This window comes from Paracoccus sp. L-17 (assembly GCF_056857655.1).
On record NZ_JBSXNM010000045.1, the window covers coordinates 164,223 to 206,602 of the forward strand.

47 protein-coding genes and 2 tRNA genes (1 of these 49 only partly in view) are annotated in these 42,380 nt (G+C 66.7%); 21 read left to right on the forward strand and 28 right to left on the reverse strand.

The window, feature by feature from the left end; all coding sequences use genetic code 11:
• Nucleotides 1-359, reverse strand: the 5' portion of a protein-coding gene (locus tag AC13CR_RS16660) for a universal stress protein (RefSeq protein WP_292954572.1). 97 nt of this gene lie to the left of the window's left edge; 359 of the gene's 456 nt are visible here — the first part of the coding sequence; it begins with the start codon at nt 357-359; its stop codon lies off the left edge, out of view.
• Nucleotides 360-620: 261 nt separating this feature from the next.
• Between AC13CR_RS16660 and AC13CR_RS16665 the strand changes: the two genes are divergently transcribed.
• Nucleotides 621-1,262 carry a sugar transferase gene (locus tag AC13CR_RS16665; RefSeq protein ID WP_414692153.1) on the forward strand — a complete coding sequence of 214 codons (642 nt, stop codon included), beginning with the start codon at nt 621-623 and terminating at the stop codon, nt 1,260-1,262.
• Here the strand turns inward: AC13CR_RS16665 and truA are convergent.
• The 9 genes from truA to tsaD all read right to left on the reverse strand — a co-directional run bounded on the left by truA (nt 1,259) and on the right by tsaD (nt 8,633).
• On the reverse strand, nt 1,259-2,041 hold the full coding sequence (gene truA / locus AC13CR_RS16670; RefSeq protein WP_292954343.1) for a tRNA pseudouridine(38-40) synthase TruA: 783 nt from the start codon (nt 2,039-2,041) through the stop codon (nt 1,259-1,261). The two genes, AC13CR_RS16665 and truA, sit on opposite strands and share 4 nt — an antisense overlap.
• Before the next feature lie 6 nt (nt 2,042-2,047).
• Nucleotides 2,048-3,004, reverse strand: a complete 957-nt coding sequence (locus AC13CR_RS16675; protein WP_292954340.1) for a 5-bromo-4-chloroindolyl phosphate hydrolysis family protein — start codon at nt 3,002-3,004, stop codon at nt 2,048-2,050.
• A 180-nt stretch (nt 3,005-3,184) separates the two neighbouring features.
• On the reverse strand, nt 3,185-4,168 hold the full coding sequence (gene lpxK / locus AC13CR_RS16680) for a tetraacyldisaccharide 4'-kinase (protein ID WP_482900703.1): 984 nt from the start codon (nt 4,166-4,168) through the stop codon (nt 3,185-3,187).
• Nucleotides 4,165-5,382, reverse strand: a complete 1,218-nt coding sequence (locus AC13CR_RS16685) for a 3-deoxy-D-manno-octulosonic acid transferase (protein WP_335662162.1) — start codon at nt 5,380-5,382, stop codon at nt 4,165-4,167. The genes lpxK and AC13CR_RS16685 overlap by 4 nt, the downstream gene beginning before the upstream one ends.
• Nucleotides 5,382-5,627: a DUF4170 domain-containing protein gene (locus AC13CR_RS16690; protein WP_292954331.1), complete on the reverse strand. Its 246-nt coding sequence runs from the start codon at nt 5,625-5,627 to the stop codon at nt 5,382-5,384. The genes AC13CR_RS16685 and AC13CR_RS16690 overlap by 1 nt, the downstream gene beginning before the upstream one ends.
• A 315-nt stretch (nt 5,628-5,942) precedes the next feature.
• Nucleotides 5,943-6,356 carry an EVE domain-containing protein gene (locus AC13CR_RS16695; protein ID WP_292954328.1) on the reverse strand — a complete coding sequence of 138 codons (414 nt, stop codon included), beginning with the start codon at nt 6,354-6,356 and terminating at the stop codon, nt 5,943-5,945.
• Nucleotides 6,356-6,628 carry a YciI family protein gene (locus AC13CR_RS16700; protein ID WP_414692149.1) on the reverse strand — a complete coding sequence of 91 codons (273 nt, stop codon included), beginning with the start codon at nt 6,626-6,628 and terminating at the stop codon, nt 6,356-6,358. Before AC13CR_RS16700 ends, AC13CR_RS16695 begins: the two co-directional genes overlap by 1 nt.
• Nucleotides 6,628-7,569 carry an NAD(P)H-dependent glycerol-3-phosphate dehydrogenase gene (locus AC13CR_RS16705; protein ID WP_292954322.1) on the reverse strand — a complete coding sequence of 314 codons (942 nt, stop codon included), beginning with the start codon at nt 7,567-7,569 and terminating at the stop codon, nt 6,628-6,630. Before AC13CR_RS16705 ends, AC13CR_RS16700 begins: the two co-directional genes overlap by 1 nt.
• On the reverse strand, nt 7,566-8,633 hold the full coding sequence (gene tsaD, locus AC13CR_RS16710) for a tRNA (adenosine(37)-N6)-threonylcarbamoyltransferase complex transferase subunit TsaD (protein ID WP_292954319.1): 1,068 nt from the start codon (nt 8,631-8,633) through the stop codon (nt 7,566-7,568). The genes AC13CR_RS16705 and tsaD overlap by 4 nt, the downstream gene beginning before the upstream one ends.
• Before the next feature lie 65 nt (nt 8,634-8,698).
• Here tsaD and AC13CR_RS16715 point away from each other — a divergent pair, with 65 nt between their 5' ends.
• The 5 genes from AC13CR_RS16715 (at nt 8,699) to AC13CR_RS16735 (ending at nt 13,587) form a co-directional block, all read left to right on the forward strand.
• Entirely contained in the window at nt 8,699-9,364 is a 666-nt protein-coding gene (locus AC13CR_RS16715; RefSeq protein WP_292954316.1) for a uroporphyrinogen-III synthase, read from the forward strand.
• Nucleotides 9,365-9,462: 98 nt separating this feature from the next.
• The gene (locus tag AC13CR_RS16720; RefSeq protein WP_292954313.1) at nt 9,463-10,821 is read left to right on the forward strand and encodes a COG4223 family protein; all 1,359 of its coding nucleotides are present in this window, start codon (nt 9,463-9,465) and stop codon (nt 10,819-10,821) included.
• Nucleotides 10,822-10,830: 9 nt separating this feature from the next.
• The gene (locus tag AC13CR_RS16725) at nt 10,831-12,546 is read left to right on the forward strand and encodes a heme biosynthesis protein HemY (RefSeq protein WP_292954310.1); all 1,716 of its coding nucleotides are present in this window, start codon (nt 10,831-10,833) and stop codon (nt 12,544-12,546) included.
• 87 nt (nt 12,547-12,633) lie between these two features.
• Nucleotides 12,634-12,709, forward strand: a tRNA-Thr gene (locus AC13CR_RS16730).
• 233 nt (nt 12,710-12,942) lie between these two features.
• Nucleotides 12,943-13,587, forward strand: a complete 645-nt coding sequence (locus AC13CR_RS16735) for a PEP-CTERM sorting domain-containing protein (RefSeq protein WP_292954306.1) — start codon at nt 12,943-12,945, stop codon at nt 13,585-13,587.
• A 68-nt stretch (nt 13,588-13,655) separates the two neighbouring features.
• On the opposite strand, the gene AC13CR_RS16740 is transcribed toward AC13CR_RS16735, so the two are convergent.
• The 3 genes from AC13CR_RS16740 to metG all read right to left on the reverse strand — a co-directional run bounded on the left by AC13CR_RS16740 (nt 13,656) and on the right by metG (nt 16,488).
• Nucleotides 13,656-13,740 (reverse strand) — tRNA-Leu (locus AC13CR_RS16740).
• A gap of 77 nt (nt 13,741-13,817) precedes the next feature.
• Nucleotides 13,818-14,741, reverse strand: a complete 924-nt coding sequence (gene rocF, locus AC13CR_RS16745; protein WP_292954303.1) for an arginase — start codon at nt 14,739-14,741, stop codon at nt 13,818-13,820.
• A 28-nt stretch (nt 14,742-14,769) separates the two neighbouring features.
• Complete coding sequence (gene metG / locus AC13CR_RS16750) at nt 14,770-16,488, reverse strand: methionine--tRNA ligase (protein ID WP_292977993.1); 1,719 nt, start codon at nt 16,486-16,488, stop codon at nt 14,770-14,772.
• Between the two features lie 447 nt (nt 16,489-16,935).
• On the opposite strand from metG, the gene nudC reads away from it, so the two are divergent.
• Entirely contained in the window at nt 16,936-17,898 is a 963-nt protein-coding gene (gene nudC, locus AC13CR_RS16755) for an NAD(+) diphosphatase (protein WP_292954297.1), read from the forward strand.
• On the opposite strand, the gene AC13CR_RS16760 is transcribed toward nudC, so the two are convergent.
• Entirely contained in the window at nt 17,895-18,239 is a 345-nt protein-coding gene (locus AC13CR_RS16760; RefSeq protein WP_292954294.1) for an MliC family protein, read from the reverse strand. The two genes, nudC and AC13CR_RS16760, sit on opposite strands and share 4 nt — an antisense overlap.
• A 147-nt stretch (nt 18,240-18,386) precedes the next feature.
• Between AC13CR_RS16760 and AC13CR_RS16765 the strand changes: the two genes are divergently transcribed.
• Nucleotides 18,387-19,448: a mechanosensitive ion channel family protein gene (locus AC13CR_RS16765; RefSeq protein WP_292954291.1), complete on the forward strand. Its 1,062-nt coding sequence runs from the start codon at nt 18,387-18,389 to the stop codon at nt 19,446-19,448.
• Nucleotides 19,449-19,645: 197 nt separating this feature from the next.
• Here the strand turns inward: AC13CR_RS16765 and AC13CR_RS16770 are convergent, their stop codons facing one another.
• A complete protein-coding gene (locus AC13CR_RS16770) occupies nt 19,646-20,230 on the reverse strand; it encodes a GcrA family cell cycle regulator (protein ID WP_292954288.1) in 585 nt (194 codons plus the stop codon).
• A 117-nt stretch (nt 20,231-20,347) separates the two neighbouring features.
• On the opposite strand from AC13CR_RS16770, the gene AC13CR_RS16775 reads away from it, so the two are divergent.
• The 4 genes from AC13CR_RS16775 to argF all read left to right on the forward strand — a co-directional run bounded on the left by AC13CR_RS16775 (nt 20,348) and on the right by argF (nt 24,006).
• A complete protein-coding gene (locus AC13CR_RS16775; RefSeq protein WP_292954285.1) occupies nt 20,348-21,166 on the forward strand; it encodes an ABC transporter permease in 819 nt (272 codons plus the stop codon).
• A 156-nt stretch (nt 21,167-21,322) separates the two neighbouring features.
• Nucleotides 21,323-22,492 carry an aspartate aminotransferase family protein gene (locus tag AC13CR_RS16780; protein WP_292954282.1) on the forward strand — a complete coding sequence of 390 codons (1,170 nt, stop codon included), beginning with the start codon at nt 21,323-21,325 and terminating at the stop codon, nt 22,490-22,492.
• Nucleotides 22,485-22,961: a GNAT family N-acetyltransferase gene (locus tag AC13CR_RS16785; protein WP_292954279.1), complete on the forward strand. Its 477-nt coding sequence runs from the start codon at nt 22,485-22,487 to the stop codon at nt 22,959-22,961. Before AC13CR_RS16780 ends, AC13CR_RS16785 begins: the two co-directional genes overlap by 8 nt.
• Before the next feature lie 118 nt (nt 22,962-23,079).
• On the forward strand, nt 23,080-24,006 hold the full coding sequence (gene argF / locus AC13CR_RS16790) for an ornithine carbamoyltransferase (RefSeq protein WP_292954276.1): 927 nt from the start codon (nt 23,080-23,082) through the stop codon (nt 24,004-24,006).
• A gap of 220 nt (nt 24,007-24,226) precedes the next feature.
• On the opposite strand, the gene AC13CR_RS16795 is transcribed toward argF, so the two are convergent.
• A complete protein-coding gene (locus AC13CR_RS16795) occupies nt 24,227-25,822 on the reverse strand; it encodes a phosphoenolpyruvate carboxykinase (protein ID WP_292954273.1) in 1,596 nt (531 codons plus the stop codon).
• 207 nt (nt 25,823-26,029) lie between these two features.
• Here AC13CR_RS16795 and AC13CR_RS16800 point away from each other — a divergent pair, with 207 nt between their 5' ends.
• The 6 genes from AC13CR_RS16800 to AC13CR_RS16825 all read left to right on the forward strand — a co-directional run bounded on the left by AC13CR_RS16800 (nt 26,030) and on the right by AC13CR_RS16825 (nt 29,268).
• The gene (locus tag AC13CR_RS16800; RefSeq protein WP_292954270.1) at nt 26,030-26,443 is read left to right on the forward strand and encodes an HPr kinase/phosphorylase; all 414 of its coding nucleotides are present in this window, start codon (nt 26,030-26,032) and stop codon (nt 26,441-26,443) included.
• A 27-nt stretch (nt 26,444-26,470) separates the two neighbouring features.
• The gene (rapZ, locus tag AC13CR_RS16805; RefSeq protein WP_292954267.1) at nt 26,471-27,466 is read left to right on the forward strand and encodes an RNase adapter RapZ; all 996 of its coding nucleotides are present in this window, start codon (nt 26,471-26,473) and stop codon (nt 27,464-27,466) included.
• Complete coding sequence (locus AC13CR_RS16810) at nt 27,463-27,873, forward strand: PTS sugar transporter subunit IIA (RefSeq protein WP_292954264.1); 411 nt, start codon at nt 27,463-27,465, stop codon at nt 27,871-27,873. The genes rapZ and AC13CR_RS16810 overlap by 4 nt, the downstream gene beginning before the upstream one ends.
• Nucleotides 27,870-28,148, forward strand: coding sequence for an HPr family phosphocarrier protein (locus AC13CR_RS16815; RefSeq protein WP_292954261.1), 279 nt, complete (start codon nt 27,870-27,872; stop codon nt 28,146-28,148). The genes AC13CR_RS16810 and AC13CR_RS16815 overlap by 4 nt, the downstream gene beginning before the upstream one ends.
• Nucleotides 28,149-28,157: 9 nt before the next feature.
• Entirely contained in the window at nt 28,158-28,772 is a 615-nt protein-coding gene (locus AC13CR_RS16820; RefSeq protein WP_292954258.1) for a TetR/AcrR family transcriptional regulator, read from the forward strand.
• 85 nt (nt 28,773-28,857) lie between these two features.
• On the forward strand, nt 28,858-29,268 hold the full coding sequence (locus AC13CR_RS16825) for a DUF2852 domain-containing protein (protein ID WP_414692146.1): 411 nt from the start codon (nt 28,858-28,860) through the stop codon (nt 29,266-29,268).
• A 69-nt stretch (nt 29,269-29,337) separates the two neighbouring features.
• On the opposite strand, the gene betC is transcribed toward AC13CR_RS16825, so the two are convergent.
• From betC to AC13CR_RS16870, 9 genes are all read right to left on the reverse strand, one after another.
• Entirely contained in the window at nt 29,338-30,831 is a 1,494-nt protein-coding gene (betC, locus tag AC13CR_RS16830; protein ID WP_446236513.1) for a choline-sulfatase, read from the reverse strand.
• On the reverse strand, nt 30,828-31,769 hold the full coding sequence (gene choX, locus AC13CR_RS16835; protein ID WP_292954252.1) for a choline ABC transporter substrate-binding protein: 942 nt from the start codon (nt 31,767-31,769) through the stop codon (nt 30,828-30,830). The genes betC and choX overlap by 4 nt, the downstream gene beginning before the upstream one ends.
• A gap of 81 nt (nt 31,770-31,850) precedes the next feature.
• Nucleotides 31,851-32,726, reverse strand: a complete 876-nt coding sequence (locus AC13CR_RS16840; protein ID WP_292977991.1) for a 3-hydroxybutyryl-CoA dehydrogenase — start codon at nt 32,724-32,726, stop codon at nt 31,851-31,853.
• A gap of 113 nt (nt 32,727-32,839) precedes the next feature.
• The gene (locus AC13CR_RS16845; RefSeq protein ID WP_292977990.1) at nt 32,840-33,766 is read right to left on the reverse strand and encodes an electron transfer flavoprotein subunit alpha/FixB family protein; all 927 of its coding nucleotides are present in this window, start codon (nt 33,764-33,766) and stop codon (nt 32,840-32,842) included.
• Entirely contained in the window at nt 33,766-34,524 is a 759-nt protein-coding gene (locus AC13CR_RS16850) for an electron transfer flavoprotein subunit beta/FixA family protein (RefSeq protein ID WP_292954241.1), read from the reverse strand. Before AC13CR_RS16850 ends, AC13CR_RS16845 begins: the two co-directional genes overlap by 1 nt.
• Before the next feature lie 126 nt (nt 34,525-34,650).
• The gene (locus AC13CR_RS16855; RefSeq protein ID WP_446232238.1) at nt 34,651-35,223 is read right to left on the reverse strand and encodes a cob(I)yrinic acid a,c-diamide adenosyltransferase; all 573 of its coding nucleotides are present in this window, start codon (nt 35,221-35,223) and stop codon (nt 34,651-34,653) included.
• Nucleotides 35,223-35,423, reverse strand: coding sequence for a twin transmembrane helix small protein (locus tag AC13CR_RS16860; protein WP_292954235.1), 201 nt, complete (start codon nt 35,421-35,423; stop codon nt 35,223-35,225). The genes AC13CR_RS16855 and AC13CR_RS16860 overlap by 1 nt, the downstream gene beginning before the upstream one ends.
• Nucleotides 35,424-35,450: 27 nt before the next feature.
• Nucleotides 35,451-36,272 (reverse strand): SDR family NAD(P)-dependent oxidoreductase, encoded by an 822-nt coding sequence (locus AC13CR_RS16865; protein ID WP_292954232.1) that lies wholly within the window; start codon nt 36,270-36,272, stop codon nt 35,451-35,453.
• Between the two features lie 2 nt (nt 36,273-36,274).
• Nucleotides 36,275-36,784, reverse strand: coding sequence for an SH3 domain-containing protein (locus AC13CR_RS16870; protein ID WP_446232237.1), 510 nt, complete (start codon nt 36,782-36,784; stop codon nt 36,275-36,277).
• Between the two features lie 363 nt (nt 36,785-37,147).
• Between AC13CR_RS16870 and AC13CR_RS16875 the strand changes: the two genes are divergently transcribed.
• Nucleotides 37,148-37,504: a hypothetical protein gene (locus tag AC13CR_RS16875; RefSeq protein ID WP_292954226.1), complete on the forward strand. Its 357-nt coding sequence runs from the start codon at nt 37,148-37,150 to the stop codon at nt 37,502-37,504.
• An 87-nt stretch (nt 37,505-37,591) separates the two neighbouring features.
• The gene (parC, locus tag AC13CR_RS16880; RefSeq protein WP_482900704.1) at nt 37,592-39,865 is read left to right on the forward strand and encodes a DNA topoisomerase IV subunit A; all 2,274 of its coding nucleotides are present in this window, start codon (nt 37,592-37,594) and stop codon (nt 39,863-39,865) included.
• Between the two features lie 31 nt (nt 39,866-39,896).
• On the opposite strand, the gene AC13CR_RS16885 is transcribed toward parC, so the two are convergent.
• From AC13CR_RS16885 to AC13CR_RS16895, 3 genes are all read right to left on the reverse strand, one after another.
• Nucleotides 39,897-40,484 (reverse strand): cytochrome b/b6 domain-containing protein, encoded by a 588-nt coding sequence (locus AC13CR_RS16885; RefSeq protein ID WP_482900705.1) that lies wholly within the window; start codon nt 40,482-40,484, stop codon nt 39,897-39,899.
• Nucleotides 40,484-40,936 carry a c-type cytochrome gene (locus AC13CR_RS16890; protein ID WP_292954217.1) on the reverse strand — a complete coding sequence of 151 codons (453 nt, stop codon included), beginning with the start codon at nt 40,934-40,936 and terminating at the stop codon, nt 40,484-40,486. The genes AC13CR_RS16885 and AC13CR_RS16890 overlap by 1 nt, the downstream gene beginning before the upstream one ends.
• A gap of 142 nt (nt 40,937-41,078) precedes the next feature.
• A complete protein-coding gene (locus tag AC13CR_RS16895; RefSeq protein ID WP_292978175.1) occupies nt 41,079-42,008 on the reverse strand; it encodes a tellurite resistance TerB family protein in 930 nt (309 codons plus the stop codon).
• 231 nt (nt 42,009-42,239) lie between these two features.
• On the opposite strand from AC13CR_RS16895, the gene AC13CR_RS16900 reads away from it, so the two are divergent.
• A partial coding sequence (locus tag AC13CR_RS16900; RefSeq protein ID WP_446205187.1) for a GTP-binding protein occupies nt 42,240-42,380 on the forward strand: 141 nt, incomplete at its 3' end.

Here is a 42,380-nt window from a genome sequence, read left to right on the forward strand (position 1 = left end):
ACCGGGTTCGGCCCCGCCTTGTCCGGGTTCAGGCCCAGCACGACGATGCCGATCTCGGGATCATCCGCAAGCTGGGCGATCAGTTCGTCGGCCGGATCGCCCTCGCGGATGACCAGTTCCGGCTCGACCTTGGGGCGCGAGCGCATCCATTTGGCGAAGACCTCGAAATGGGCTTCGATCCGCTCGTGCGCCTCGGCGCGCATGACATCGGCGACGCCGAATCCGTGCTGGATATCGGCCGCCGGAATGACCGAAAGGATCACCACGGCACCGCCGGTATGAGCGGCGCGCATCGCCGCGAAACGCATCGCGTTCAGGCATTCGCGGCTGTCATCGAGAAGGACAAGGAACTTGCGCATGGGGCTCTGATCGGTGGCTCTCTGGGCGGACAGTGGCCGAACTGCCATGCTAGTGCAAGTCATTCGGCGGGAATGCGTCAGTCTGGTTTCCTTGTCCGGAAGGATGTGTTACCGCGGACCGATTGAGGCAATCCGACGGGCAGGCGCGTTGTGACGATCCATCACGACTGGGACAAGGCAGAAGCGGCCCAGCTTGCGACGCTGACCGGGTCCAAGATGGCCTGGTTCCTGGGTCAGGCCCGCGACAGCGGCATGAAGCCCATGCCGCGCCGCAAGCGTCTGTTCGATGTGACACTGGCGCTGATGCTGATGATTCCGCTGTCCGTGGTGATGGCCGTCATGGCCTTTCTTCTGCTGATCGTGCAGGGGCGTCCGATTTTCTATACCGCGCACCGGATGCGCGCGCCGGGCCAGTCCTTCACGCAGTTGAAATTCCGCACCATGACCACGGAAGAGGACGATTTCGGCGCCACCGGCGCGCACAAGCACTGGCGCATCACGCCCCTGGGCCATTTCCTGCGCCGCACGCGGATCGACGAATTGCCGCAGTTGTTCAACATCCTGCGCGGCGACATGAGCTTCGTCGGCCCGCGCCCGCCGCTGCGCGAATATGTCGAACGTTTCCCCGCAGTTTACGCGCAGGTGCTGAAAAGCCGTCCGGGCGTGACCGGGCTGGCGACGCTTATCTATCATCGGCACGAGGACCGGATCCTCGCACGCTGCAAATCCGCCGCCGCGACCGAGGCCGCCTATTATCGCCGCTGCCTGCCGGTCAAGCTGAAGATCGACCTGATCTACCAGCGCCACCGCGATTTCGGCCTGGATCTGTGGATCCTGTGGTCCACGGTCAAGATCGTGCTGACCAGGAAGGACGAGCGCCCGCGCCGGCGCGGTCGCGCCTAGATCCCGAACAGGGGATCGCCGGGATAGCCGACGCCCGTCAGATACAATCCATGGGGCGGACAGACAGGCCCGCAGGCCGCGCGGTCGCGCGCCGCCAATGCCCGGGCCACGCGCTCCGGCTGCCATGAACCCGCGCCCACCCGTTCCAGCGTGCCGACAATGGAGCGCACCTGGTTATGCAGGAAAGACCGCGCCCGCAGGGTGAAACGGTATTCCCGGCCATGGGGGATCGCGATTTCGTCGATGCCGATCGCGTCCAGCGTTTTCAGTGGGCTCTTGGCCTGACAGATCGAGGACCGGAATGTGGTGAAATCGTGCTGACCGATCAGATGCGCGGCGGCCTCGCGCATGGCCCGCGTGTCCAGCGGTTTCAGGACGCGCCAGGCAAGGCCCTGGTCATGCGTCATCGGTGCCCGGCGGGCGATCAGTCTGAACAGATAGCGCCGTTCCGTGGCCGAGAACCGGGCATGAAAATCCTCGGCCACCCGCTTTGCCGCCAGCACCGCCACGGGGGCGGGCTTGAGGTGGAAATTCAGCGCCTCGGCCAGACGGAAAGCGTCCCAGTCGCGCAGCAGTTCGGCATGGGCGACCTGTCCGGTCGCATGAACGCCGGCATCGGTGCGGCCTGCCGCCGCGATCCGCGCGCCCGTGGCAAAGCCGGCATCCAGCTTGGCCAGCGCGGCTTCGACGGCGCCCTGGACCGAGGGCTGGTCGGCCTGCGCCTGCCAGCCGGCGAAGGGGCCTCCGTCATATTCGATCAGCAGGGCAAAGCGGGGCATCGGCAGTCAGCGCGTCCTGTCGGCCGGATCGCGCAGCAGGTCGTCCAGAAACTGCGCCGAGTCGGTCAGGTTCGGGCGATCCGGGCTGGCCACGCCTTCGCGGGCCAGCCGGTCGCGCAAAACCGAGATCTCGATTTCCAGATCGGCGCGGTCGCCCTCCAGCAGCTTGCGGGCCTTGGCGCTGAAATCGCGTTCCAGATCGTCGAGAAACGCCTCATAGGCGGTGCGCGTGGCGGGGTCGCGGCTGCGGGCATAGAGAGCCGCGAATTTCTCGGTCGCGTCGCGCGCGCCCATCAGATAGACGCCCAGATAGCGCCGCGCTGCCGACAGATCGCCGGGATTGCTGCGCACCCGGTCGAACAGATCGCGCACCGTCCCCGCAAAGCGCGCCACGCGCGATTGAAGTCCGCGATCACCAAGGCGCAGCATGGCCTGGTCGATCTGCGCCAGATAGGCTTCGCCTTCCTCGATCATCCGCTCGGCGCGGGTCTGCTGGAAATCCTCGCCCTCGGACATGCCCTTGTCGCGCATCGGGTCGGCCCCAAAGGCCAGCCAGTGCAGCGCCAGCCCGGTGACGCCGATCAGCGCAGCGCCGGCCCCGGCGCCCGGTTCGGCCGCGCCCAGGCCCAGGCCCAGGCCGGCCAGGACGCCCCCGAACAGCTTGCGCGGGATGGCGGGCCGGCGTGCCTTGCGACGCACGTCATAGGCGGCTTCGGCGCGCAGCCCCTCGCGCGTCAGCCACATCGCGCAGGCGATCAGGCCAAAGGCGGCGAGCCCGGCGACCATCTGGACCGGGGGCTGGAAGAATGCGGTGATCAGAAATGGTGCGGCGCCGATCGTGACCCATTTCGGCCGCGATTCCAGCCGGTGCCGCATCGCGCCGCGCGGCTGATCCGGCCGGTCGCCCTGGCGGTCGCGCCGCTGCCCGTCCGGCGAAAACCGCCCCCCGAAATTCCGCGCCATGTTCCGCCCTCCTCAGGCCGCGCCGGCCAGTGAGGCGTATAGCGCCAGAAGCACCAGCAGGTAGAAGCTGAGCCGTTGCATCGCGTTGCGGGACATGCGGTTCCTTTCCTCGGAAGGCCCGTTCCGGGCGTTCGCATCCTATATCGGCATCCTCGCGGGAATTGCAAAGGCGGGCCGGGCTCAGCCGGGAAACAGGCGCGTCAACGCCGTGTCCAGCAAGGCCGGATCCTGCAACGCCAGTCGCACCGGCAGCGCCATGACCCGGGGCCGGAAATCGCGCGGCAGCCGGGCGGCATCCTTTTCCGTCGTGACCAGTTGCGCGCCGCGCATCCGCGCCTCGGTTTCCAGCCGGGTCAGCAGGGCCGGTGTGAAAGGCTGATGATCGTCCAGTGCCTCGGCCCGCAGGATGGAGGCGCCAAGAGAGGCCAGCGTGGCAAAGAATTTCTCGGGATGACCGATTCCGGCGAAGGCCACGACGCGGTGTCCCTGCCAGTCGATCCCGGTCTGCAGCGGCGCCAGCGATCCGCGCAGATGGGGCGGAGCATCCGGCGGCGGGACAAAGCGGTCCTGTGCCGCGGCATCGCCGATGGAAAGCAGCAGATCGGCGCGGGCAAGACCCCGGACCACGGGTTCGCGCAGGGGGCCGGCGGGCAGGCAAAGCCCGTTGCCGAAACCTCGTGCCGCATCGACCACGACGATGGCCAGGTCATGCGCCAGCGCCGGATCCTGGAAGCCGTCATCGAGAATGATCGCCTGCGCCCCTGCCGCGCAGGCCGCCCGCCCGCCTGCCTGCCGGTCATCGGCCACCCAGACCGGGCCGAAGGCCGCCATCAGCAGGGGCTCGTCGCCGGTCAGGGCGGCATCGTGACGCCGCTCGTCAACCCTCAGCGGTCCTTTGGCCCGGCCGCCATGGCCGCGCGAGACGACATGGGCGTCGATCCCCAGTCCCAGAAGATGCTGTTGCAGGTGAATGACGGTCGGCGTCTTGCCGGTGCCGCCCGCGTTCAGGTTGCCGACGCAGATTACCGGGATGTCAAGGCGCAGGCGCGCCTTGCCCGCCAGCCTGCGCCGGGTTTCGCGTGCGTAAACCGCGCCCAGCGGCGAAAGCAGCCGCGCAAGCGGCGTTGGCGGGCGCAGATACCAGAAGTCCGGTGCGCGGCTCATGGTGCGGTCGCCCGGGCCGGCCGGTCTGCCGTGCCTTCCGGCGCCGCGTCGAGGGCTGCCAGGACGGGCTGGCAGATGCGCAGCGTCACGTCCGCGCCGCCGGTGCTGACGGTCCAGGCATTCCGGGCCAGCGCCGCGATCAGTTCGGGCTGCGACAATTCCGCCATCGCCGCCGCCAGACCGGCCGCATTCGCGACCTGCCGCGCCGCGCCGGCCCCGTCCAGTTGCTGCCATTCGGTCGGATGCCGCCCCGTGACCGGGCCGTGGACAATGGCCGAACCAAGGGCTGCGGGTTCGAACGGATGTCGTGCGGCGGCGTCGTCGCCGTGCAGCGTGCCGCCCAGATAGGAGACCGGGGCAAGGCGATACCACAGGCCCATCTCGGCCAGCCCGTCGGTCAGCATCACATGGATTTCGTCGGTCGGGTCCTCGTCCTGGTCGCGGCGGGCGACATTGAGGCCCGCCGCCTCGATCCGTTCGGCCAGCGCCCCGGCGCGGCGCGGATCGCGCGGGGCCCAGAACAGCAGCGCCCGATGCGATTGCCGCAGCGCAGCCAGATGCGCCTGCAACACGGCCTCATCCTCGTTTTCGGGGATTGCGGCGGCCAGCCATGAATGCCGCCCGCGCACCAACTGCGCGATGGCCTCGCGTTCGGATTCGGCGCAGGGCAGGGGTTCGTGGATCGCCGCCACCGGCCCGGTCATCGTCAGCCGCGCCGGATCAAGCCCCATCTCTCTGGCAATCTCGTGGCTGCCGGGATCGGTCAGCAGGATCGTCTGCATTCGACGCAGAAGTTCACGCCGCATCGCCGCGCGCAGCGTCCAGCCCATATCCTGCGGGTCCAGTCTTGCCTCGCCCAGGATGACCGGGACGCCGTCGCGTGCCGCGGCGGTGATCAATGCGCCCGGCAGATCCGGACCCAGAAGCAGCAGGCAGCCCGGCCTTGCCGCCGCGATCAGCGCCTCGGCGGCGCCGCGATCACGGCCGGGATCGGCGATCCCGTCCTGGCCGATGGTCAGGATCCGGACATCGCGCCGCGTCGCGTTCAGCCGGGTGCGGATCTGCTGGGCGGCGTTTTCGTGTCCCTCCGAGACGTGCAGGATCAGTGCCTGGCCTTCTGTCAGGGGCGGCAGCGAGGGGGAGTCGGTGGTCCGCCGGGACGGGCCACGCAGATGCAGCCACAGACCCAGCCCGCCTAGCCCCGGACCCCGCATCAGCCGCCAAGTTCCTCGGTCGGGCTGACCGGCGTTTCCTCGTCGCGAAGCCGGTGCAGATGGGCGATGAAATAGCGTGTCTCGGCGCTGTCCACGGTGCGCTGAGCCTCGGCTTTCCAGGCGTTGTAGGCGCGTTCGTAGTTCGGAAAGATGCCGACGACGTGAATGTCGTCGGTGTCGCGGAACTGCGTGCTTTGCGGGTCGATCAGTTCGCCGCCAAAGACGAGATGAAGACGCTGGACCATGAGACCTCCTTGTCGTGACCGGAATGTCCGAACCTAGCGCGGCCCGCAGAGGAGATGAAGCGGGTTCGGCTAAAATGCAGGGCAATCGGGCTTTGCCTTGCCGCGGCCTGCCGGGCTATCAGTGGCGCGACACGGCCAGAAGGCCGGATCCTGATCCCGTGGGGCGCGCGATGGTGTGGCGCTGCGCTTGCCGGGAAAGAGGGGTTCCGGCGTTCGCCTGCGCTGGAACCCCTCATGGCTTCGCGGCTGCTTTCCGGCCGGCGGATGCGGCACGGGCGGCTGGCCAGGGCTGCGGGCTGGCGCCGGGATGCGTCATCAGCGGCCGGCAAGTTCCATCATCACGGCCCACTCGGCCTCGGTGACGGGCTGGACCGACAGGCGGCTGTTGCCCGCCAGGGCCATGTCCTTCAATCGCGGCTCGGCCTTGACCACGGCCAGCGGGACGGGTCTGGGCAGTCTCTCGACCGCCTTCACGTCCACGCATTCCCAGCGGGCGTCATCGGTGGTGCTGTCGGGGTGGGCCTCGGCGACGATCTCGACGATTCCGACGGCCTCTTTTCCGACATTCGAATGATAGAACAGCCCCCGATCGCCCTTCTTCATCTCGCGCATGTTGTTGCGCGCCTGATAGTTGCGCACACCGTCCCATTCCTCGCCCGCCTCGCCCCTGGCGACCAGGTCGTCCCATCCGAACACGTCGGGTTCGGATTTGAACAGCCAGTATTGCATCAACCGATCACCTTGTTCCATTCGGTCACGTCCACGCTGTGGAAAAGACCCGCCTTCTTGTAGGGATCGCGCGCGGCCCAGTCGCGCGCGGCGTCCAGATCGCGGGCCTCCAGCACGATCAGCGAACCGCACATGTCGCCATTTTCGATCAGCGGACCGGCCATGCGGACGATGCCCGAATCGCGGATGAAGCCCAGGTGGGCCTGGCGGCTGTCCAGTCGGGTCTGCAACTGGCCGGGCTTGTCGCGGCAGATGACGGCGAACAGGGGCATCATTCCTCCTTCAACGGTCGGTTCATCAGGATATCGGCGGCCTTTTCGACCGATACGGCGCCGCTGGCAAGGGCCGCGACCATGCCGGCGATGGGCATGTCGGTTCCCTCGCGAGAGGCAAGGGCCGAGACCGCGCGGGCGGTGGCGGCACCTTCGACGGTAATCGTCGGATCGAAATCCTCGCCGCGTCCCATCGCCTGACCAAAGCGGAAGTTGCGCGATTGCGGCGATGTGCAGGTCAGGATCAGGTCGCCCAGTCCGGACAGGCCGGTCAGCGTCTCGGAGCGGGCGCCGAGGGCGGTGGCAAAGCGGGTCATTTCGGCAAAGCCGCGTGTGACGATGGCCGCGCGGGCGCTGTCGCCAAGACCCGCCCCGATTACCACGCCCGCGGCGATGGCAACCACGTTCTTCAGCGCCCCGCCCAGTTCGGCACCGGTCAGGTCGGCACTGCGATAGAGGCGCAGGACGCGGGTGGACAGCGCCCGCTGCAATTCCGCGCCCGCAGAGTCGCGGGGGCAGGCCAGCGTCAGCGCCGTGGGCAGCCCGCGCGCGATATCGGCCGCGAAAGAGGGCCCGGTCAGCGTCGCGACGGTGCTGGCAGGACAGGCATCCGCGATGATGCGCGAGGGGCCGGTCAGCCGGTCGAGGTCGATTCCCTTGGCAGTGTTGACCAGCATCCTGCCGTCCAGCGCGGCGCCGTGATCGGCCATGAACGGGCGCAATGCCTGCGCGGGCAGGGCCAGCAGCACGGTCCGGGCGCCCAGGGCGCACGCCAGATCATCGGTGACGGTGACGGCCTCGGGCAGGCTGACCCCCGGCAATCTGGGGTTTTCGCACCGCCATCGGGTATCACGGCCCCACAGGACGACCGGGCCATTCGCCGACAGCGCCACCGCCAGCGCCGTGCCAAAGGCGCCCGCGCCGAGGATCGACACCTTCATGCCTTGGCGCCTTTCCTGCCGCCGCCCAGCATCGGTGCCGCCGCAGGGTCCAGGGGCCAGCGAGGCCGGGCGGCAAGGTCCATGCCGTCGCGCTGGCCCAGCCGGAACTGCTCGATCCCCGCCCAGGCGATCATGGCGCCATTGTCGGTGCAAAGCCGCAGCGGCGGGGCCAGGAAACGTGCGCCTGCCTCGAGCGCGGTCCGTTCCAGCGCGGCGCGGATCGCGCCGTTCGCGGCGACACCGCCGGCCACCGCCAGCAACGGAACCGGGCTGACCGACAGCGCGCGGCGGGCCTTTTCGGCCAGGGTCTCGGTGACGGCCTGTTGAAAGGCGGCGCAAAGGTCGCTGCGGTCCGTTTGCCGCAGCCCGCCCTGTTCGCCGATCAGACCGTCGCGCAGACGCAGGGCGGCGGTCTTCAACCCCGAGAAGGACAGGTCGCAGCCCGGCCGGTCCAGCAGCGGTCGGGGCAGATCGAAGCGGTCAGGATCGCCCAGGGCTGCCTCGGCCTCGACCGAAGGTCCGCCGGGCTGGGGAAGGGCCAAGAGCCTGGCCAGCTTGTCGAAGGCCTCGCCCGGCGCGTCGTCGATGGTGCCGCCCAGACGGGTGAAATCCTGTGGTCCCTTGACGAGCAGGAACTGGCAATGTCCGCCCGATACCAGCAGCATCAGATAGGGAAAGTCCACGCCGTCGGTCAGGCGCGGGGTCAGGGCGTGGCCGGCCAGATGGTTCACGCCGACCAGCGGCAGACCCGCCCCCGCGACGATGCCCTTGGCGCACATGACACCGGCCATCACGCCGCCGATCAGGCCCGGCCCGGCGGTCACGGCGACGCCGGACAGATCGCGCAGGCCAAGGCGGGATCGGGCCAGCGCCTGTTCCACCACCAGATCCAGCCGTTCGGCATGGGCGCGCGCGGCGATTTCGGGAACGACGCCGCCGAAATCCGCGTGCAGGGCGGTCTGGCTGCTGACGATCGAGGACAGGATGCGCCGGTCGCCGGTCACGATCGCGGCGGCGGTGTCGTCGCAGCTGCTTTCGATGCCGAGAAAAATCAGGTCGTCCATGCTCTTGCCGGGCGGGGAAATGACGCTTACGCCTGCTGGCCTAGCACCGACCAGAGGGGTTGCCAATGCCGGCGCGCATCCGGCCCACGCTTCTTCTGACCCGACCGCGCGCGGATTCGCTGCGGTTTGCGAGGCTGCTGCCGGGCTGGCAGGCGGTGATCGCCCCCATCTTGCGGATCGTTCCGGTCGATCACGACGCCGCCCGCTTGCGCGCGGCCGGGGCGCTGCTGTTTACCTCGGCCCATGCGGTCGCAGCGGCCGGGCCGGGCGCGGGCCGCGCGGCGTTATGCGTGGGCGGGCGGACCGCAGAGGCCGCGCGGAAGGCGGGTTTCGATGTGACCGAAGGGCCTGGCGATGCCGCGGGGTTGCTGCCGCTGATCGCCAGGTGGCGCGGGGCGCCGCTGCTGCATCCGCATGGCCGGCACCTTGCCCGCGAATTGCCGGTTCCGGGAATGGTCGTCTATGAACAGAAAAGCTGCGATCTGACGGATGAGGCGCGCGATCTTCTGGCGCGGGGCGGTGATGTGGTGCTGCCGCTTTTCTCGGCACGATCGGCCGCACTGGCGGCTGCGGCGGTCCGTGGTTCGATGTCGCGGTTGTGGCCGGTGGCGATCAGCGCGACGGTGATGCAGGCCTGGGACGGACCGCGGGCGGGGTCGGCGATTGCGCAACAGCCGACGCAGGAGGGCATGGTCCAGGCGATCCGCTGCCTCGGCATCGCGGAACTATGATGTTCACGGCGGGTTGAGCCGGGGGCCACGGCTGATTACTCTGGCGGCGACGCTTCGCCGATGGCAGGCAGGGCGGCACGCGAGGACGGGGACGACACGTGAAAAAACCAGAAGAATCCAAAGCCACGAAATCCGACAAGCCCAGCACCCGGAAGGCCGCAGAGACATCACAGCCCGATCAGACCCCCGACACGGCGACGTCGCAGCCTGCCGACAAGCCAGACGACACGCCAGATGGCGGCGCGGCCGGTAGCGCACGCAAGGCCGCCGCGACGCCCGGCACGCTGAAATCCACCGACACCGGCAAGGGGGACGGATCGTCCGCCGCCGCCGCTGGCAGCACGGCCGGGCCGGTTGCCTCGCAGCTTGTCGGCGATGGCTCGTCCGATACTCCGGCTGCGCAGCCGAAGCGGAAACAGAGTGATCCGGGTCCGACCGGCGCGCTGAAGGATGTGCCGCCCGAGGCGATCCTGCGCGACACGCCGGTGGCCGACCCGACCCCGACGCAGAATGTCACCGTCCGGAAGACGGGGTTCTGGCAAATGCTGCTGGGCGGGGCCTGCGCAGCCGCCCTCGGCGCGCTTGCCGCGATCTGGGTCTGGCCGCAGACGCCCGCTGAAGCCGTCGATACGGCCTCGATTCGCGCCGAGGCCGTTGCCGCCGCGAAAGAGGCCGCCGGTACGGAAATCGCGGCTCTGCGCGACGAACTGGCCAGTGCTGCGCCCGCCCCCGACACGAATGCGCAGGCGGCTGTCGAGGCCCTGCAACAGCAGCTTGACGAACAGGCGCAGCGGCTCGATGAACTGGCGGCGCGACCGGCACTGGATCCCGGCATGGCGCAGCGGATTCAGGATCTGGCCGCGCAGGCCCAGGCGCTGGAAGGGCAAATTCAGGCCGCCGCCGAACAGGCGCAATCCCGGATCACCGCCGCCCAGAGCGAGGCGGAGAAGATGCAGGCCGCCGCCACCGACAGCACCAGACGCGCCGAGGCGGTCGCGGCGATCGCGTCGCTGCAGGCGGCTCTGGACCGCGGCGTCACGCCGGACGAGGCGCGGCAAACGCTGGAGGGTGCGGGGATGGATGCGCCCGAGCCGCTGACCCGCGAGGTGCCCAGTCTCGTCAGTCTTCAGTCCGATTTTCCGCAGGCCGCGCGCGCTGCGCTGCGCGACAGCCTGCGCGAAGCCGGTGCCGATGGCGGCAATGCGCTGACCCGTTTCTTCAGGGCGCAGACCGGCGCGCGTTCGGTCGCGCCGCGCGCGGGCGACGATCCCGATGCGATCCTTTCGCGCGCGAATGCCGAGGTCGAGAAGGGCCGCATCGACGCCGCCCTGACCGAGATGGCGGCTTTGCCCGAATCGGCGAAATCCGCACCCGCGATGGCCGGCTGGCTGACGCGCGCGCAAACCTATGCCGATGCCAAGGCCGCGTTGAACGCTCTGTCCGCGCCGTCGAACTGAGGAACCGTGATGATCCTGTCCCTGCTGAAAATCCTGTTCTTCTTCGCGGTGGTGCTGGCGGTCGCGCTTGGTGCGATCCAGTTGTCCGATACCGGCCAGACACTGTTGCTGGAATATGGCGGCAGGGAATATGCCCTGACGCCCCTCAAGGCGCTGATCGCGCTGATCCTGCTGATGATCACGGCCTGGATCCTGTTCAGGCTGCTTGGCCTGGTGCTGGCCTTCCTGCGTTTCCTGGCGGGGGACGAGACGGCGATCAGCCGCTATTTCGACCGCTCGCGCGAACGCAGGGGTTATGCCGCGCTTGGCGAGGGGATGCTGGCCGTCGCCTCGGGCGAGGGGAAGCTGGCGCAGGCCAAGGCCGCGAAAGCCGCGAAATATCTGGACCAGCCGCATCTGACCGATCTTCTTTCGGCGCAGGCGGCCGACGTTGCGGGTGATCGCGCCCGCGCCGAGCGCGCCTATCGCAAGTTGCTGGGCGACGACCGCACCCGCTTTGTCGGCGTTCGCGGACTGATGCGGCAGAAGCTGGACGAGGGCGATACGGCGACCGCGATGCTGCTGGCGCAGAAAGCCTATGCCCTGAAACCGCGGCACAAGGAAATCCAGGATACGCTGCTGGACCTGGAGATGAAGCAGGGCGACTGGAAGGGCGCGCGCCTGATGCTGAAGGAAAAGCGCCGCCAAGGCGAATTGCCTCAGGACGTGCATATCCGCCGCGATGCGGTTATGGCGCTGCAAGAGGCCAGTGCGGTGCTGGCACAGGGCAATTCGATCAGCGCCCGCGAGGCGGCGATCTCGGCCAACAGGGCCTCGCCCGACCTGATCCCGGCCGCTGTGCTGGCCGCGCGCAGCTATATCGCGCAGAAGGACGGCCGCAATGCCGCGCGCGTGCTGGAAAAGACCTGGTCGGTCAGGCCGCATCCCGACATCGCCGCCACCTATGCAGAAATTGCCCCCGACGAGACGGCTGCCGCCCGGCTGAAACGGTTCGAGCGGCTGATCGGGAAGAACCCCGATCACGAGGAATCGCGACTTCTGAAGGCCGAATTGCTGCTGTCGGCCGAGGATTTTCCGGGCGCGCGGCGGGCCCTTGGCGATCTGGCCGAGGTCCACCCCACAGTGCGCACCCTGTCGATCATGGCTGCGGTCGAACGCGGCGAGGGCGCCGATGACAGCGTGGTTCGGGGCTGGCTGGCGCGGGCGCTGACCGCCTCGCGCGGGCCGCAATGGGTCTGCGACAAGTGTCACAACGTGATGCGCGACTGGGCGCCGACCTGCGACAGTTGCGGCGGTTTCGACACGCTGACCTGGCGCGAGCCGGATGACCGCGATCGGGGCGTTTCGCCCGGTTCCGGGGCCGAGATGCTGCCGCTTCTGGTCGGCGCGCCAAAGCCGCAGCCCGAAACGCCGGACCCCGCCGCCCCCCTGGCCGGGGCGCAGATCGACGAACCCTCTGCCCCCGCCGCCGATCAGGGCGCCGCCGTCATGTCGCCCAGACCGAAGCGCACCGAGGTCGCTGACGTGGCGCCCGGAATGGTGCCGCGCGAAAGCGATTACGTCGAGGTCGGGCCGGTCAGCACGGTCAATGCCGACGGACCGGCGCCGGCGGCCGCGAAGACGGCTGCCCCCGGTCGGGATGCCGATCGCGAACCCGTCAGGCCCGATGTCGAGCCGCCCGAGGACGCGGAATGGACCGAGGAGCGGCCGGTTCGCAAAAGCTGATTCGATGGCCCGAGGATGGGCGGCGAAAAAACGCGCCGCCCCTCTTTCGCGCCCCGTCGGAACCTGCTATCCGGCCCGCCACCAGATGCCGGTGTAGCTCAGCTGGTAGAGCACGTCATTCGTAATGATGGGGTCGGGGGTTCGAGTCCCTTCACCGGCACCAGAAATCCGCCCGGATCAGGTCGGGCAGGGCCGTAATCCGGTTGCTCCGACCTCGTGCCGAGAGCCGTTTCGCAGATTCCCCGCGCCGCGCGATCCAGCCGGATTTCGGTTGGACATGCCGTTTATGGCGTGATTTGCCACTTTCCTAACAATTCGGAAAAGGTTAACATTCCCGTGAAGCCTGCGGCATGTTGCCGCTCTGCTTTCACCATTTGACCCAGTAGGATGATTACCATGTCGATCAGAACCATTTCCGCCGGTCTTGTCGTGGCCATGCTGTCAGGCGGTGCCGCCTCTGCCGCCACGATTGTCCAGAACGGCAGTTTCGAAGACGTCGCGGGCCTGGCCGGGGGCGGCACCAACAGGGGCGGCTACGGCGTCTATGATGCGATTCCCGGATGGACCCGCGGCGACGGGGCCGGAATCGAACTGCAGAACAATGCCACGCTGGGCACGCATGACGCGCAGGATGGCAACTGGTATGTCGAGCTGGACAGCGATTCCAACTCGTCCATGTATCAGGACATCACCTTCGCCAGCGCCGGTTCCTATCTTCTGTCGTTCTTCTATTCGCCGCGCACCGCGACCCAGAACGACAATGGCATCGGATACAGTCTGGGCGACAAGGTCGATGGCCTGATCGATGCCGTCTATCAATCCCCCGCGACATGGACGCAGGTGACGAAGTCGTTCACCGTGGACGCCGGCGAGGTGCTGCGCCTGTCCTTCTTTGCCGGCGGTCTCAGCAACAGCCTCGGCGGTTTCGTCGACAATGTGTCGATTGCGCCGGTGCCGCTGCCGGGCTCGCTGCTGCTTCTGGGCGGTGCGCTTGCCGGAAGTGGCGCTTTTGCGTCGCGCCGCCGCAAGAAGGCCGCCTGAGCCTGCCACGATCCCGAAAAACAGCGAACGCCCGCCGATCATCCGGCGGGCGTATTCATTGGCTGCCTTGGTGCGGGCGGCGGGAATCGAACCCGCACGAGCCAGGCTCTAGCGATTTTAAGTCGCTTGTGTCTACCGTTCCACCACGCCCGCATCGGCACCGTCGGCCGTGGCTAGCCAAGCGGTCCTGATTAATCAAGCGGAACCTCGGCTTCCGCCGCCGCGCGCCATCAGCCATAGCTGCGGGTGGGACGGTCAAAGACCTTGCGGCCCATCAGCGAGCCGACCAGATCGACCATCAGCTTCGCCGTCCGACCGCGATCGTCGAGGAACGGGTTCAGTTCGACCAGGTCCAGCGAGGTGACAAGGCCGGATTCGTGCAGAAGCTCCATCACCAGATGCGCCTCGCGGAAGGTGGTGCCGCCGGGAACCGTGGTGCCGACGGCGGGTGCGATCGAGGGGTCGAGGAAATCGACATCCAGGCTGACATGCAGCAGGCCGCCGGTGGCCCGGACGCGGTTCAGAAAGGCGCGCAGCGGTGCGACGATGCCCTGTTCGTCCAGAACCCGCATGTCGTTGACGGTGATCTCGGTATCCTGCATTGCCGCATGTTCGGCCGGGTCGACGCTGCGGATGCCGAACATGCAGATGTTCTCGCCCGGTATCGGCGCGGGAAAGGGCGGAAACGGTCCGAATCCCGGCAGCCCGCTGGCATAGGCCATGGGCGTGCCGTGCAGATTGCCCGTGGTCGTGGTCCGAAGGGTATGGAAGTCGCTGTGGGCGTCCAGCCAGATGACGAATTGCGGGCGTTGCGTCTGTGCAGCATGGGCCGCGACCCCCGCGACCGAGCCGAGCGCCAGCGAATGATCACCGCCCATGATGATCGGCATCCCTTCAGGCAGCGCGGCGGCGACCGCCTCGCGCAGCGCATTCGTCCAGGCGATGGTTTCCGGCAGATGGTGAACGGCGGCATTGGCGCAGGTCTCGTTTCCCGGTCGGTCGGGAACGACATCGCCGCGATCTTCGATCGTGTGGCCAAGTGCGGTCAGCGTGCCCGCCAGTCCGGCGGTGCGATAGGCTGCGGGGCCCATCAGGCAGCCGGGGCGCCGCTGGCCCTCGTCCACGGGGGCGCCGATGAGGATGCAATGCGTCATCTCGGTCTCCTGATGCCGGGCGCGGGGTTCAGGCCCGCGCGCCCCTGAAACGATCGGCCCATTCGGCGCGCTGATCGTCGGTGATCTTGGCGAAAAGCACGTCGGGCACGGTGAAGGCATGGCCTGCGGGAAGGGTTTCAAGCGCCTGTGCCACGTCGCCCGGCCAATCGGTCTGGTCCGTCTGCATCGCCTCCAGCATCGCGCGGGCGGCGAAGGGGATGAACGGGGCCGACAGGACCGCATGGAACCGGATCAGGTTCAGCCCCAGACGCACCTGCATCGCGGCCTGTTCGGGATCGGTCTTGAAGCTGGCCCAGGGCGCGGCGGTTTGCAGGTATTCGTTGCCCAGAACCCAGATCGCGCGCAGTTCGGCCGCGGATTTGCGGACCTCCATGCGTGACATGGCGTCCTCGTAGGCGCGCAGGCGCGTGGTCAGCGCGGCGATCAGGTTCTGTTCGGGCTGGCCAAAGCTGCCGCCTCCGGGAACCGCCTCGCCGAACTTTGCCCGACAGAACTTGGTCACGCGGCTGACGAAATTGCCCAGCACGTCGGCCAGATCCTTGTTCACCGATTGCTGGAAATTCTCCCAGGTGAATTCGCTGTCGCCGGATTCGGGGGCATGGGACAGCAGCCACCAGCGCCAGTAATCGGCCGGCAGGATGTCCAGTGCGTGATCCATGAAGACGCCCCGGCCCTGGCTGGTCGAGAACTGGCCGCCGTCATAGGTCAGGTAATTGAACGACTTGATATAGTCGACCATCTTCCACGGCTCACCCGCGCCGATCTGGGTCACCGGAAAGCTGAGAGTGTGGAAAGGCACGTTATCCTTGCCCATGAACTGGGTATAGGTCACGTCGTCGGCGCCCTCGTCGGTGCGCCACCAGGCGCGCCACTCGGCCTCGGTGCGATCATTGGCATCGGCCCATTCGGCAGTCGCGGCGATATATTCGATGGGGGCGTCGAACCAGACATAGAAGACCTTGCCCTCCATACCCGGCCAGTCCTGATCGCCGCGCTTGACCGGCACGCCCCATGACAGGTCGCGGGTGATACCGCGATCCTGCAACCCGTCGCCGTCGTTCAGCCATTTCCTGGCAATCGAGGTCGTCAGGATCGGCCAGTCCTTCTTGCTGTCGATCCATTCGGCAATCTCGCCCTTCAGCGCGGATTGGCGCAGATAGAGGTGCTTGGTCTCGCGCACTTCCAGATTGGTGCTGCCGCTGATGGCGCTGCGCGGGTCGATCAGGTCGGTCGGATCAAGCTGCTTGGTGCAGTTCTCGCACTGGTCGCCACGGGCCTTGTCATAACCGCAATTGGGGCAGGTACCCTCGATATAGCGGTCGGGCAGGAAGCGGCCGTCATCGATGGAATAGACCTGTTTTTCCGCGACTTCGCGGATATAGCCGTTATCGGCCAGCTTGCCCGCGAAATGCTGTGTCAGGCGTCGGTTCCGGTCGCTGGAGGAGCGACCGTAATGATCGAAGCTGAGGCCGAAGCCCCTGGCCAGATCCGCCTGGATCCGGTGCATCCGGGCGCAATACCGGGCGACCGGCTCGCCCGTCTTGGCGGCGGCCAATTCGGCCGGCGTGCCGTGTTCGTCGGTGGCGCAGATGAACATCACCTCGTGGCCGCGCGCACGCAGATAGCGGGCATAGAGATCGGCGGGCAGCTGCGATCCGACGAGATTGCCCAGATGCTTGATACCGTTGATATAGGGCAGGGCAGAGGTGATGAGATGGCGGGCCATGGGGTTGCGTCCTTGTCAGTCGGCGCCGTATCTAGCCCCGTTGCAGGACGATTGAAAGCGGCGAGCGTGGCAGCCCGGTCACCGGCAGGGCGTTGCGCGGCGATGGCGCGAACCGGCCAGCATTCGCGGGGTGCCGCACCGCTCAGAGCGCGCACAGGCGGTGCACAGGGCGTACACAGCGGATGCACCGCCTGCGGCGTTGCACGCGGTTCCGGCACAGGGGCGGACATGCGGGCATGACGGGCGCCTTGCGCGGGTGTCGTTCGAAGGCGCGCAAGATCTGCTGCCGGCGCCGTCGCGCGCGGAACGCGCGCATTCGGCCCAGCGGCAGCGACCGGGCCGGGTCTGGCCCGGCCCGCCCCGCCTTCCCGATCGCCCTGCGTGGCGGGCCGGGCGCGTCGCGACTGTGTTCTTGCGGGGCGCATCCGCAGGGTGCAGGGTCGCGCCATGATCCCCGAATCCGAAGTCACCTTTGCCGGCAGTTTTCTGGATCGCGCCGACCGGCTGCGCGGCGATGGCGCCGGGATCGCCCGGATGCTGTCGCGCACCGATACCCTGGTGCTGCCGTTCTGGCGTGGCAAGCCGCTGTTCGACCTGACACCGACCGGGCCGCGCCTCGCCTGGCTGCCGGCGAGCGATGATCTGGTCGCGGATTGTCCCGAACCGCTGGTGTTCATGGGCCTGGATATGGCCGGGACCGCGCATTTCGCCGCCGATGTCTCATATCTGGCGCCGCCCGACCATCCGCCTGCCGAATTCATCGACCGCCACACTCTGGATCTGTCGCAGACGCGGAAATTCATCGACCTGCGCGCGATCATGGCCGAGATCGACCATCGCGATGCCGGGATCGCGGCGGCCGCCAAGGGCATCTTCGAATGGCGGCTGACGCATGGCTTCTGCGCCCGTTGCGGCGCCCGCAATCGTGTCAGCCATGCCGGCTGGCGGTTCGAGTGCCCCGCCTGCGGTCGGCAGCATTTCCCGCGCACCGATCCGGTGGTGATCATGCTGGTTCTGGACGGCGACCGGGTTCTTCTGGGTCGTCAGTCGCTGTGGCCCGAGCGGATGTATTCGCTGCTGGCGGGCTTTGTCGAGCCGGGCGAGACGGTCGAGGAGGCGGTGCGCCGCGAGGTGATGGAGGAGGCCGGGATCACGGTGGGCGCGGTGCGCTATGTCACCTCGCAGCCCTGGCCCTTTCCGGCCTCGCTGATGATCGGCTGCGTGGCGCGCGCCGAGAGCCGCGCGATCACACTGGATCCGACCGAACTGGAGGACGCGATCTGGGTTCCCCGGAACCAGATCGCCGAGGCGCTGGAGGGCCGCCACGACCGGATCGCGCCGGCCCGCAAGGGGGCGGTTGCGCAGGTCATCCTGCGCGCCTGGGTGCAAGGGCAGATCGAGCCGATCTAGGCGCCATCGCGGGTCCTGCAGCTCCGGGCGTCGCCGTCCCGCATGGCGTTGCGCAGGCTGGCCTGGTCGCCCTTGATCCACCATTCGTATTCGCCCGCGACATAGCGCGCGCCCGAGGCCGATATGACGTTGACGAACAGACGTTCCTCGCCGTCGAGGCGCAGCAGGGCGAGGCGGTTGGGTCCGGCATTGACATATTGCACCGCGATCGTGCCGCCATCGTCGCAGATATAGCGGGCTGGAACGACTTCGGCGTCCTCGCCCAGGGGCAGGGACAAGGCCGGTGCCGCCTGCGCCGGGGCGGCAAGAACCAGCAGCAGAAACAATGCGGGGCGGGGCATGGCGGACTCCGTTCTTCCGGTTCGGGGATGGTGTCCTGCTTTGGCCGGGCGGGCAAGCGGTGCGGATTGCGTCCGGTCGGTCGCCGCGCGGGCCGGGCAGGGTCGGGAACCAGAGCCGTCCCGATCCGCTTTATCCAGGGCAGAAGAATGAACGGGGCGGCGGGGCGGATGGATCAACTGGGTGCGATCGGCACGAATTTCGGTGGTCTCGTCGAAAAGCTGCAAAGCTGGATCAACGGTTTCATCTCGCTGATTCCGAACCTGATCGCCGCCAGCGTCCTGTTTCTCGTGGCCTGGCTTGTCTCGGTCCTGGTGACCTGGTCGATCCGCAAGACGCTGGTCCGCCACGACCGCCCGGCGCTGGCCAATGTCGGCGGCTCGCTGGTCGGCTGGGCGATCATCGTGCTGGGCTTTCTGCTGGCGATGACGGTGGTGCTGCCCTCGCTGAAACCCGGCGACATGCTGGCCGGGCTTGGCATCGGTTCTGTCGCGATCGGTTTTGCCTTCAAGGACATCCTGCAAAACATGCTGTCGGGCATCCTGATCCTGCTGCAGCGCCCTTTCAAGGTCGGCGACCAGATCGAGGCGGGCGGTCACGAAGGCACGGTCGAGGATATCCAGACCCGCGCCACGATGATCCGGACCTATGACAATCGCCGCGTCGTCATTCCCAATTCGCAGGTCTATACGAATTCGGTGGTCGTCAACACGGCCTATGACAAGCGGCGGTCGGATTACGATGTGGGAATCGGCTATGCCGACGACTGGGACCGCGCCAGGGCCGTGATCCTCGAGGCGGTTTCGGTTGTCGAGGGTGTCGCTGACGAACCCGCCGCCGAAGCCCTGCCCTGGGGAATCGACGAAAGCCAGCTGACGATGCGGGTGCGCTGGTGGACCGATCCGGTCCGCACCAACGTGGTTCATACGCAGGCGCGGGTCATTCAGGCGATTTCGACCGCGTTGGACGAGGCCGCCATCGACATGCCCTATCCGACCAATGTCGTGCTGTTGCACGACCAGACCGAGGAAACGGACGGCACGCGAGGCGCGCAGCGCGAGGGCTGGCCCGCCGGGGACAAGCCGCCGCAATCCCGGCAGAAGGTCGAGATGAAGGCCCGCGCAAGGCGCGACCGCGCGATGGCACCGCCACGAAGCGGACATGAGGATGGTGACAGCGGCGCCGCGCCGGAAGACGGCGACGCCATCTGAGCCGTCAGAATCGCTTGCGGCGTGGGCGTCTGCCACCGCGAAGTGCCGCCGCGCAGCGACAGCGGATGCGAGCGCCGCGCCAGGGATCGGAAAAAACCGTCCTTGCCGTGGATCGGCGTTTCTGGGAAAGCCCGTCGATCGGGGAAGGGCCGATCAAGTCACCCAGCCGGAACGGGATTATCCGGGCCGGCCTGGCTTCAGCGACGCCGATCCCGGCGCGAGCTCATCGGCTGGAAGGCAACGCCGACATGCGCCTCGCAATAGGGTTTGCCGGCCTGGGCGGGCAGGCCGCAGAACCAGAATTTCTCGGTCGCGGGATCGCCGATCGGCCATTTGCAGGTCCGCTCGGTCAATTCCATCAGGGTCAGCCTGCGGGCCTTCTTTTCGACCTCGCGGACCGAGGCCAGCGCCTCGGGGCTGATCTCGTTGGCCGAGGGCTGCGGCGGCAGGGGCTGGCCGGCCGGCACGATGGTGCGGCGCGGCTGCGGCGTATAGGCGGGCTGGGTCGAGGGTTCATCGGCCGGTTCGGCCCTTGCCTCTGCGGGTTCCGGCACCGGTTCGGGCCGGGGCGCGGCGGGCTTTTTCTCGGCCTTCCTGTCGGGCTCGGCGGTGGCCGGGGCGGGCTCGGCCTCGTCGATGCGGTTCGACAGCCCGAGGCGATGGACCTTGCCGATCACCGCGTTGCGCGTGACGCCGCCCAGTTCCTTGGCGATGGCGCTGGCCGACTGGCCCTCGCCCCACATGCGCTTGAGCGTCTCGACACGATCATCGGTCCAGGACATGACTGCCTTTCCGGGCGGGTCCGGCCCGCCACCCCATCTTGAAACATCCGGTTGGTCCCGTCACAAACGGGATGCCGAGATTTAGACCCCGGCAGACCGGAATTCAAGGACCGCGCGATGCCCAAGGACATGATGACCACCCGGCCCGCCATGGGCGTGCGCCGTTTCGGGCGTGTCAACTGGCTGGGTTTTCGCACTCTGGCGACCCGCGAAGTGATGCGATTCATGGCGGTCTGGCAGCAGACGATCTTTGCGCCGCTGATGACGGCGGCGCTGTTCGTCCTGGTCTTCGCGCTGGCCCTGGGCCGCGGCCGGAGCGAGATCATGGGGCTGCCCTATCTGGAATTTCTGGGCCCCGGCATCCTGATGATGACGGTGATCCAGAATGCCTTCGCCAATACCTCGTCCTCGATCACCTCGGCCAAGGTGCAGGGAAATATCGTCGATACGCTGATGCCGCCCTTGTCGGCGGGCGAGATGCTGGCGGGCTATCTGGCCGGTTCGGTCGTGCGGGCGGGGCTGGTGGCGCTGGTCATCGGCACCGGGATGGTGATCGTCACCGGTGCCGGGATCGCCCATCCGGCCTGGGCCGCGACCTTCGTCCTGCTGGCGGCGCTGCTGCTGGGGGGCCTGGGCATCCTGGCCGGCATCATGGCACAGAAATTCGACCAGATGGCGGCGATCACCAATTTCGTCATCACGCCGCTGTCCTTCCTGTCGGGCACCTTCTATTCGGTCGAGGCCCTGCCCGAGCCGTTTCGCGGCCTGTCGCACTGGAATCCGATCTTCTATCTGATCGACGGGACGCGCTTCGGCGTCACCGGCGTCAGCGACGCGCCGGTCTGGCGCGGGTTCGCGGTCTGCGTGGTGGTCGTGGCCGCGGTTCTGGCGATCGGCTGGCGCTGGCTGAGAACCGGCTACCGGATGAAACCGTGATTGCGCGGGCCGCGATTCGGGGCTATGCGGTGGCCCATGATCGTCCGGACCGCCCGTTTCGCCCGTCCCCGACGTTGACGCACGGCCTTGCCGGGGTCCCGTCACCGTCCGATCAAGCCTGCCTTCATCTCAGTCATGCCATCCGGGGAATCCGCCATGATTTCGCACGTCCTGCCGACCTACAACCGCGCTGACATCGCCTTCGAAAGGGGTGAGGGTGCCTGGGCCATCGCCACCGACGGCACCCGATATCTGGATCTGGGCGCGGGCATCGCCGTCAACGTGCTGGGCCATGCCAATCCGGATCTGGTCGCCGCGCTGACCGCGCAGGCGGGGCGGATCTGGCATGTCTCGAACCTCTACCAGATCCCCGAACAGGAAGCTCTGGCCGATCTGCTGGTGCAAAACACCTTCGCCGATACGGTCTTCTTCACCAATTCCGGCACCGAGGCGGCGGAACTGGCGATCAAGATGGTGCGCAGATACTGGTATGAGAAGGGCGAGGACCGTCCCGAAATCCTGACCTTCGAGGGGGCCTTCCATGGCCGCTCGACCGGGGCGATCGCGGCGGCGGGGTCGGACAAGATGGTCAAGGGCTTCGGGCCGCTGATGCCCGGCTTCCGGCAACTGCCCTGGGATGACATGGACGCCCTGAGCGCCGCGATCGGCGACCGGACGGCGGCGGTGATGCTGGAGCCGGTCCAGGGCGAGGGTGGCATCCGCCCGCTGCCCGATGCCGACCTGCGCGAGATCCGCGCGCTGTGCGACCGCGCCGGCGCGCTTCTGGTGCTGGACGAGGTGCAATGCGGCATGGGTCGCACGGGGCGGCTGTTCGCGCATGAATATGCCGGCATCGCGCCCGATATCATGATGATCGCCAAGGGCATCGGCGGCGGCTTTCCGCTGGGCGCGGTTCTGGCCACCGAAAACGCCGCATCGGCCATGGTCGCGGGCAGCCATGGCTCGACCTATGGCGGCAATCCCCTGGCCTGCGCGGTCGGGGCGGCGGTGATGCGGATCGTGGCCGATCCGGCCTTTCTGGCCGAGGTCAACCGCAAGGCCGGCCTGTTCCGCCAGAAGCTGGAGGCGCTGGTCGCGGCTCATGCAGACATCTTCGAATCCGTGCGCGGGCAGGGCCTGATGCTGGGTCTGAAATGCAGGATCGCGCCAACCGATCTGGTCAAGGCGGGCTACGCCCGGCGGATCCTGACCGTGCCCGCTGCCGACAACACCCTGCGCCTGCTGCCGCCGCTGAACATCACCGACGACGAGATCGCCGAGGCGGTGACGCGGCTGGACCATGCGGCCGACAGCCTTCATGCCTGACTACGGCTTCCGTCCCGTGACCGCGGCCGATCTGCCGATGCTGGCCGAATGGCTGCGCGTTCCGCAGGTGGCACGATGGTGGCCGGACGCGGAACGCCAGCTTGCGCTGATCCGCGCGGAACGGCGGGCGGCGCCGATGCGGCAGCTGATCGCGCTGAGGGGCGACACCCCGCTTGGCTATGCGCAATGTTATCCGGCATTTCACTGGCCCGCGCCGCATTTTGCCGGCCTGCCCCAGGACAGCATCGCCCTTGACGTGTTCGGCGCGCCGGCGGGGCGGGGGCAGGGCGGGGCATGGCTGCGCGCGCTTGGCGATCTGCTGCTGCAGGACGGCTCGACCCTGGTGATCGACCCGGCCCCCGAAAACCTGCGCGCGATCCGCGCCTATGAAAAGGCCGGATTTTCGGGCCTGCGGATCGCCACCGACAGCGAAGGCCAAAGCGTCCTCGTGATGGCGCGCCGACGATAGGGGGTTTCTTCGTTGCCCCAATACCCCGGGGGGCCGCGCGCCCGCGCGGCGGGGGCGGCGCCCCCTTGACCCCGCCCTCGCAAGCGGGCTTGCTGGCCCAAATCCGAAAGAGTTCACGATGACGCATTTTCTGGACCTGAACACGACCGCCAGGGGCGATCTGCGGTCGATCATCGATCAGGCCATCGCCATGAAGACCGCCAGGGGCGGCCGTCCCAAGGGCACGCCCGACGACGATCTGCCGCTGGCCGGCCGGATGGTGGCGCTGATCTTCGAAAAGCCCTCGACCCGGACCCGCGTCAGCTTTGACATCGGCGCGCGGCAGATGGGCGGGCAGACGATGGTGCTGTCGGGCTCGGAAATGCAGCTTGGTCATGGCGAGACCATCGCGGATACCGCCCGGGTGCTGTCGCGCTATGTCGATCTGATCATGATCCGCACCTTCGAGGAAGCCACGTTGCAGGAAATGGCCGAATACGCCGATGTGCCGGTGATCAACGGGCTGACGAACCGCACCCATCCCTGCCAGATCATGTCCGACGTGATGACCTTCGAGGAGCATCGCGGCCCCATCGCGGGACGCAAGGTGGTCTGGGTGGGCGATGGCAACAACGTCTGCACCAGCGTGATCCATGCAGCCGGCCAGTTCGGCTTCGACTTCACCTTCACCGGACCGCCGCCTCTGGATCCCGATGACGCGGCGCTGGCCTTTGCGCGCGCGCAGGGCGTCGGGGTCAGCATCGAACGCGATCCGATGAAGGCGGTCGAGGGGGCCGATCTCGTCTTTGCCGATACCTGGGTCAGCATGCATGATCCGCAATCGGCGAAAGAGCGGCGTCACAACCAGTTGCGCGGCTATCAGGTGAACGAGGCGCTGATGGCACGGGCGAAACCCGATTCGCTGTTCATGCATTGCCTGCCTGCCCATCGCGAAGACGAGGTGACGAGCGCCGTCATGGACGGGCCGCATTCGGTGATCTGGGACGAGGCCGAAAACCGGCTGCACGCGCAGAAGGCGATCATGCGCTGGTGTCTGGGGGTCTGACGGCGCCGGCGCTTGCGAACCGGCGATTGCTGGATCGCGATCCGAACCGGGCTTCGGTGCCGGTGGCGGGAACGGATTTCCGGGGCGGATCCGGAAGATCCGTCAGCCGCGCGGGCAGAAGCGGGCCGCCCGGCGCGCTGCGAAAACCCCGCGCGAAGGCGCGGGGTCCGGTTTCTGCCCGCTTCTGCCGCGGATGGATCGGTGCCGGGCGCCGTTCGGATCAGCCGATGGCGGCGGCGCGCACATCCTCGTCGATGCCGGGCAGGTATTGCGCGAAATTGTCGCTGAACATCTGCACCAGTTTCGCGGCCTGCCGGTCATAGGCCGTGCCGTCCGCCCAGGTCTGGCGCGGATCCAGCAGGCTGTCCCTGACGCCGGGGACCGAGACCGGCACGTCGAAGCCGAAATTGGGATCCTTGCGGAATTGCGCCGTATTCAGGCTGCCATCCAGCGCCGCCGCCAGCAATGCGCGCGTCGCGGCGATGGGCATCCGCGATCCGGTGCCGAAGGCGCCGCCCGTCCAGCCCGTATTGACCAGCCAGCAGCTGGCGCCGTGCCGGCCGATCCTGTCGGCCAGTAGCCTGCCATAGACCTCGGGGCGGCGCGGCATGAACGGCGCGCCGAAGCAGGTCGAGAAGGTCGGGATCGGCTCGGTCACGCCGACCTCGGTGCCGGGGGTCTTGGCGGTGAAACCCGACAGGAAATGATACATCGCCTGCGCCGGGCTCAGCCGCGCGATCGGCGGCAGCACGCCATAGGCGTCGCAGGTCAGCATGATGACGTTCTTCGGATGCCCGCCAAGGCTGGTCTTCGAGGCGTTCGAGATCGCCTCCAGCGGATAGGCGCAGCGCATGTTGTCGGTGATCGAATTGTCCTGGAAATCCAGTTCCAGCGTGAGGGGATCGAAAACCATGTTCTCGATCACCGTGCCGAAGCGCGCGGTGGTGGCGTGGATCTCGGGTTCGGCCTCGGGGGACAGGTTGATCGTCTTGGCGTAGCACCCGCCCTCGAAATTGAAGATGCCGCGATCCGACCAGCCATGTTCGTCGTCGCCGATCAGGGCCCGCGACGGGTCGGCCGACAGCGTGGTCTTGCCGGTGCCCGACAGGCCGAAGAAGATCGCGCTGTCGGTGGGATCGCCCGGCGCGTGATTGGCGCTGCAATGCATCGGCATGATGCCCTTTTCGGGCAGCAGGTAGTTCAGCAGCGTGAAGACCGACTTCTTGTTCTCGCCCGCATAGGCGGTGCCGCCGATCAGGATCAGTTTCTTGTGAAGGTTCAGCGCGATCACCGTGCCGCCGCGGCAGCCATGCCGATCGGGGTCGGCGGTGAAGCCGGGGCAGTTGATGATGGTGAATTCGGGCGTGAAGCCGTCCAGTTCCGCTGCCTCGGGGCGACGCAGCAGGTGGCGGATGAACAGCCCGTGCCACGCCAGTTCGGTGATCACCCGAACATCCAGACGCAGATCGGGATCGGCGCCGGCGAACAGATCCTGCACGAAATAATCGCGCCCCTGCATATGGGCCAGCATGTCATGGTGCAGCCGGTCGAAGGCGTCAGGCGCCATCGCCGCGTTGTTGTCCCACCAGATCGAGTCCTCGACATCGGGGGTGCGGACCACGAACTTGTCCTTGGGCGAACGTCCGGTATGTGCCCCGGTCGAGACCAGGAACGCGCCGCCAAGGCCCAGGCGGCCTTCGCCGCGCACGACCGCCTCGGTGATCAGCGCCGGTTCCGGCAGGTTGTAGTAAACCCTCCCAAGCCCCTCGATACCCTGATCCTCCAGCCGGCATTTCGGATTGACGCGCGTGGTCATCTTTGGACGCTCCTGCTTTTCCTTGATCCGCGACGCTTTCGTGACGCCGTTCTGACCGGCTATAGCACGCGGTCGAAAGCGGAAAAGACGCGAGCGCAAACGGTTAGCGCAAACGCAAAATGTTATCGCCAACAATGCAGAATATGCAGGACCGGGGACGGAAAATTAACCCTTTCCGAGCCAGAATGACGGAGAGGAGTGATTCGAATGACGCAGATGCACGCCACGACCGTGGCCCTGAGAGGGCGGGGGCTGCTGATCCTGGGGCCGTCCGGCAGCGGAAAATCCACGCTGGCGCTGCAACTGATGGCCGTCGGAGCGCGACTGGTGGCCGACGACCGGACCGATCTGACGGCGCAGGGGGATGATGTCGTGGCAAGCTGCCCCGCCGCGCTGGTCGGCACGATCGAGGCACGCGGCGTGGGGCTGCTGGCGGCCCCGCCGCATGGTCCCGTCCGGCTGTCGCTGGTCGTCGATCTGGCGCAGGAGGGCGTGGCACGCTTGCCAGACTGCACGACCTATCCGCTGCTTGGCAGGGCCTTGCCACTTGTGCCGGGGCCCTATCGATCGCATCTTTATGCTGCATTGCGGCAGTATCTGCTGTTCGGACGGCGGCAATGACGCGACGGAAAGGAAGTCTGACACCCGATGGCTGAGGATCTCGATCTGGCGGAAGACCGCGACGGCCCCCGGACAGCCGACGCGCAGAGGCTGGTTCTGGTGACCGGTCCGTCCGGGGCCGGTCGCTCGACCGCGATCAACGCGCTTGAGGATATGGGCTTCGAGGCGATCGACAACCTGCCGCTGTCGCTGATCCCGCGTCTGCTTGACGGTCCCAGCCGGCCCGAACCTCTGGCCCTGGGGCTGGATGTCCGAAATCGCGATTTCTCATCGGCCAACGTGATCGAACTGATCGACCGGCTGACCCGCGATCCGCGCTATGCGCCCGAGGTTCTCTATCTGGATTGCGACCCCGACGTGCTGGTGCGCCGCTATAACGAAACCCGCCGCCGCCATCCGCTGACGCCGGACAGCGCGCCGCTGGGCGGGGTCACGGCCGAGGTCGATCTGTTGCAGCCGATCCGGGCGCGGGCCGATGTCCTGGTCGATACCTCGGAATTGTCTCCCCATGACCTGAAGGCCGAACTGACCCGCTGGTTCGATGTGCGGCAGGGGCGGCGGCTCAGCGTGTCGCTGCATTCCTTCAGCTACAAGCGCGGCGTGCCGCGCGGCGTGGACATGATGTTCGATTGCCGGTTCTTGTCCAATCCGCATTGGCAGCCGGAACTGCGCGCGTTGACGGGTCTGGACCGTCAGGTGCAGGATTTCGTCCGGGACGACGAGCGATTCGCAGAGTTCTTCCAGCGCGTGCGCGAGTTGATCCTGTTTCTGCTTCCGGCACATATAGAAGAAGGCAAGACGCACCTGGCGGTGGGTTTCGGATGCACCGGAGGGAAACATCGTTCCGTCACAATGGCTGAATTGATGGCGCTTGCGCTTGCAGAGGCCGGTTGGCCGGTGTCAATAAGACACAGGGAACTGGAACGCCGCAACCCGACGTCTCTCTCCGCCGCCGAGCTTGGCCGTCAGGCCGCGACCGGCGAAGCAGAGACGCAGGCAGCAGAATTTGGTAGGTTGCGTTGATCGGTATTGTCATCGTGGCGCATGGCGGGTTGGCGCGGGAATATCTGTCCGCCGTCGAACATGTGGTCGGGCCGCAGACGGGAATCGCGGCGGTCGCGATCGAGGATAATCACGATCGTGGCGCCAAGATGACCGAAATCCGGCAGGCCGCCGACGCGGTCGATGACGGCAACGGGGTGGTGGTGGTGACCGATCTTTTCGGCGGGTCGCCCTCGAACCTGTCTCTGCCGGCCTGCGCGGTGCATGACCGCACGATCCTTTACGGCGCCAATCTGCCGATGCTGGTCAAGCTGGCCAAGACCCGCCACCTGCCGGTCAGGGATGCGGTGGCCTTTGCCAAGGAGGCCGGACGCAAATACATCAATTCCTACACCGTGCCGCTGGAAGCCGCCCTGGGGACCCGATGAGCGGCAAGGTCACGCGGGAATTGTCGATCATCAACGAAAAGGGCCTTCATGCGCGGGCCAGCGCGAAATTCGTCGATGTGGTCGAACGTTTCGATGCGCAGGCGCAGGTCGAAAAGGACGGGATTTGCGTGGCCGGTGATTCGATCATGGGACTGCTGATGCTGACCGCGCCGCGCGGAAGCCGCATCACCGTGACCACCTCGGGACCGGAGGCGGCGGCGCTGGCCGATGCGCTTGAGGCGCTGATCGGCGATTATTTCGGCGAAGGCATGTAGGCCGCAGCCGTGGCCGACCGCAAAACCTATCACCACGGCAATCTGCGTCAGGCCCTGGTCGAGGCCACCGCCGCCCTGATCGAGGAATTGGGACCGCAGGCCTTTGCCCTGACCGAGGCTGCGCGCCGCGCCGGTGTTTCGCCGGCCGCCCCCTATCGGCATTTCAAGGGCCGCGAAGATCTGCTGGAAGAGGTCGCGCGGCAGGGTTTCGTCGAATTCGCCGGCCGGCTGGAGGCCGCTTTCGACGAAGGCCGGCCCAAGGCGCTGACCGCGTTTCTGCGCATGGGTCAGGCCTATCTGGATTTCGCGGCCGATCGGCCCGGCTATTACATGGCGATGTTCGAATCCGGCATCTCGATTGCCGGCAATGCCGATCTGGCCAAGGCGTCCGAACGGGCGCAGGGGGTGCTGCTGCGCGCCGCCGGCACGCTGGCCGAGCGTCTGCCCGAAGATCGCCGCCCGCCCGCGCGGATGGTGGCGAACCATATCTGGGCGATGAGCCACGGCGTGGTCGAACTGTTCTCGCGCGGCAAGCCCGGCGGACGCAGCCCGGTCGAGCCTTCGGCGATGCTGGAAAGTGGCGTCATCATCTATCTGCGCGGGCTGGGCCTGATCCCCGAGTGATTTTTCCCCAGGCCTCTCTTGACGCCGCGGGTTTCGCGCCCATCTATGTAAATGTGATTAACATTAACATGGAGGGATCACAAAGATGCAGAGCGCATCACCGCAAATCACCGCCTATTCGATGGCGCAGCGTGGCCCCGGTCTCTTGCGACGAGGTCGCGACTGGCTGGATGAACGCGGCCGCGTGGCCTGGATCGTCGCCATGATCCTGGGCTTCGTTGCCTTCTGGCCGATCGGGCTGGCTATCCTCGTCTACATGATCTGGAGCAAACGCATGTTCGGATGCAGTCAACGCAGCCATCGCGGCTATCGCCCGCGCCACTACGCGGCCCCCACCGGAAATTCGGCTTTCGACGCCTATCGCGAAGAAACGCTGAAGCGGCTGGAGGAAGAGCATGGAGAGTTCATGGATTTCCTGCAAAAGCTGCGGGAGGCCAAGGACAAGGCCGAATTCGATCAGTTCATGCAACAGCGCCGTCCGAAGACGGAGGAATGATCCCGCGTGAGGTCGGGGGCCGGGACGTCCGGCCCCTGATCGCCGACAGCGCCTGCGCGGATCGGTGGATCACTCGCCGCGCGGAAAACGCTTGTTCTCTTCCAGCACGTTCAGATCCATGTGGTTGCGCATGTATCGTTCGGAGGCCTGCATCAGCGGCTGGTAGTCCCACGGATAATACGCGCCGTTGCGCAGGGCCTCATAGACGATCCAGCGTCGTGCCTGACTTTGCCGAACCTCGGAATCATAGGCATCCAGATCCCAGCGATCCCGCGCCATCGCCCGCAAGTGCTGAAAGGTTGCGGCATGGGCCGGATCGCCCGCCAGATTGACGCGCTCGTCCGGATCGGTCTGCAGATCGAACAATTGTTCGGGATCGGCCTTGCAGGCGGTGTATTTCCAGCCGCCGTCGCGGATCGCGATCAGCGGGGTTATACTGCCCTCGGCCGCGTATTCGATCGGCACCGGGTTGCGCGACGCGCCGCCATCGGCCAGCGATTCGCCATCGGTCCAGGGCGCGATCTCGTCCATCGGCAGTCCTGCCAGATCGCAAAGAGTCGGCAGCACGTCGATGGTGCTGACCGGGCGATCCACACGCCCCGGCTGCATCGACGGCGCCGCGATCATCAGCGGAACGCGCGCCGAGCCTTCGTAAAAGCTCATCTTGAACCACAGCCCGCGTTCGCCCAGCATGTCGCCATGATCGGACAGGAACAGGATGATCGCCTCCTGTCGCGTGCGTTCCAGCACGTCCAGAACCTCGCCGATCTTGTCGTCGATATAGCTGATATTGGCGAAATAACCCTGGCGCGCGCGGCGGATGTCGCGATCGGTGATGTCGAATTCTCGCCAGTCGCAGGCATCCATCAATCGCTGTGAATGCGCGTCCTGATCCTGATAGGCGATGGCCTCTGGCGCGGCCAGTTCCGGCGCCCCGTCATAGAGATCCCAGTATTTGCGCCGTGCGACATAGGGGTCATGCGGGTGGGTGAAGCTGACGGTCAGACACCACGGCCGGTCATCCTGCCCGCGCGACAGGTCGTAAAGCTTGCGGCAGGCATTATAGGCGACCTCGTCGTCATATTCGTACTGGTTGGTGATCTCGGCCACGCCCGCGCCGGTGACCGAGCCCAGATTGTGATACCACCAATCGATCCGTTCGCCCGGCTTGCGGTAATTCGGCGTCCAGCCGAAATCGGCCGGGTAGATGTCGGTGGTCAGCCGTTCCTCGAACCCGTGCATCTGGTCGGGCCCGACGAAATGCATCTTGCCCGACAGGCAGGTCTGATAGCCCGCCCGCCGCAGATGATGGGCATAGGTCGGAATGTCCGAGGCGAATTCGGCCGCATTGTCGTAGACCCGCGTGCGGCGGGGCAACTGGCCGGACATGAAGCTGGCCCGCCCCGGCGCGCAAAGCGGGCTGCCCGTATAGGCATTGGCAAACCGGGTTGATCTGTCGGCCAGCCGGCGCAGGTGAGGCGTATGCAGGAAATCGGCGGGGCCGTCGGGGAAAAACACCCCCGACAGCTGATCCGCCATCAGGATCAGGATATTGGGCTTCACTTGCTCACCGCAGCCATGACCGCCTTGTCGCCGGGCTGACCATCCAGCGTGGTCACGCCGTCCAGCCATGTCGCCGCGACGTCGGGATTGGCGGCGATCCATTCCTTCGCGGCCTGCCGGCCATCCATCCCGTCGTTCAGGATCTTGCCCATCAGGACATTTTCCATCGGCACGTCGAAGACAAGCTGGCTGAACAGTTTTGCGGCGTTGGGGCAGGCTTCGACCCATTCGGAGCGGGCCAGCGTGTGCACCGTGGCGCCCCCGAAATCCGGTCCGAATTGTTCGTCTCCGCCCGACAGGTAGGTGATGTCGATGGCCTCGTTCATCGGATGGGGCGCCCAGGCCAGGAAGACCGTGGGCTTGCCCGCATTCTCGTTGCGGCCGACCTGAGCCAGCATGGCCTGTTCGCCCGATTCGACCAGCGTCCAGTCGCCCAGCCCGAATGCGTCGGCGTCAATCATCGCCTGGATCGACTGGTTCGCCGGCGCACCGGGCTCGATGCCATAGATCTTGCCGTCGAATTCGTCCTTGCGGGCATCGAGATCGGCAAAATCCTTTACGCCGGCGGCGGCGCCGGGCTTGTTCACCGCCAGGGTGAACTTGGCGCCTTCGAGGTTCCGGGCCAGTTCCTCGATCTGGCCGGTCTGGTCCAGATCGTCGCGGAATTTCTGCTGCGCGGGCATCCAGTTGCCCAGGAACAGGTCGGTGTCGCCGTTCTTCAGCGCCTCATAGCCAACCGGCACCGACAGCGTGGCGATCTTGGGCGTATAGCCCAATGCCTCCAGCAGCACCGCCGCGACGCCGTTGGTGGCGGTAATGTCGGTCCAGCCGGGATCGGAATAGCGCACCGTCTTGCAGGTCGCGGGGTCGTCGGCCAGAACAGGCGTGGCCACGGCCGCCAGCAGCAGCGCGAGGGTGGTTGTCTTCGGAATCGTCATGGGTTTGCCTTCCTGTCAGGTTTCTGATTGTCTGCGCAGTCCAGCGTCAGCCGAGACTTCTTGCGCGTCAGGAAACGACGCTCAGCGTGTCGGAACGGGCGTTTCGCCGCGATAGTCGTAAAAGCCGCGGCCGGTCTTGCGGCCCAGCCAGCCGGCCTCGACATATTTCGTCAGCAGAGGGCAGGGACGGTATTTCGTGTCGGCCAGCCCGTCATGCAGCACATTCATGATCGCAAGGCAGGTATCCAGCCCGATGAAATCGGCCAGTTCCAGCGGTCCCATCGGATGGTTCGCGCCCAGTTTCATCGATTCGTCGATGGATTTGACCGATCCCACCCCCTCGTACAGCGTATAGACCGCCTCGTTGATCATCGGCATCAGGATGCGGTTGACGATGAAGGCGGGAAAATCCTCGGCGCTGGCGGCGGTCTTGCCCAGCGTCCTGACGACCTCGTGCAGCAGATCGAAAGTGGCCTGGTCGGTGGCGATGCCGCGGATCAGTTCGACCAATTGCATGACCGGAACCGGATTCATGAAGTGGAAGCCCATGAATTTCTCGGGCCGGTCGGTGCGGCTGGCCAGTCGCGTGATCGAGATCGAGGACGTGTTCGAGGTCAGGATCGTCTCGGGCTTCAGGTGCGGCTGAAGGTCTTCGAAAATGGCCTGCTTGACGGTCTCGCGTTCGGTCGCGGCCTCGATCACCAGGTCGGTCCGGCCCAGATCGGCCAGACGAAGCGTGGTCGTGATGCGCCCCATCGCAGCCTTCTTGTCCTCGGCCGAAATCCTGTCGCGACCGACCTGACGTTCGAGATTCCGGTCGATCAGGGACAGGGCCTTGTCCAGGGCATCCGGGCTGATGTCGTTCAGCACCACATCATAGCCCGCGAGGGCGAAGACATGGGCGATGCCGTTGCCCATCTGGCCCGCGCCGATGATTCCAACCGTCTCGATCGCCATTCTCGCCTCGTTTCCTGACCGGCGCGACGATAGGGCGGGCGCGGTCATGCTGCAATGCAAAACCGCCCCCGGCGGGGGGCGGTTGTTTGGGTATTTGGGCAACGGAGAGGCTGCTACAGCTTTTCCGTCAATTCGGGCACGATCTGGAACAAATCGCCCACCAGGCCGTAATCGGCGATCTGGAAGATCGGGGCTTCCTCGTCCTTGTTGATCGCGACGATGACCTTGCTGTCCTTCATGCCCGCAAGATGCTGGATCGCGCCCGAGATGCCGACGGCGACATAGAGTTCCGGCGCCACCACCTTGCCGGTCTGACCGACCTGCCAGTCGTTCGGGGCATAGCCCGAATCGACGGCCGCGCGCGATGCGCCGACGGCGGCGCCCAGCTTGTCGGCCAGGGCCTCGATGATGGCGAAATCGTCCCTGGACCCCACGCCGCGGCCGCCCGAGACGACACGCCCGGCCGAGGTCAGTTCTGGCCGGTCGCTTTCGGCGACCTCGTCGCCGACCCATTTCGACAGGCCCGGATCCTCGGCGGCGCCGATCGCCTCGACCGGGGCGCTGTTGCCGTCGCCTGCCGCGTCGAAGCTGGCGGTGCGGATGGTCATCACCTTCTTGGCGTCCCTGGATTTCACCGTCTGGATCGCGTTGCCGGCATAGACCGGGCGTTCGAACGTGTCGGCATCGATCACCGCCGAGACGTCCGGGATCACCATCGCATCCAGCAGCGCCGCGACGCGCGGCATGATGTTCTTGGCATCCGTCGTGGCAGGCGCGGCGATGTGGCTGTAATCCCCGGCCAGCGACACCAGCAGCGCCGCCGCCGGTTCGGCGAGACGGTGGCCGTAAAGCGCATCCTCGGCCACCAGCACCCTGGCCACGCCGTCTATCGTCGCGGCCTCGTCGCCCGCGGCCCTCGCCTGGGCGCCGGCGCAAAGCACCGTGACCTCGCCCAGGGATTTCAGCGCGCCCACGGCCTTGGCCGTCGCGTCGCGGCTCAGTTCGCCATTCGTGACTTCACCCAGCAGAAGAACAGCCATCACACGACCCCCGCTTCTTTCAGTTTCGCAACCAGTTCGTCGACCGAATCGACCTTGATCCCGGCCTTGCGGCCCTCGGGTTCGCGGGTCGACACGATCTCGAGCCGGGGCGAGACATCGACGCCGTAATCGGCGGCCGTCTTTTCGTCCAGCGGCTTCTTCTTGGCCTTCATGATGTTGGGAAGGCTGGCATAGCGCGGCTCGTTCAGGCGCAGATCGGCGGTGACGATCGCGGGCAGCCTGACCTCGATGGTCTGCAACCCGCCATCGACCTCGCGGGTGACCTTCGCGCTGTCGCCCTCGATCTCGAGCTTGCTGGCAAAGGTCGCCTGGCTCCAGCCAAGCAGCGCCGCCAGCATCTGGCCGGTGGCGTTCATGTCGTTGTCGATCGCCTGCTTGCCGGCGATGACCAGCTTCGGCTGCTCCTCGTCGATCACGGCTTTCAGGATCCTGGCCACGGCCAGCGGCTCGATATCCTGGTGCACGTCCTCGGCGGCCACGACCAGGATCGCCCGGTCGGCGCCCATCGCCAAGGCCGTGCGCAGCGTCTCGGCCGCCTGCTTGACGCCGATGCTGACGGCCACGACCTCATCGGCCGCGCCCTTTTCCTTCAGCCGGATCGCTTCTTCGACCGCGATCTCGTCGAAGGGGTTCATCGACATCTTCACATTGGCCAGATCGACCCCGGATCCATCGGCTTTCACACGGGCCTTGACGTTGTAGTCGATCACCCGCTTCACCGGCACGAGAACCTTCATGTGGCTGCTCTCCCTTGGTTGCGTCCTTCGTCGGGGCCAAGTGTTAGCGGCTGGTCCCGCCCGGGAACAGCCGAAAAACGGCTTCCGACGCTGCGTTTGCGCCCGACTTGTATCGTCGGGCGGTGTCTATCTGCTGGCGCCCGGAACCCACAGGATATCCTCGGTTCCGCCGCCATTAGCCTGACGGGCGGCGACGAACAGCCAGTCCGACAGGCGGTTCAGGTAGCGGATGGCCGCCGGATTGGCATCGCCCGTCGCCGCCAGGGCGGTCGCGCAGCGTTCCGCGCGGCGGGCCACAGTGCGCGACAGGTGCAGATGCGCCGCAAGGGCGGAACCGCCTGGCAGGATGAAGCTGCGCAAGGGTTGCAGATCGTCGTTCATGTCGTCGATCTGGGTTTCGAGGCGCGCGACCTGCGCGTCGATGATCCGCAGCACGGGATGATCCGCCTGATCGTCCGCCCCGATATCCGGCCGCGACAGGTCCGCGCCCAGATCGAACAGGTCGTTCTGGATCATGGCCAGACGGTCGGCCATGCCATCGGCCGCGTGCAGGCGGCACAGGCCCAGGGTCGCGTTCAGTTCGTCCACGGTGCCGTAGGCGGCGACGCGGGCGTCATGTTTTGCCACCCTGCTGCCATCGGACAGGGCGGTTTCGCCCTTGTCGCCGGTGCGGGTGTAGATCCGGTTCAGGACAACCATCAGCGCGACCTCAGCCAGATGAACAGCAGGATCAGGGCAACGGCGATCGCCTGGCCGATGATCCGCCATCGCATCAGGCGATTGCCGTGCTTGCGGTTGAATTCGCCGCCGCGCGCGAAACCGCCGATCCCGGTGGCGAGGATGCCCAGCACCACCAGCATCGCCAGCACCACGATATAGAAGAGAGGTCCGTCCCGCATGAGCTTGTCCACCTTTCGGGCGCGACCCTAGCCCCGGCGGGCAAACCAGTCCAGAGCCCGCGTGGGCATCAGCCGCCGCCCGAAGCCCGAGATCCATGTCGGCGTCGTGACATAGTAGCGCGGGCGCGGCCTGTCCGAGGTCAGCGCATGGACGATCCTGTCGCTGACCGCCGAGGGCGGCAATTCGAACCGATCCTTGCCCGCGGGTTCATAGAGCCGCTTGAGCAGGCTTGCGCGGTATTGATCGGCGCGGGGGCTGTCCTGCCAGTTCACCCAACGCTCGAAATGGGGGATGGCGTTTTCGCGGATGCGGCTGGCGATCGGGCCGGGCTCGATCAGGATCACGCGGATGCCGGTGCCCTGCATTTCCAGCCGCAGCACGTCGGTCAGGCCCTCCAGCGCGAATTTCGTCGCTACATAGGGGCCGCGCCAGGGAATGCCGATCAGCCCGAGGACGGAACTGATATTGACGATCCGCCCGACGCCGCGCCGGCGGAAATGGGGGATCAGGCGAACGCTCAGATCGTGGGTGCCGAACAGGTTTGTCTCGAAGATCGCGCTCAGGGCGCCGCGCGGCATGTCCTCGACCGCGCCGGGCAGGGCGAAGGCGGCGTTGTTGACAAGCGCGTCCACTGGGCCGCCCGACAGCACGTCCGCGACCAGCGCCCGGACGCTGTCCGGATCCGCCAGTTCCAGGTGGTGGCATTCCATCCCTTCGGCCTGGCGGGCGCTGATGTCGCCGGGTTTGCGGCAGGTGGCCACGACCTGCCAGCCTTCCTGCTGCATCCGACGCGCGGCATCCAGACCGATGCCGGACGAACAGCCGGTGATCAGCACCCGTCCCGCCATGATCAGGGCCGCGCCTGACTGAGAAACTGCGCGGACATATAGCCGACGCGGCCGTCGGAATCGCGAATGTTGATCCAGGCGTCATCGGTCGGACCCAGGACTTCGACCGCCGCCCCTTGCGAAAGCGACCCGATCACCCGGTCGCCGGTCGAGGGACCGGCGCGGAAATTCACCCGGTTGCCCGTGACATAGAAGACCGGCTCCTGCGTGCCGGGCGGGGCCTGCGCCGGATCCTGTGGTGTCCGTCCCGCATATTCGGGCGAAGGTTGCAGCGGCGGGCCGGGAAATTCCTGCACCTTCTGCGGGGTCTGCGCGGCTGCCTCGACGACCTCGGGGGCGCGCCGGGGAGCGGGATCCCTGCGCGCCTCGGCCCGAGGATCGGGCTTTTCGGGCGCGATTGCCCGGGGCTGCGGCCCGTCGCGCCCCGCACGCAGATCGCCCGAACCAAAGACCAGCATGACCAGATACAGCCCGATCAGCGTCACCACCAAGAACACACCAAGTCTGACCATATCTCTACCCTGTTTCCGGATGACCTCTTGCGCGGCCCCGATAAACGATCCGCCACCCGAACGCCCGATTCGAGGCGCCCGTTCCCATTTTTGCCGATCCGCAGAGCCGGCGAAGGGCGCAACCCCGCCCCGCGGGCGGCAAGCGTTCCGCGATTCACCGCATCCTGCCGTCATGGAACGTTCGTGCCGGGTTGCAAGGGGCGGGGCCGCAAGGGGCGGGGGCGCAAGGGGCGGGGCCGCAAGGGATCGTGAACGCCGTCGCTCTCAGCATTTGCGGACCGGCCTGCTATGGTTGCGGAAGCCGCGTCGATGGGACGGTCCTGATTCCGCTTACGGCGTCGAGATGAAAAGGAAATGTTCCGGATGCGACGATTGCTTTTGCTGTTTGTGCTGATGCCCGGCGTGGCGCTGGCGAATTCGCCGCGCGTGGTCGGAATCGAGGCCATGAGCCAGGACGGAACGTGGCGGTTCGATGTCGCGGTCGAACATGCCGACGAAGGCTGGGACCATTATGCCGATGCGTGGCAGATCCTTGGCGCGGACGATACCGTTCTGGGAACGCGGGAACTGGTCCATCCGCATGTGGATGAACAGCCCTTCACCCGCTCGCTGAGCGGGGTAAACCTGCCGCAAGACCTGACACAGGTGCGGATCCGCGCCCATGACAGCGTCCATGGCTGGGGCGAGGCGGTGACCTTCGATCTGCCCGATCAGCCTTGAGATGAGGTGCCGCGGGCCGGGCTTTCCGCGCCCGTTTCCTGCGCTTTTCGTCTGGACCGGCAGCGCGGCTCGGCCTATCCATCCGTCATGTCCGACGAAGTGCCGAACGATCCCGACCAGAACCTTCAGGCCGAACCGCTCAGCCGGGCGATCGGCGAACGCTATCTGACCTACGCGCTGTCCACGATCATGAACCGCGCGCTGCCCGATGCGCGCGACGGACTGAAGCCGGTGCATCGCCGCATTCTCTATGCGATGCGCGAACTCAGGCTGGCGCCCAACGGTGCCTTCCGAAAATCGGCCAAGATCACCGGCGACGTGATGGGCAATTACCACCCCCACGGCGATGCGGCGATCTACGACGCCATGGCGCGGCTGGCCCAGGATTTCGCCATGCGCTATCCTTTGGTGGACGGACAGGGCAATTTCGGCAATATCGACGGCGACAACCCGGCCGCCGCGCGCTATACCGAGGCGCGGCTGGCGCAGGCCTCCGAGGCGCTGATGGACGGGCTGGCCGAGAACAGCGTCGATTTTCGCGCCAATTACGACGGCACCCTGACCGAACCGGTCGTGCTGCCGGCGGCCTTTCCAAACCTGCTGGCCAATGGCGCATCCGGTATCGCCGTCGGCATGGCCACGAATATCCCGCCGCACAACCTGCATGAACTGATCGATGCCTGCCTGCACCTGATCAAGACGCCCGAGGCGCGCGACGACACGCTGGCGGGCATCGTGCAGGGCCCGGATTTCCCGACCGGCGGGGTGATCGTGGAAAGCCGCGAATCGATCGCCGAAACCTATCGCACCGGCCGCGGCGCCTTTCGCGTCCGCGCCAAGTGGGAGCAGGAGGATCTGGGCCGCGGCCAATGGCAGGTGGTCGTCACCGAAATCCCCTATCAGGTCCAGAAATCCCGTCTGATCGAACGTCTGGCCGACCTGATCCAGACCAGGAAGATCCCGATTCTTGCCGATGTCCGCGACGAATCCGCCGAGGATATCCGCATCGTGCTGGAACCCAGGACCCGGGCCGTCGATCCCGAACAGATGATGGCCGCCCTGTTCCGCGTCAGCGATCTGGAGATTCGTTTCAGCCTGAACATGAACGTCCTGATCGATGGCCGCGTGCCCAGGGTCTGCTCGCTGAAAGAGGTTCTGCGCGCCTTTCTGGATCATCGCCGCGAGGTGCTGATCCGGCGCGCGAATTTCCGTCTGGACCGGATCGCGGCGCGGCTGGAGGTGCTGGAAGGCTATCTGGTCGCCTATCTTAACCTTGACCGGGTGATCGAGATCATCCGCTACGAGGAAGATCCGAAACGCAAGCTGATGCAGGAGGATTGGAGCGGCGGCGACAGCGTTTCCGGAATTTTTCTGAACGAGGTGCAGGTCGAGGCGATCCTGAACATGCGGCTGCGCGCCCTGCGCAAGCTGGAAGAGATCGAGCTTCGCGCCGAACGCGACAGCCTGCTGGCCGAACGCGAGGAATTGCAGACGATGCTGGGCGATGAGGCCGCGCAATGGGCGCGCATCGCCGATCAGATGAAGGAGGTGCGCAACCTCTTCGGCAAGTCCAGTCCCGACGGTCAGCGACGGACGCTGATCACCGATGCGGTCGAGGCCCCGCCGATCGACATGGAGGCGATGATCGAGCGCGAGCCGCTGACCGTGATCCTGTCCAGAATGGGCTGGATCCGCGCCATGAAGGGCCATCAGCCGCTGGATGCCGAACTGAAGTTCCGCGACGGCGACGGACCGGCGATGGCGCTTCATGCCGAGACGACCGACAAGCTGATGGTCTTTGCCTCGAACGGTCGTTTCTACACGCTGCCCGCCAACGCGCTGCCCGGCGGGCGCGGCATGGGCGAGCCGCTGCGCCTGATGGTGGATCTGCCCAATGAGGCCGAAGTGATCGCGATGTTCCCCTGGCGCGAGGGGCGGAAATATCTGGTCGCTTCGAAAGCCGGGAACGGTTTCATCGTCGATGCCGCCGACATTCTGGCCCAGACCAAGACCGGCAAGCAGGTGCTGAACGGCGACGCGCTGCTGTGCAAGCCGGTCGGCGGCGATCATGTCGCGGTGGTCGGCACGAACCGCAAGATGCTGGTCTTTCCGCTGGCCGATCTGCCGGAAATGTCGCGCGGCAAGGGCGTCCGCCTGCAGCGGTTCGGCAACGGCGGCGGGCTGGTGGCCGCCGATACGCTGTCCGACGCGACCTTCGTCACGCTTTCCGAAGGGCTGAGCTGGTCGATGACGGGCGGCAAGACCCGGACCGAAAGCGATCTCGGCGATTGGCTGGGCAAGCGCGCCGGCGCCGGGCGCATGGCCCCCCGCGGCTTTCCCCGCAATCACAAGTTCGACTGAGTCGCGGTCCGGCCGACCTCTGCGGCGCCGGTCAGCGCTTCCGGACCCATTTCCAGCCCGTGATCATCGGGCGGACCAGATCCTCGTTCTTCCACAATCGGTAGAACAGGATCATCGCCACGTGCAGAAACAGCAGGATCAGCACGATGCTGCCGCCGAGGCTGTGCCAGCCGACCGCCTTTCGCGACAGCCATCCCGGCACGTCCCCGGCCAGCGGACCGACATTCACGAAATCCTCGGGGTCCGAAATCAATCCCGTTCCGACCTGCCAGATCAGCGCAAGAAGCATGGCGATGACAGACAGCGCGCCCAGCGGATTATGCCCGAACCAATGACTGGGGGAGCGATCCAGGACGTGGCGCAGATAGCCCGCCACGGCCGAGGGTCCGCGCAGGAAGGTGCCAAAGCGCGCCGGCGCCGGACCCACAAAGCCCCAGATGATGCGAAAGACCAGCAACGCGACGATCGCGTATCCCAGCGAAAAATGCAGTGTCATCACGTTCGGGCCGAACTGGCCCAGAAGCCAGTTCACGACCACCAGCAGCGCCAGTGTCCAGTGATAGAATCGCAGCGCGGGATCCCAGACCCGAATCTTGCGCGCCTCGCGGGACCGGCCCATTACTTCTTGCGGAAGCTGTCGTGACAATCCTTGCAGGCGCCGCCCAGCTTTTGCAGGACCGGGCCGATATTGGCCTGTCCGCCCTTCACCGCCTCCGAGGCGCCGCTCGCGGCCTCTCCGAGGGCGGCATAGGACATGGCGAAGTCTTCGGGCTTTTCCCAGATCGCCGGCAGCGCGTCGGATCCCTCCATCTCGCCATTGGCGGTGCCCTCGATGAAAAGCGGCGGAATGTCGTATTTCGTCAGTGCCTCGATATTGGCGGCGGCTTTCGAGGCCGCGGCCTCGTCATAGTCGATCTCGCCCTTTGCCATCGCGGCCAGGGGCGCCATGTTCAGTGACAGCAGCTTCATATAGCCCTGTCGCCCCTGGAGAACGTCTTCCTCCTGCTCGGCATGGGCGGCAAGGGGCAGGGCGGCTGTGACGGCGATGGCCGCGATGGTCAAGAATTTCATGGCTGTTTCCCTGTTGAAATATCTGGCCTTCGTGGCGCCGATACTGGCAGAGGGCCGGAGCCGGATCAATTCTCATCGCGAATCGATCACGGGATTGCGATGGCCCGCCAGGCGTCTTTCCGCGCCGGTCGCGCAGCACGGGTCAGGTATAGAGCGGTGTGGCGCCGGCCTCGGCATGGATGCCGTTCACGGCCTCGCGCGACAGGCCCATGGCCTGGGCCAGATCACGCAGATAGCGGGCCTCGTCTTCATTGTCGAAATCGATGGCCAGCAGGGACATCAGATAGACCTGTGCCTCCAGCCCTTTGGGCACTTCGCCTGCAAGCGCCCTGGCATCGACCGGCGCGGCCATCTGTTCGCGGATGAACTGCCGTTCGTCGTCGTCGAGGCTGTCGCCCAGATGTCCCAGCAGTCGTTGCTTTTCGGCATCGTCGATGCGGCCATCGGATTTGGCGGCCTGGATCATCGCCCGCAGCATCAGCCCCGCCACGGCGTTCTGTTCCGGAGTGGGCGCGATCTCGGGTTCGTCATCGCGGATCACCGCATCGTTGAACAATTCGCCGAAGCTCGCGTCGTTTTGCGGCTGCGAATCCTTGCGCGCAAGCCCGCCGGCCGCGGCGCCGCCGGCGGCGCCGCCCAGCAGTCCGCCCAGCAGGTCGCCCAGACCGCCGCCGCTGCCACCGCGAGGGGCGTCGCCCGTTCTGCCGGCGCCCGAAAGCTGGCCCAGCAACCCGCCCAGCCCGCTGCCCGACGCGGACCCGCCCGCGCCAAGTCCGTCCAGCAAACCGCCCAGGCCCCCGCGGGCGCCGCCCGACCCGCGACCGCCATAGGCCTGGCCCGTCCCCGCCTGACTGCCCGAACGGCCGCCCAGGACCTGGCCCAGCCGGTCGCGCAGATTGCCCTGGCCCTGTCCATCGAGATTGTTGCCGAACAGGTCGTCCAGCAGCCCGCCGCCCCGACCATCCGCGCGACCACGCTGCGAGGATCCGGACTGATTGCGCATCACCGCGCCGATTCCCTTGGCCAGCATGACTCCGGCGGCGACGCGGGCAAGTGTTTTCATCAGGCTCATGACGTGGTCCTTTCGGCTGGGGCCGCCCGGCCGGGCGGCGCGTCAGCACGCGAACCCGCATCCGGCCCGACCGGTTCCCGGCGTCACGACAATCTTGCGTCGGGCGGGGCGGCTTTTGCCTTGGAAATGCAGGCTTGCGGAGGCTTGATTTTTCCGGGGCCGGCTTATACATCGCGGCGCACGTCAATTCGGGGCCATCTCATGCCACGCCCCGCGATCAGGAGGCCCTAGATGGCAAAGGCAAAGTTTGAACGGACGAAACCGCACGTCAATATCGGGACGATCGGCCATGTTGACCACGGCAAGACGACCTTGACGGCGGCGATCACGAAATATTTCGGCGATTTCCGCGCCTATGACCAGATCGACGGC

Bases quoted from the DNA above. Each gene is read 5' to 3' on its own strand.
- AC13CR_RS16665 (WP_414692153.1), top strand. From the start codon at position 621: ATGCCGCGCCGCAAGCGTCTGTTCGATGTGACACTGGCGCTGATGCTG.
- truA (WP_292954343.1), bottom strand. From the start codon at position 2,041: ATGCCCCGCTTTGCCCTGCTGATCGAATATGACGGAGGCCCCTTCGCC.
- AC13CR_RS16675 (WP_292954340.1), bottom strand. From the start codon at position 3,004: ATGGCGCGGAATTTCGGGGGGCGGTTTTCGCCGGACGGGCAGCGGCGC.
- lpxK (WP_482900703.1), bottom strand. From the start codon at position 4,168: ATGAGCCGCGCACCGGACTTCTGGTATCTGCGCCCGCCAACGCCGCTT.
- AC13CR_RS16685 (WP_335662162.1), bottom strand. From the start codon at position 5,382: ATGCGGGGTCCGGGGCTAGGCGGGCTGGGTCTGTGGCTGCATCTGCGT.
- AC13CR_RS16690 (WP_292954331.1), bottom strand. From the start codon at position 5,627: ATGGTCCAGCGTCTTCATCTCGTCTTTGGCGGCGAACTGATCGACCCG.
- AC13CR_RS16695 (WP_292954328.1), bottom strand. From the start codon at position 6,356: ATGCAATACTGGCTGTTCAAATCCGAACCCGACGTGTTCGGATGGGAC.
- AC13CR_RS16700 (WP_414692149.1), bottom strand. From the start codon at position 6,628: ATGCCCCTGTTCGCCGTCATCTGCCGCGACAAGCCCGGCCAGTTGCAG.
- AC13CR_RS16705 (WP_292954322.1), bottom strand. From the start codon at position 7,569: ATGAAGGTGTCGATCCTCGGCGCGGGCGCCTTTGGCACGGCGCTGGCG.
- tsaD (WP_292954319.1), bottom strand. From the start codon at position 8,633: ATGGACGACCTGATTTTTCTCGGCATCGAAAGCAGCTGCGACGACACC.
- AC13CR_RS16715 (WP_292954316.1), top strand. From the start codon at position 8,699: ATGCCGGCGCGCATCCGGCCCACGCTTCTTCTGACCCGACCGCGCGCG.
- AC13CR_RS16725 (WP_292954310.1), top strand. From the start codon at position 10,831: ATGATCCTGTCCCTGCTGAAAATCCTGTTCTTCTTCGCGGTGGTGCTG.
- AC13CR_RS16735 (WP_292954306.1), top strand. From the start codon at position 12,943: ATGTCGATCAGAACCATTTCCGCCGGTCTTGTCGTGGCCATGCTGTCA.
- rocF (WP_292954303.1), bottom strand. From the start codon at position 14,741: ATGACGCATTGCATCCTCATCGGCGCCCCCGTGGACGAGGGCCAGCGG.
- metG (WP_292977993.1), bottom strand. From the start codon at position 16,488: ATGGCCCGCCATCTCATCACCTCTGCCCTGCCCTATATCAACGGTATC.
- nudC (WP_292954297.1), top strand. From the start codon at position 16,936: ATGATCCCCGAATCCGAAGTCACCTTTGCCGGCAGTTTTCTGGATCGC.
- AC13CR_RS16760 (WP_292954294.1), bottom strand. From the start codon at position 18,239: ATGCCCCGCCCCGCATTGTTTCTGCTGCTGGTTCTTGCCGCCCCGGCG.
- AC13CR_RS16765 (WP_292954291.1), top strand. From the start codon at position 18,387: ATGAACGGGGCGGCGGGGCGGATGGATCAACTGGGTGCGATCGGCACG.
- AC13CR_RS16770 (WP_292954288.1), bottom strand. From the start codon at position 20,230: ATGTCCTGGACCGATGATCGTGTCGAGACGCTCAAGCGCATGTGGGGC.
- AC13CR_RS16775 (WP_292954285.1), top strand. From the start codon at position 20,348: ATGCCCAAGGACATGATGACCACCCGGCCCGCCATGGGCGTGCGCCGT.
- AC13CR_RS16780 (WP_292954282.1), top strand. From the start codon at position 21,323: ATGATTTCGCACGTCCTGCCGACCTACAACCGCGCTGACATCGCCTTC.
- AC13CR_RS16785 (WP_292954279.1), top strand. From the start codon at position 22,485: ATGCCTGACTACGGCTTCCGTCCCGTGACCGCGGCCGATCTGCCGATG.
- argF (WP_292954276.1), top strand. From the start codon at position 23,080: ATGACGCATTTTCTGGACCTGAACACGACCGCCAGGGGCGATCTGCGG.
- AC13CR_RS16795 (WP_292954273.1), bottom strand. From the start codon at position 25,822: ATGACCACGCGCGTCAATCCGAAATGCCGGCTGGAGGATCAGGGTATC.
- AC13CR_RS16800 (WP_292954270.1), top strand. From the start codon at position 26,030: ATGACGCAGATGCACGCCACGACCGTGGCCCTGAGAGGGCGGGGGCTG.
- rapZ (WP_292954267.1), top strand. From the start codon at position 26,471: ATGGCTGAGGATCTCGATCTGGCGGAAGACCGCGACGGCCCCCGGACA.
- AC13CR_RS16815 (WP_292954261.1), top strand. From the start codon at position 27,870: ATGAGCGGCAAGGTCACGCGGGAATTGTCGATCATCAACGAAAAGGGC.
- AC13CR_RS16825 (WP_414692146.1), top strand. From the start codon at position 28,858: ATGCAGAGCGCATCACCGCAAATCACCGCCTATTCGATGGCGCAGCGT.
- choX (WP_292954252.1), bottom strand. From the start codon at position 31,769: ATGACGATTCCGAAGACAACCACCCTCGCGCTGCTGCTGGCGGCCGTG.
- AC13CR_RS16840 (WP_292977991.1), bottom strand. From the start codon at position 32,726: ATGGCGATCGAGACGGTTGGAATCATCGGCGCGGGCCAGATGGGCAAC.
- AC13CR_RS16845 (WP_292977990.1), bottom strand. From the start codon at position 33,766: ATGGCTGTTCTTCTGCTGGGTGAAGTCACGAATGGCGAACTGAGCCGC.
- AC13CR_RS16850 (WP_292954241.1), bottom strand. From the start codon at position 34,524: ATGAAGGTTCTCGTGCCGGTGAAGCGGGTGATCGACTACAACGTCAAG.
- AC13CR_RS16855 (WP_446232238.1), bottom strand. From the start codon at position 35,223: ATGGTTGTCCTGAACCGGATCTACACCCGCACCGGCGACAAGGGCGAA.
- AC13CR_RS16860 (WP_292954235.1), bottom strand. From the start codon at position 35,423: ATGCGGGACGGACCTCTCTTCTATATCGTGGTGCTGGCGATGCTGGTG.
- AC13CR_RS16865 (WP_292954232.1), bottom strand. From the start codon at position 36,272: ATGGCGGGACGGGTGCTGATCACCGGCTGTTCGTCCGGCATCGGTCTG.
- AC13CR_RS16870 (WP_446232237.1), bottom strand. From the start codon at position 36,784: ATGGTCAGACTTGGTGTGTTCTTGGTGGTGACGCTGATCGGGCTGTAT.
- AC13CR_RS16875 (WP_292954226.1), top strand. From the start codon at position 37,148: ATGCGACGATTGCTTTTGCTGTTTGTGCTGATGCCCGGCGTGGCGCTG.
- parC (WP_482900704.1), top strand. From the start codon at position 37,592: ATGTCCGACGAAGTGCCGAACGATCCCGACCAGAACCTTCAGGCCGAA.
- AC13CR_RS16885 (WP_482900705.1), bottom strand. From the start codon at position 40,484: ATGGGCCGGTCCCGCGAGGCGCGCAAGATTCGGGTCTGGGATCCCGCG.
- AC13CR_RS16890 (WP_292954217.1), bottom strand. From the start codon at position 40,936: ATGAAATTCTTGACCATCGCGGCCATCGCCGTCACAGCCGCCCTGCCC.
- AC13CR_RS16895 (WP_292978175.1), bottom strand. From the start codon at position 42,008: ATGAGCCTGATGAAAACACTTGCCCGCGTCGCCGCCGGAGTCATGCTG.